We start from the raw sequence: 57,671 nt of genomic DNA, 5'->3' as shown, positions 1-57,671 counted from the left end.
GTGTTTTCGGCAGCCTCTCCTCGCTCTCCCCGCACGCACACCCGCGCGCACGTCGTTCCGATCGTGCTCGGCGGCGCGGCTGCGGCGTGCGCGGTGGCGCTGGTCGCCTATTTGCTGTGGCCGACCTGGGGCACGCGCGGTGCAAACGCCCCGGACAAGCTGCCGGTGAGCGTCGGCGGCACGCTGTTCAACCTGCCGACCTCGGCGATCCGCATGAAGATCCAGCGCCACACCGGGCCGCAGGAGCGCATCGATCTCGACTTCCTCTATCCCTCGCTGGAGCCGCCCGGCGCACCGAAGCACGTCACCGCCGACACGGTGGAGGCGACGGTGCAATCGATCGACCGCATCTTCCTGTCGATCGCGGCCCATCACGATGCGCTCGCGCCCGAGCAGCGCACAGCCACGATCTATCCGCGCTATCTCGACCAGGCCACGACGATGCCCGAAGAGGGCCTGACGATGCGGATGTTCCGCGCTGACACCCCTTACGGCAGCGAGGACCTCTATTCCGGCGCAAGCCCCGCGCTGACGGCGCGCTGCACCCGCGATGCGGCGACGCCCGGCATGTGCCTCTCCGAGCGCCGCGTCGGCGGCGCCGACCTCACCTTCCGCTTTCCGCGGAGCTGGCTGTCGCAGTGGCGTGACGTGGCGGAGGCGATGGAGAAGCTGACGGCGCAGCTGCGCGGGCCGAAAGGGTGAGCGCGGCTGGGGCCTCCAAAACAAAAACTACGAAAACAACCCCATGCACAGTAGCCAAGCCTCGGCACAACTTCGTATTTTTCGAATCGCACTTGACCCGTCGGGCAAAACAGGGGCATGATGGCATCATGGGTCACCGATTGAATGGTGGCGGCCACACATCTCCGGGTACCCAATTGCTTAGGCGCGAGTGGTTGGGGTTTGAGGAGACCGGCCGGACCACTCTGATCCGCTTCCAGGGCCGATCACGCGAGGAGCTCTTGATGTGCATGAGGTGACGGTCGCGGAGGCGACTGCGCGGCTCCGCATTTTCGACAAGGCATAGCTCTTGCGACGGCGAGATCTGCCTCCCCTGACGGAAGCCTCAGTCTCGGCCCTTCTGCGCCCGATACAGGCTCGGCGTCGTCCCGACCGCCTTGCGGAAGGCGCGGTTGAAATTGGCCTGCGATGAAAATCCCGCGGCATAGGCGATGTCGACCAGCGGGCGATCGCTGGTGGACAGGAGCCGCTTGGCCAGATCAAGGCGCTGCCGGCCGACATATTCATGCGGCGCGGCGCCGGTCGCGGCCTTGAAGCTGCGGGAGAAATGCGCCGGACTCATGCACGCCACCGATGCCAGATCCTTGACCGTGAACTCGCGTTCGACGGACGCCTCGATGAACTCCGTCACGCGCGACAGCCGTTTGGCGTCGAGTGGCCGCTGACCGGCGTTGATTTGCCGGAGCCTGACTGCAGTTGCCGAGTAGGTATGTACGAGATGGGCTGACAACGCGCGCCCGAGACTTTCGATCAGGAGCCGGCCGGTGGAAGTCTCCTGTTCGAGCTCCTTCAGGATCCGGTTAGCAACGTGCTCGATGAACATGTCCTGATCGATGGTCTCGTAGCGGATCGAGATAGCCGAGGGATCGATGTCCAGATCCCGGAGCATGGTGTCGTCGAACGGCTTGCCGGGTAGAAAGAGATGCAGGCATTCCTGCATCTGGTTCTCGACACGGATGAAGTCTTCGCGGATGCCGGCCGGGCAGAGCCAGACGGTGCCCTTTCGGCCGAAGGTGCGCTGCCGCATGCCTGCGCCTTCGCGATCGACGACCGAGCTGCCTCGCAGCAGGATTGCGATCTCGGTGTCGCGCGGCAATTGCGGCGGAAGATCGCCTGGCTCATGGCTCCATCGCTCGGCCAAAAGGTGTCCCCACCGCCGGTCGTTGGACGTCTGAAGCATTCTGCCGGTAACATATTTATCGACAGAATTGCCGAGCATACCCATCGGAAATCTCCGCCAGATCACGCGATGTGTGGGTAGAAAGGTATTGCCGGGTCCAGCAATTAGCATGCCAGACATCCGGCCGGCCGTCCACGGGCCGAGAGCAGTCCGGGACAACAAGACCGCACATTTTGAAAAGCCAGGCCGCGCCCGCCGGCCGCATCCTTGACCGACTTGAATCGGGAAGCGGAGAGACCCATGGCCCGGACCACGGTAATAGGCGCGTGCCCCCACGACTGCCCGGACACCTGCTCCATCCTGACCACCGTCGAGGATGGCAAGGCCATCGCTGTCCGGGGCAATCCTGATCATCCGTTCACGCGCGGACGGCTCTGCGTGAAGGTCAACAACTATGAGGAGCGCGTCTACAGCGACAAGCGCGTCCTGTATCCGCTCAAACGCGTCGGACCGAAGGGCACCAAGCAGTTCCAGCGGATCTCCTGGGATGAAGCGCTCGCGACCATCGCCTCGCGCTGGACATCCGTCATCGCCGAGCACGGTGCGCAGGCGATCCTGCCCTACAGCTATCTGGGCACGCAGGGCATCATCAATGGGCTGAACGTCGGCGATCCCCTCTTCAACAAGCTCGGCGCGACGGTTCTGGAGCGCACCTTCTGCGATTCCGCCTCTTGCACCGCGTACATGATGACGATCGGGCACACGCCGGGCGTCGACCCCGAAAGCTTCGTGCACTCGAAATACATCATCCTGTGGGCCTGCAACACACTGAGCACGAACTCGCATCACTGGCCGTTCATCGAGCAGGCGAAGAAGGCCGGTGCCAAGCTCGTGGTGATCGATCCCGTCCGCACCCGCACCGCACGCCTCGCCGACTGGCATATTCCGATCCGTCCCGGCACCGATGCCGCGCTGGCGCTCGCGATGATCCACGTCATCATCAAGGAGAATCTGATCGATCGCGACTATGTCGACAAATACACCGTGGGCTACCACGAGCTGGCCGCGCGGGCGTCCAGCTACACGCCCGAATTCGCCTCGCAGGAAACCGGCATTCCCGTCGACGACATCGTCAAGCTGGCGCGGGAATATGCGACGACACCTCCGGCCGTCGTGCGGATTGGCGTCGCGGTCGAGCGGCATGCCGGCGGCGGTCAGACCGTGCGCGCGATCGCCTGTCTTCCGGGTCTGATCGGCGCCTGGAAGCATGTCGGCGGCGGGCTGCTCCAGCTCCCGATCTGGGCGTTCCCGGTCAGATGGGACGTGCTGATGCGTCCCGATCTCCAGCCGGCGAAGATGCGCGTGCTCAATTCCTGGCGCCTTGGAGCTGCGCTAACCGGCGAACTCGGCTTCGATCCGCCGATCAAGGCGCTGTTCGTCTACAACGCCAATCCAATGGCGATGGTGACCGAACAGGGCAAGCTCGAAAAAGGGTTAGAACGCGAGGATCTCTTCACCGTCGTCAGCGAACACTTCCTGACCGACACCGCCAAATACGCCGACATCGTTCTGCCCGCGACCACGCAGCTCGAGCAGAAGGACATCATGTTCTCCTGGGGGCATCTCTATCTGTCCTACAACAACCAGGCGATCGCGCCGCTCGGCGAAGCCGTGTCCAACACCGAGCTGTTCCGCAGGCTCGCGCGCGCGATGGGCATCACCGACCCGGCCTTCTTCCGGAGCGACGACGAGATCATCGAAGCCTCCCTCGACTGGAGCAGCCCGGTGCTCGCCGGGATCACGCTCGACGGTGTCAAGGCCAAGGGCTATGCCCGCCTCAACATGCCCGCGCCGGCCGACTGGGCGCCGCACCGCGAGGGCAATTTTCCGACCGCATCGGGGAAGTGCGAGTTCAGCTCGACCATCGCCGGCGGCGGCAATTTCGTGGTGCCGCTGTTCCGCCAGGGCTACAATGGCGATCAGGACGCCGCGCCGGTCGATCCCCTGCCCCACTACATCCCGCCGAACGAGAATCCGCGCACCGCGCCCATGCTCGCAACGCGCTATCCGCTCAGCCTGATCTCGCCGAAGAGCCACGCCTTCCTGAATTCGAACTACGGCGACCTGCCGGCACAGACCGCGCAGGCGGGCGAGGAACAGGCGGTGCTCCTCAATCCGGACGATGCGGCACAGCGTGGCATCGTCGCGGGCGCGCCCATTCGCGTGTTCAACGACCGTGGCGCGTTCGAGGCCTTCGCGACCGTTTCGGCCGACGTCATGCCGGGTGTGGTAGTGGCGCCGTCCGGCTACTGGCAGCGGTCCAATCGCAAGGGCGCGACGGTTCACGTGCTGACGCCTCCCGCCTTTGCCGACCTCGGCCGCGCCCCGACATTCTCGGACATCCTCGTTCAGGTCAGCGGGGCCTGACGATGACATATGTGGTCACCGACAATTGCCGCGGCTGCCGATACACCGAATGCGTTACCGTCTGTCCCGTGGAGTGTTTCCACGTCGACGACACCATGACCTACATCGATCCGGAAAACTGCATCGATTGCGGTGGCTGCGCGCCGGCATGCCCGGTCGGCGCGATCGAGCCCGACTATCGCCTCGCCGCGGACAAGAAGTACTGGATCGACGTCAACCGCAAGCGCGCGATTGAAACTCCCGTGATCAGTGCGCGCCTGCCGGCTCTGCCGGGGGCCGATGAACGCAGGCAGGCGCTGGGCCGATGACGGGGTCTGCTGCAAACGAAGTTCGAATCGCTGTCGTCGGCAGCGGACCGAGTGGCTTCTACACCGCCGAGGCCCTGTTGCGCTCGGGCGTGCCCGTGACTGTCGACATGTTCGAACGGCTCCCGGTGCCGTACGGGCTGGTGCGGTTCGGCGTTGCCCCCGACCACCCGAAGCTCAAGCAGGTCACATTGGCCTTCGACCGGATCGCCGCCATGCCCGGGTTTCGCTTCATAGGCGGCGTCACGATCGGAGACGACCTCACGATCGACGAGCTGCGCGAGGCCTATGACGCCGTTGTACTCGCGACGGGCGCGGAACTGAGCCGGGCGCTCGACATCCCCGGCGAAGCACTGCCGGGCAGCCACACGGCGGGCGATTTCGTCGCGTGGTACAACGGGCATCCGCAGTTTGCAGATCTACGATTCGATCTTCATCATGAGACCGCGATCGTCATCGGCCATGGCAACGTCGCTCTCGACGTGGCGCGCATCCTCGCCAAGACCGCGGACGAGCTGCGCCGGACCGACATCGCACGCCACGCGCTCGACGTCCTGGCAGAGAGCCGGATCCGCGAAATCCACGTCATCGGCCGCGGCGGACCGACGCAGGCCAGGTTCACCGCAAAGGAATTGCGTGACTTTCTCGAACTCGGCGCATGCGACACATGCGTCGACATGCGCAACGTCGCCTCCGATGAATTCGAGCCGCGGCGTCCCGATGATCCGGAGCTGACCGAAAAATTGTCGTTGCTGCGCACGTTCTCGCGGGCGGCCGTGACGAAGCCACGGCGCTGCGTTTTTCGATTTGGTTTGTCTCCCGTCGCGCTCCGAGGACGGGGCCGCCTGGAGGCCATCGCGTTCAAGCAAGGATCGGACGCAATCGAGGAGATCGCATGCGGCCTCTCGTTCAGCAGCGTCGGCCGGAAGACCACGCCTGTGGCCGGGGTTCCCTATGACGCGCATCGCGGCGTGCATGCGAACGTCGACGGACGTGTCGCAGTCGACGGTTCGGTGATCGAGGGCCTCTATGTCTGCGGATGGAGCAAGCGCGGGCCGAACGGCACGATCGGCACCAATCGCGGCTGCGGGATTGCCACCGCAGAGGCCGTCCTGGCGGATATCGCCCATCGACGGCCGCGCTCGGATACGCCTGACGCACTGCTTGCGCGCCTGACCGGCCGCGTCGCACGCATCGTGAGCTATCCGGATTGGGGCACGATCGACGCGGCCGAGAAGCGCAGGGGAGCCGTGCTCGGCAAGCCCCGGGAGAAGTTTGTCACGATCCCCGACATGCTCGCCGCGATGGATGCGTGACTCCGAGGCGCTACGCCTATTCCTGGTCGACGAGATCGTCCTCGAGGATCGCCATCTGGAACTGGAACGAGCGGTCGTCGTCCTCGTCGTCGACGAAGAGCACGCCGATGAACTCTTCGCCGATATAGACCTCGGCGGAATCGTCCTTCTTCGGCCGCGGCACGACGCGAATCTTGGGATTGCCGAATACGCGCTTCAGATACGCGTCGAGCTTTCTCACTTCCTTGACGTCCACGGCAAGTCTCCAATCGAAATCTGGTTGGCGGGTCTTACGACGAGACGCGGCGAACCGCCAGCATGAATTGCCAAAGAATTTTGGGACGGAAAAGACCGGAAAATCCGGTCCCGTTCCGATCAAACGGAGATCAAAGTCCCATCGCGTTGATCATCTGATCCATGGTGCGCGACGGCTCGGCGCAGCCGGCTTCGCCGACGATCTTGGCGGGCACGCCCGCAACCGTGACGTTGTGCGGCACCGGCTTGACCACGACCGAGCCGGCGGCGATGCGCGCGCAATGGCCGATCTCGATGTTGCCGAGGATCTTTGCGCCGGCGCCGATCAGCACGCCGTGACGGATCTTCGGATGACGGTCCTCGTTCTCCTTGCCGGTGCCGCCGAGCGTGACGCCGTGCAGGATCGAGACGTCGTCCTCGATCACCGCCGTCTCACCGCAGACGAAGCCGGTGGCGTGGTCGAGGAAGATGCCGCGGCCGATGCGCGCGGCGGGGTTGATGTCGGTCTGGAACACCGCGGACGAACGGCTCTGGAGGTAGTATGCGAAATCCTTGCGGCCCTTCAGATAGAGCCAGTGTGCCAGGCGATGGGTCTGGATCGCATGAAAACCCTTGAAGTAGAGCAAGGGATCGATGAAGCGCGAGGTTGCGGGATCGCGGTCGTAGACGGCGACGAGATCGGCGCGGAAGGCATTGCCGAGATCGGGATCGTCGCGCAGCGCCTCGTCATAGGTCTGGCGCACGAGATCGCCCGACAGCGCGGCGTGATCGAGCCGGTCGGCGAGGCGGTGAATCACGGAATTTTCGAGGCGGCTGTGATGCAGCACCGTCGAATAGATGAAGGTCGCAAGCTCGGGCTCGCGATGGACGATGTCTTCCGCCTCGCTCCGGATCCGGTCCCAGATCGGATCGAGCGATGCGAGCTTTCCTCCCGGATTGACCTGATGCACTGCCATGGGAATTGCTCTTTCGAATGGGCTGGTTTTGTTGGCTCTATACCACAGTCTAGGCGACAAAGTCCTGACCGGCTTGCCTGAGAGTGAACAGTGCCTTGCCCCGCGAGAGCAAGCCAAAGCATTGATACACAAGACTTTCTGGCGCCCCCAAGCGGCTAGGTCGATTCAAAGTGGTCAGCGTTTTGCCAAATTCAAGCCGGGCCGCGTCAAACTATTGGTGAATTCTCCCCCAACCGTTATTGCGGGCATGGTCGACGCGAGGACGGAACAGTTTTGAGCATCACCACCGACCAATTGCGCGCGCGCGCCGCGGGCTCGTTATGGCTGCGGCTGGCCGCAATGGCCCTGCCCCTGCTGATGATCGCGCCGGCGTTCTGGAACGGCTATCCGTTGTTGCAATGGGATACCGGCGGCTATCTGGCGCGCTGGTACGAGGGCTATCTCGTCCCGAGCCGCTCCACCGTGTTCGGCCTCTATCTGCACTATGGCGAGAGCTTTGGTTTCTGGATCAATCTCACGGTCCAGTCGCTGGCGACGCTGTGGCTGTTGCAGCTCAGCTTGCGCGTGCTCGGCCTGATGCAGACCTTCCGCTTCGTCGCGATCAGCCTGCTCCTGATCCTGTCGACCGCCCTGCCCTGGCTGGCGAGCATGCTGCTCACCGACATCTTTGCAGGGCTGTCGGTGCTGTCACTGTTCCTGCTGGTGATCGGAGCACACCGCACCTCGCGGCTCGAAAAAATCGCGCTGTTCGTCTTCACCGCCTTTGCCGCAGCGACCCACAGCGCAACGCTCGGCGTGCTGCTCGGTCTGTGCGTCGCCGGCTGGATGGCGCGGCCGCTCCTCAGACCCCGCCTTCCGCTCGCGGGACTGGCGCTGGCGAGCCTCACCATCGTCGCGGGCGGCCTGATGCTGATGTCGGCGAATTATGCGCTGTCGGGCAAATGGACCTGGACGCCCGGCGGCTATGGCGTCGCCTTCGGCCGCATGATGCAGGACGGCATCGTTGCGCGCTATCTCAACGATCATTGCCCGCGCGAACGCTACAAGCTCTGCCCCTATCGCAACGAGCTGCCGGCGACCGCCGACGAGTTTCTGTGGGGCAAGAGCATGTTCAACACGCTCGGCCGGTTCGAAGGCCTGAATGAGGAGATGGGCTACATCGTCGTGCATTCGCTCGCGGACTATCCGGCCTGGCAGGCCGGCGCGGCGCTGCGGGCGATGGGGCAACAATTGCTGCATGTCGCAACCGGCGAAGGCACCAACGGCTGGATTCCGCACACCTACGGCATCATCGAGCGCTACATACCCGCGCAAGTCGCGCCGATGCGCGCGGCGCGGCAGCAGCACTGGGCCGTCAATTTCGACGACGTCAACTGGCTGCATATCCCCGTCGCACTGGCCTCGATGGCAGCGCTCGTCGGGCTGCTGGTGCATGCGCTCGCGAGACGCCGGCTCGACGATCTGACGCTGCTGGCAGCGACCGTGACGCTGGCGCTGCTCGGCAACGCCTTCATCTGCGGCGTGATCTCCGGTCCGCACGACCGCTATGGCGCGCGGATGGTGTGGATTGCGACCTTCGTGGTGCTGACGGCGCTGTTTCGCGCGTTCGGCGACGACGGACGAGACGAGACTCAGCTACGGCGTGAGAGGAAATCGAGCACGCCGGTCTTGTAGACCTTGTCGCCGACCGCCCGCATGTGATCGCGGCCCGGGATATCGAGCACTTGCGCGCCCGGGATGATCGCGCCGAGTGCGCCGGCAGAGCCCGCGACGTCGTCGGCGGTGCCGACCGCAATCAGCACGGACACCTCGATGCGCGCGGCTTGCGCTCTCGTCATGAGCTCCCGCGTGCCGCGCAGGCAGGCGGCGAGCGCACGGCGGTCCGAGCGGGTCTGATCGGCAAAGGCGCGGAAGGTGCGACCCACGGGATCGGTGACGTCGTCGAGCGAGGGTGCCTCCAGCGCCTTCGCGACGTTCTCGCCGGGGCCGGTGCCCTCGATCAGGCCGCCGATGCCGATGCCGCCGAGGATCGCCGAGCGCAGGCGCTGCGGCTCGTTGAGCGCGAGCCACGCCGCCATCCGTCCGCCCATCGAATAGCCCATGATGTCGGCCTGCGGGATGGCGAGATGATCCATCAACGCCAGCACGTCGCCGGCCATGACCGGGATCGAGTACTGCGCAGGCTCGTAGAGCTTCGCACTCTCGCCGTGGCCGCGATTGTCCAGCGCGACGACACGGCGGCCGTTCTTGCGCAGTTCCGAGACCCAGGTCGGATAGACCCAGTTCACGTTCTTGCTCGAGGCAAAGCCGTGCAGGAGAATGATCGGGTCGCCCTCGCCTTCGTCGAGATAGGCAATTTCAACGGCGCCGTTGTGGAAGCTCGGCATCATCAGTTCCGCAGGTCTGGAGGGGGAAAACTCAATCTTAGAGCACGATCCGGACAAGTGTGCAGCGGTTTTTCCGCTCCGCAAACGCGGAACGCGCTTGCGCGGAGATCATGCTCAAACAATAGCCTCAAGCGCGGCTACGAATTACCTCAATCTCATCGCGCTTTAGGCCCTGAGGGCTGCATCCGCCAGAGCGGCCTCGGCGGCCATCTGCGCCCGACGGAGCCGCCGCGCGCGCTTGCGATCACACCAGGCCTGGGTCAGGCGCTCGGTGGTCGCCTTGATCGAGGACAACAGCCCAAACAGCGTCAGTGCCGCGCCGAACAGCCAGAGCGTCAGATCGAACGCACCGCCGATGAGGAGCAGCGCACCGCGGCCAAGCAGTTTCATGATGGCGCGGGTCTTGCCGCCCTGCGCTTCCGCAAGCCGCGCCGCGCGCGCAACATCCTTCGGGCCGTCGGCGATCCGCAACGTGTCCATCGCCCCGCGCGTGCCGGTCTTTTCGGCGACGCGCGTCACGTCCTTGCCGAGCCGAACCAGCGCGCCGGCCTTTTCGGCTCGGAACGCGGCCTTGATCGCGCTCATGGTCGCCCCCGGCCGCAGCACCGAGCCCTTGGCGACCGCGTTCTGAAGCATCGGCGTGTCGACGATCTCGCGCGCCGACCGGCCGGCCCATGCGGCAAGCCCCTCACCGAGCCGCCCCACCTTGCGCGCGTCCTTCACCAGCGTCAGCCCGGCGCGCACCGGCGCGGCACCACCGACGGAGACGTAGGTTGCCGCCGTCACCGCAAGGCCAGCCGCCGCGAGCCCCAGCACGAGCCGGTCGGTGTCCTCGCCCATGGCGAGGTGCTTGCCTTCCCGGACGACGTCCCTGATGTCGCCGATCACGAAGAGATCGCCGGCCACCGTTCCCGACAGGCTCGCGACGTCGTCGGCATTGCCGGTGACGAGACCGGTGGCAAATCGTTTGGCAAAATGGGAGGTGGAATTCTCGGCTTTGACCGCATCGTTGACGCGGCTCAGGAGGTCGTCCGGCAGCGCAATGTTGCGGTCACGCGCGAGCGCGACGAAACTGTCGGCGAGATCGGCGTCGCCCGCGGCGAGCGCAGCCTCGATGTTGTCCTGAACCAGGCGCTCGTTCTGCCGCAGCAGCGCATCGAGCTTGAGCTCGGAGAGCACGGCGGGATCGTCCTGGGCGGCAAGGATCGCGCCGGCCTCGCGGGCCTGCGGTGCTACCTGCGCGAGCATGAAGCTGCATGCCGCGACACCGGTCAACGCTGTGCTGATTCGCAGCCATTTCATACGGAAAGCCTGGACGGTCCTAAAATCGCTGACGCCTGACGATTCGTCTTTCGTCGCAATTATGCTCGTCGACAGACATAGTATGCCAAAATTGCGACACAACGCCACCGACGAAAGAAGGGCTTCTCTCAGGCCTCAAGATTGTGTCGAATTTGCATGAGCAAATGAGCATGGGGCAATTGCGAACCTTTTGGTTCCGCTGGACTAGCAATCATCTGAACCCACCAGTATGGTCCGGCGCCTTAAAGATGCCGCGTCAGTTTTCGATTGTGTCTGTCGCCATTGCCACTCCAGGATGAACTACGATGTCCGACCATGTCGTCCCGCACTTCCATAACGATGCCGGAGTTCCCGTCATCGAGATCGGCTCGCAAGAGTTCATGTGCGTGGGCGCCAACCCTCCGTTCGATCATCCGCACGTCTTCCTCGACCTCGGCAACGACAACGAGATCATCTGCCCCTACTGCTCGACGCTGTACCGCTTCGCGGCCGACCTGAAGGCGGGCGAAGCCCGTCCGCCGGAATGCGTGCTGAAGGACAAGGTGGCCTGACCGGTCCCATCGGTCAGGGGTGGCGCTCTCCCGAACGATTGTCATTGCCGGTGCCGGCATCGGTGGACTGACGGCCGCGCTTGCGCTCGCGGCCCGTGGCTTCCGCATCGTCGTGCTGGAAAAGGCCGAGCGCCTCGAGGAAGTCGGCGCCGGCCTGCAACTCTCCCCCAATGCCAGCCGCGTGCTGGTCGAGCTCGGCCTCACCGAACGCCTCAAGCTGCGCGCCGTGACCCCGGAAGCAGTCTCGATCATGAGCGCCCGGGCCGGCGGCGAGCTGCTGCGCATGCCGCTCGGCGAGGCAGCTTCCGCGCGCGCCGGCGCCCCCTATTGGGTGGTGCACCGCGCCGATCTGCAATCGGCGCTGGCGGGCGCCGTTGCCGACCATCCCGACATCGACCTGAAGCTGGGCGCGACCTTCGAGGACGTCGCGCCTCACGCCAAGGGGCTGACGGTGGTCCATCGCAGCGGCACGATCCGCCGCAGCGATCTCGCCAGTGCCCTGATCGGCGCCGACGGTATCTGGTCGACGGTCCGCCAGCACCTGTTTCCCGAAGTGCAGCCGCGCTTTTCCGGCCTGATCGCCTGGCGCGGCACGCTTGATGCTACGCAACTGCCGAAGGACTACACCGCGCGCCGGGTGCAGCTCTGGATGGGCCCGAATGCGCATCTCGTGGCCTATCCGATCGCGGGCGGACGCCAGATCAACGTGGTCGCGGTGCTGCCGGGCACCTGGAACAGGCCGGGCTGGAGCACGCCCGGCGATCCCCACGAGGTGATGGAGGCTTTCGCCGCCCCGCGCTGGCCGCCGTCGGCGCGGATGATGCTCGCCCCGGTCGACGCCTGGCGCAAATGGGCGCTGTTCGGGGTGCCTGACGGCTGCCCCTGGAGCAAGGGCCCGGTCGGGCTGCTCGGCGATGCCGTGCATGCGATGCTGCCGTTCGCAGCCCAAGGCGCCGGCATGGCGATCGAGGATGCCGCCGTGCTCGCCCGGCATTTGAGCGTCGAGGCGGCCGAGAGCACCGCGGGCATCGCGGCTGCGCTGACGCAATATGGCCGCGCGCGCCAGGCACGCGTGCGCCGGGTGCAGCGGACGGCACGGCAGCAGGGCCGCATCTATCATTTCAGCGGACCGCTCGCGATCGCGCGCGATCTTGCGATCCGCGCGCTCGGCCCGGACCGCATGCTGGCGCGGCAGGACTGGATCTACAATTGGCGGCCTTGAGGCGAGGCGCCGCCGGCGCGGTGCCTCAGCGCATCGCTTTTCCGGATTTCGACGCCGGCTTGGCAGCGGCCGCGGATGACGGCGGCGCGGCGGGCGGTGTCGGCTCGGGCGGTGTCTCCCGGCACCTGTTGCGGCGCCAGGCCTCATCGGCAAGTTGCGCCTGGCCCCGCACCGCGATGTAGTCGTTGCGATAGGCAAGCTCGGACACCACCGCGCCACCAGCGCCGGTCTGGGCCTTGTCCATCAGCCTCTGCAAATCGGCAGTGCGGCTCGCGAGCGCCTTGCGCTCGGTCTCGAGCTGCTTGCAGTCATACAATTCGTATTTACCGGGATCGGCGAAGGCCGGCGCGACCGTCTCACTCATGCCGGCACAGCCGGACAGCGCAGCACCGGCCGCGAGCAGCACGAGAAGCCCGCTGCAGGAGCGCAGGGAAGAGGAAAACGAAGCAGCCATGCCGGATGAATAGTCCCCGTGGATTGAGAATGCCTAAAGCAACAACAGATGTCCGGATTGAGGCTTTGCCTCATGCACCCCGCTCGCTCAAGGAAGAACCGCCTATAGAGCCAACAAAGCAGCAATGCCAGAGGGCCGAGGACGTGACCGAATCCGAGCTGAAGCCCCTGAGGTAAGCGGCTCAAATCGTGCGCGGAATCGGCTGTATTCTCTTTGCCCGTCGGGCAATTGCGCCGTATAGATGGGCCGATGCGGGCGTGGCGGAATTGGTAGACGCATCGGACTTAAGCCATTGAGTGCCCTGGAGGAAACTTCAGGAGCAGAACTGCTCAAAGTCGGGGAAACCTTCACTGGCAATCCCGAGCCAAGCCCCCGCCAGGGGGAAGGTGTAGAGACTAGACGGGCAGCACCTACAGCGGACAAGCGCCAGGGTGAAGGGATAGTCCAGACCACGAACGCCGAAAGGGCGGCGGCGAAAGCCGAAGTGGTATGAAAATCCGTGGGGCCGCAAGGCCTGTGCCGGTTCGAGTCCGGCCGCCCGCACCAGCTTAAGGGGTGAAGTCGATTGGGAGTGAAGCAATCAACGATGAAGCGGTTGTTTGCCTTGTCGGGCAACCGTTGTGCATTTCCAGATTGCCCTACCCGATTATCCGCCGAAGGCGGTACAGAGTTCGTGGCAGAAATCTGCCATATCGAAGCTGAGAACTCGACGGGCGCCCGCTACAATCGAACCCAATCAGATGAAGAGCGGCATGGTTTCTCAAATCTCATTCTTATGTGTGGCACACACCACACTAAGATCGATGCCGATGAGAAAACTTACACCGTAGCCAAGCTCAGAGAATGGAAACATACGGCAGAAATTGCCGCCCTCGAAGGCTCTATAAGCGGCGCTACGGCGGACATTCCGGCGGCAATCGTAGCCGCAATTATTGCCGAGCTTGCCAAGCGAACTTCGATCGAGGCCGCACCGGATGTTGACGAACTCTCTACAATCGCCCTGGCAGAAGCCGCCGCAGACATCGCAACGTTTCGTCGCGGGGCGCGATGGCCAGTTCATCCTGTTGGGCTAGCGCTTCGCGTCGCCGGACAAGATTCAGCTCGTCCATCGTTCGCGATAAACTCCCTCGCGGACATAATCTCAAGATTCAGCGAAGTCACCGTAGTAGCGAACCCAGGGACGGGAAAGACTACGACCCTCATCCAATTGACCGAAGCGGCGATCACCGAGAAGCAGTCCGTCGCCGTCTACATTCCCCTAAATGAACTTACCCATGGCTTGGGCCCGCTGTTCAAGAGTGTGGCCGAACGCCCTTCATTTCAAAAAACGACAGCGACCCACCTGGAAACTCTCGCGAGAGCCGGAAAACTCATTCTCGTCCTAGACGGATGGAATGAGCTTTCCGAAACTGCGCGCCACGCGGTGAAGATTCAACTTACGCAGTTGCGGCGCAATTTTCCTGATTTGAATATTGTCGCTAGCACCCGCCAGCAAGCTGTGTTTCCGCCCTTGGATGGGCCGGTCATTGAAATTCAGCCACTTAGCCAGGATCAACAGCTAGAGATCGCGCGAGCCTTAAAAGGTACAGAGGGCGCTCAAATTGTTGATCACGCCCTACGAACACCCGGCTTGCGTGAACTAGTAGAGATACCGCTCTATCTGACAGCCCTGGTTTCCTTTAGCACCGACGGCAAATTACCGACGACCAAAGAAGAGGTTCTTCGTCTTTTCATTGCCCAGCACGAGAACGACCAAGAGACGGCAGAGGCCTTGCGCGCAATCTTTCATGACGAGGTGATGGGCCAACTGGCAAACGGTGCAACTGAGCAAGGCACCACGTCTTTAACTGAGGAGGAAGCCCGGGCTATTATTGTGAGCACGCACAAGCAGCTCGTCGCACAACAACAGCTTCACCAGCCGGCAGATCCCCATAAGGTACTTGGCCTACTCGTCGCGCATCATATTCTGATACGTCTCGGCACCGAGCCGCAACAATATGAGTTTCAGCACCAGCAATTTCAAGAATTCTACGCTTCTTCTTTTGTCGAGAAGACAATGCTTGCGTCAGCATCAGGTGACGCCGCGGCAACGACTACACTAAGACAGTCGATTCTAGATCAACGCCATTGGGAAGAGGCAATCCTTTTTGCTTGCGAGCGACTGTCTCGGTCAGAGCAGGCAGGCGCTGTTGTAAAGGCGATTTCGTTGGCTCTCGCGGTTGATCCAATGCTCGCTGCCGAAATGATTTATCGATCCAGTGACACAGTCTGGCGAGAGGCGTCCGGATTCTTTCAAGCTTTCGTTCAGAGCTGGCATCGTCCAGGACACGTTGATCGTGCCGTGAAATTCATGCTCAACACTGGAAAACCGGAGTTTGCTGACCTCATTTGGCCGCTGCTGCTAAGCTCCGATGATCAAGTTAGCCTCCATGCCCTCAGCACGGTACGCCGAATTCGCCCAGGTGTCTTGGGTGCTAATGTAGACCGACGGTTTGCCGAGGCGGACGAAAATGTTCGATTGAGGGTCATATCCGAATTTGCGTTTCGAGGGGACATTCAAACAATTGAACTCGCAGCAAGCTTGGCAAAACTTGATGCAAGCGATTCCGTTCGAGGGTCAGTCGCTGAGGGGCTCGCCTTTAGGAGAGCGGAGGCTCTGCTAACCGATTTGCTTCAAACGTCGAGCCCAGCCGTTTGGCGAAAGCTTGCAAAGGACGGTTACGATCGCGAAATTACGGACCCCGCCACTCGTGAGCGGCTCAAGGCTGAACGTAAGGAGATGGACGCCGAATCAACAGATGATATCGCGCACCTCTACTCTCTTATTCAAAACGACGCGCCATCTTCCGAAGTCCAAACGGCGTTAGAAGCGCTTGAATTTGCGCGCAAGGACGATCGCTCCCCACATCTACTTTACGAAATTCGCCAGAAATATCCCGCTGCGATCCCAGATGCTTGTCGCGCCTGGCTGAAAGCTGGAAAACAGCTTCCGCACCACATCGACGAACACCTCAATGGAGCATCACCGCGATCAGATCCAGCTGTTCTAGCCATTGCGATTGCTGATGGCACCGATAGATCGTCCTTAGTGGCCGCCGCCTTGTGCGATACGGGCGAAGTCGCAACCCTTCTGGATATAGCGAGCAAGAAGCACAAGGCACTCGTCGGTCAGTCATACACTACGCATCGTGCCCTCTATGATGAGCTTCGGGTATTCGAGCAACGTATAGCGAATACCCAAGACGCGGCCTTTGTCGGCGCTTTGCTTGCTTTGCCGCAAACGTCTGATCCGCGCGAGATCAACTTCTTCGCGGACTTGATCGGGAGCCATGGAAAGTACGGCTCGCAAAGTGGCTCGCTTGCCTTGCCCGAACCTCAACATGAGAGATTGGTGGCGCTACTCAGCTCCTGGGCTACGGCTCTTGTGAATGATCCACGATCAACACGAGCTCAGTTGGCCGAACTGGCTATCGCTATTTGTCGAGCGCCATCCCCAAGCTTATCTAAGAGCATAAAGCTCATGCTGGATGAAGACATCCGGCGTAAGACGTCTGGAGAAGATCGCGGGACGATCTGGAGCAACTGGTATGCAAAAGCACTCGTAACGATCGCTGACGACGGGGTGATAGAGATGCTTGTCGGCTATCTCGACAACGAAGAATTCGGCGTGGAGGCTGCCCGCAGCCTCAAGGCCATCTATGACCGACGCGAGGGACGGCAGACAACCGATCGACCAATAAGAGGTTGGCCGGATTATTCTGGTGTTGCAGAGGCACGATCACGTCGAGGCACTAAGACTGAAGAGAGCGCATGCGCAGCTCCAATCATGGCCGCAATAGAGCGAATTTGCCAGAACGGTCAAACTGACGCCGAAAGGCGCAGAGCGCTCGAAATGAGTGTGGTTGTTCTCAGTGTGCCTTATGCAGATCGAGAACAGACCATCGAAAAGGTCGTCAATCTTTCCTTGCCAGTAGCAGCAAAGCAGAATTTGTTTTGCGCGATCGCGATAGACGGTCAAATCCTGCCGGTAGGCCTGGTCCGCGCCGGCATCGACGCATGGATCGAAAGTACTAAGACGCAAGGCTGGAAACTACACGACAACAACCATTGGGAAATTGAACGTTGGCTGGCGCTTCTTGCGTTCACGGACAATCCGCCAAGCGTCGTTGCGGCCGTTCAAGAAATAGGAACCTTATTCCAACACCCCTATCAGATGGAAGGTGTTGTTGCGGCGTTTGGGAACGCCCCGGGCCAGAAGGGAGAAGAAGCGTTGATCCGACTGGCCCGGGAATGCCCTTGGATCGCCAGCGAACGTACGTTCGTAGGCGCCTTCCTTCGTCTCAACAATGGAAGCGCTTTGTTTTCGATGCTGGATTTGGTGAAGGACGGAACGTTTGGAAATGCCCGAGGCGGCATAGATAGGCGAGATATTGTGCTCAAGGTGGCGAGCCAGCTGCAGGGCTCCCCCACTGTCCTAGCCGAAGCGAAAGCGCGCTATCTTGGTGATCAGAGCGACAAGCTTCTGGAGTTAGCTCTCGCAGAGGTTGGTGGACCCGACGTCGTCGTTTCAATTGTCCGCGCCTATGCACAACGAAGGCAACCATTTGATGGCATGCTAGCCCATGCGATACGGGAAGCTGCGACGCAGCGGCAGCCGTCGAGCACTTGGTCTGGCGCCTACGAGCTTCATCCCCAGCCCCTGATAGAGCTTCGCAAAGAGCTCTATGGCCTCCTTGGCGGGCCAAGCGAGGAATTGGGACGGAAAGGACTTGTGGCAATTGATCGGCTTCGCGATGAGTACGGCGTGTCAGATTGCGAACCGCGCCATCCCGACATCCAGGCCGGCGGCAGCTGGCCGCGCGTCAGCGGCTGACTCTCGAATCAAGCCCCCCGGCCGATCTGGAGGACTATAGCGGACCGACTACAAATCCCTCGGCGCGCAAGCGCTGTGCCGGTTCGACCCCGGCTGCCCGCACCAATGGTGCTGACAACTCTCGCCTGCGTGCAGACCCGCAAAGCAGGCAATCGGTTACGAACTAGCCGGAGTCGCGGCGGCAGAGCGCCTTCGTTCTGGGGCACTTGCGGGCGCGGCGACATTGCTCATGGTTGCGCGCCTTCCGCCTCTAGGCGTTTCGGCTCGGCACGGAAGTCGAGCAGCAGGATCCAGAAGCACATCAGCGCGACCGTGAGGAGAATGAAGCTGCCCTCGAATGCTGCTCCCAGAAGCGAGATCAGTGCGGGAATGAGCAGACCGACCGAGAGACATCCGGCGAGCGCTATGGCCGGAAGATCGACGATGAGGATGGCGGCATAGAGCGCGAGCTCGAAGAAGGCATATTCCTTGAGGCGTGGCGAGCTGAGATAGAGCGCGAACATGGCAAGCACCGTGACGCGCTTGGCCGTGCGGGGATGATCCATCAGCCACCGATCCAATCGCATCAGAAGCGATCCCCCTCCCCGCGCCGGCTGGCTCGCGGCCACACGCAGGACGGACAGGGCGAACGGCACCAGCACCAGCGCGAGGGCTGCGAGCGCATAGGTCGCGAACATCGCTGGCTTGCTGTCACCGAGGCCGGCATCGACCATCAGGTCCCGCGCCAGCAGCAGCAGCGACGGATTGATCTCCACGAGGTCGACGGCATGCTGGTTCGGGATCTGACCCGCAATCGCAAGCAGCCAGTTCGCGAACAGATCGGGATACAGCAGCCTCGACATCAGGACCGGCAATGCGAAGCCGAACGCCGCCATCGCGATCAGCGCCAGCTTGCGACCGCGCGGCAGCGGCAGGAAATAGAGCGCAGCCAGCACGGGACAGAACACCAGCTTGAACGAGGTCACGAGGCCGAGCAGTGCAGCGCCGGCAAGGCGCAAGGAAAAGGTCGTGTCTTCTCCAGAGGGAGGCAGGCGAAGCAGGAGCGACAGCGCGATCGCGGTCAGCAGGCCGCTCAGAATCGCGAAATTCCCCGACGCCTGCACCCATTCGAAACCGACGAACGCACCCAGCGCGCACAGCACCCTGAGCGCAGCATCGCGCGCGCTCGTGCCCGTTCGGCCGAGCCCGGGCAAGAGCAGGCCGCAGAGCACGGCCAGGACGAGAAAGATTCCTCTGTAATGATCGACCAGAAAGCCGCCCGCGCACAGCGGGCGGAAGACGTCCAGCGTCACCGGCAGATAGGGATAAGAGAGCTTGGTGCCCTTCAGGTTCTTGACGAAGTAGGGATCGAGCCCGTCGGCATGCGCATCGACGGCCGCGCAATTGACCCGGACGTCCCAGCCATATTTCACATCGAGCCTGGCGTCGTTGGCGAGATTGCCGAGCACCAGCAGCGCAGTCAGCGCGATCAGGCAGGCAAGCCAGACATTCCGCCTCGCAGCCGTGTCGGCTGCGGGCTCCAACCATCGTGCTGCACCGGACATCTCGGACACAGGCGGATACCTTTGTTTGGCTTGTTTCTCTGGGCGCCGCTGCGGCGCCTCCTCATCTCGGCCGCACTGTGGGCAGAATGCGTTTCGGTTTCATCCTGCCGGACCGGCGGGCCGCGCCGGACGCCGATCTTTAGGAAGGGATGGTGAATCAGTGGTTTCCGGCCACCGGGGGTTGCACGATCTGGAGAATCCGGCAGGAAAGGAAAGGCGGCCATCTCACCAATTCTTGTCCGCTCCGGCCCTGCCTGACAGCCATCCCGAAACGGGGGTTGTGCAACGCAGCATCGGAATGGATAACGCCCTCAATTTCAGAGGTGAGCTTCCTTGTCCGACGTCAATGCCGACGATTGGGTGTCCTCCGGACACCGTCCCATGGGTTTTCCCGAATTCGTCATCGTGATCGCGTCCATCATGGCGCTGAATCCGCTTGCGATGGACATGATGCTGCCGGCCCTGCCCAACATCGGCACCGCCTTCAAGATTCCCGTCACCAACCATCTTCAACTGGTGCTGTCGACCTTCCTGGTCGGCTTCGGCGCCGGCCAGTTCGTCATGGGCCCGTTGTCGGACCGCTTCGGCCGCCGCCCGATGCTGCTCGGCGGCATGGCGGTCTATGCGGTGGCGAGCGTGCTGGCGGTCGCCGCGCCCTCGTTCGAGACGCTGCTGCTGGCGCGCGCGCTGCAAGGGCTCGGCACTTCGGCGACGCGCGTGATCGCGACCTCGATCGTGCGCGACTGCTATGTCGGCCGCCGCATGGCCAGCGTGATGTCGCTCGCGATGATGGTGTTCATCGCGGTGCCCGTGATTGCCCCCTCGTTCGGACAGGCGGTGCTGCTGGTGACGGCATGGCGCGGCATCTTCGTGGTGCTGATGCTGTACGGCCTGCTCGCGCTCGCATGGTGCGTGCTGCGGCTGCCTGAGACCCTTCCCGAATCCGAGCGCAGGTCGCTGGCACCCGCCGACGTGCTCTCGGCCTTCCGGCAGACCGTGACCCATCGCCAGACCATCGGCTACGCCACGGCCGCCGGCAGCGTCATTGGCGCGTTGTTTGCCTACGTCTTCTGCGCCCAGCAGGTCTTCACCGGCATCTATCACCTCGGCCATTACTTCCCGCTCGCCTTCGCGGCGATCGCGGCCGGCACCGCCATCGCCGGCTTTCTCAACGCGAGGCTGGTCGGCCGGCTCGGCATGCGCGTGATCTCGCACGGTGCACTGACGCTGTACACCGCGGTGGCCGGCGTGATGCTGCTGACCGAAAGCCTCGGCGTGCTGCCGCTATCCTTGTTCATGGTGCTCTCCGCCCTGATGATGTTCTCGTTCGGCATGATGGTCGCCAATTTCACCGCGCTCGCGATGGAGCCGCAGGGCCACATCGCCGGCACCGCCTCCTCGCTCTATGGCTCGATCACGACATTGATCGGAATCGTGGTCGGCATGGCGATCGGCCAAAGCTTCGACGGCACGCTGCTACCGTTCTCGATCGGCTTCTTCCTGTCGACGCTCGCAGCGCTCGCGATCGTGCTGGTGGTGGAAAAGGGACGGCTGTTCAAGCCGCATCATCGCCCCATCGCGTGAGGGAGCTCGTTCGGACGTTCGGGTCGGGCGCGCTCTGCTGAGCGCCTCTATCGATCACCGCTAGACACTTTAACGTAACGGTCGGCGCCACAAGAGCACCCTGACGCCTTCCTAGTAGAAGTCGTCGCTCGTGCAGACATTAACCGACGACCGCCGCGGAATCCGTCGAAAATGACCCAAAACATACCTGCCGACACGCCGCGAGTCTGTCAGTTGTCTAGCTTCGTCTGGAGGTCAGGCCTAATTTCGACGTTTCTGCAACGCCCGCTTTGCGAAGTCCGGCCAGCAGTCGATCGAGACAAGTTGCGTCAAAGACGACGTAATCCCGGAGCACCTGGGTGATCGAAAAATCTGGTCGATGTTTTCGCGTCTCGCGAATTTCGTGCTTTGCGCCTTCGTGATCGCCAAGATGGCCAAGGGCCGACGTGATGATCATGTGCTGCGCCCAGGTGTCGAACGAGTGGATGGACTCACGGGCGAATTCAACCGCTTTAGCATCATTGCCTAGATAGAGATAGCCGACGGCGAGGACGTTGAGGTACTGACGTGCGCTCGGCGCGAATGGACTCAAACGGAGCGCCCATTCGGCCTGTCGAATACCTTCGTCGCAGCGGCCAGATTGGATCAGGAGCCGGCCAAGGATCGCATAGGCGTGCGCGAAGCTTGGATTGAGTGCGATCGCTCGCTTCGCCGCATTGACTGCGGACTCTGGTTGGCGATCGAAAGTCAGGCCCCAAGCCAACGCGAGATGCGATAGAGCGTCCCGATCGTCGAGCACCACCGCACGGCGAGCACGGTCGAGAATATCTTTCGGGTCATGCGCGGCGTAGCAGAAGAAGAGATCCTCTGCCTGACTCCACGCGATCGCCGCATGAGCGGGCGCAAAACCGGAGTCGAGCGCAAGCGAACGCTCGAGCACCCGCCGCGCCTCGGCATTGCCGTCCCGCGTACGCTGCGCGATCAACGCCATACCGCGATGGAACAGCTCCCAAGCGCCCAAGTTTTCGGGGGGCGTGGCCTTGGTTCGCTCGTATTCGGCGCGGCCCAGTTCCGGCTCGATCTGCCCAGCGATTTCCCGAGCGATCTCGTCTTGGATGGCAAAAATATCGTCAAGCTTGCGATCGAACCGCTCCGCCCAGACGTGATTGCCAGTACCACCGTCCAGGAGTTGGGCTGAAACACGGACGCGTCCGGCATCCCTGCGGACGCTACCTTCGACTACATAGCGTACGCCGAGCATCGCCGTTATCTCGCGTATGTCGGGGAGCTCGCGCTTGTATCGGAGCGTCGCATTGCGTGCGATCACGAGAAACTGCCGGATGCGGCTGAGCGCCGTGATGAGGTCCTCCGTAATCCCGTCGACGAAGAAGTCGTGTTCGGTGTCGCCAGACATGTTGGTGAATGGCAGGACCGCGATCGACGGACGATCCACAAGCGCCATTGTTGCGGCTGAGGGTTCGGGCGCCCCCTCGATAGGCAAGGAAGAACTCGCGACCGCCTGGCGCTTCTCTACCTCGCCAACGAACCGAACGCCCTTTCGCGCGATAGTGCGGATGAGTCGTTGCTGGTCGCCGTCATCGCCGATCGCACGGCGCGCTGCATTGATGCGACTGATCAACGTCGATTCAGACACGATGCGGCCGTTCCAGACGGCCTCCAGTAGATCGTCCTTGGTGACCACTCGGTCACGGTTCTCGATCAGATGGACCAGGAGGTCGAACACCTGGGGCTGAACCGGCACAGGGCTTTCGCCGCGCCGAAGCTCACGCCGGTCGGTGTCCAACACACACTTCTCGAAATAGAGGCGCACCCTATCGTCTCCCGCGGGCGGCTCCGGCCGCAGTCGGCATGTCAATGGAAAGAGCATGAAAAATCAATACGGCTTCAAGGCCAACCTCGCGCTCCAAAACTAATCTGGTTGCGTTCCGTACCCCCATCGGGAGACCCCGCCATGAACCAGCAAATTCAGTCGAAAGACCTTAACGCGAGGGCATCGGTAACGCCGGACGCCATCATGCAGCTCGGCTTCGCCTTTTGGGGCTCAAAGACGCTGCTGAGCGCAGTCGAACTCGGGCTGTTCACTTTGCTGGCCGACGGGCCGCTCAGCGCAGACGTTTTGACGGCTCGGCTGAAGCTTCATCCGCGCAGCATCCGCGACTTCCTCGATGCGCTGGTGTCGCTCGGACAGCTCGAACGTAAGGATGGCTTCTACTCCAACACGCCGGCTGGCTCCCAGTTTCTAGATCGACGCAAACCAACCTATGTCGGCGGAATACTCGAAATGGCAAACGCGCGGCTTTATCCATTCTGGGGTGCGCTGACCGAAGCCTTGCGTACCGGCGAGCCGCAGAATGAGGCGAAGCAGGGCCGTGACCTGTTCGACGAGATATACCGCGACCCAGCGATCCTCTCAGAGTTCCTCAAAGCGATGACGGGATTGAGTCTCGGCGCCGCGCACGCCATTGCAGAGAAATTCCCTTGGGCTGACTACAAAAGCTTCGCCGACATCGGCACCGCCGAGGGCGGCCTTGCGGTCGAGCTTGCTCGGGCACATCCCCATCTCTCTGGTATCGGCTTCGATCTGCCGGTGGTGAGGCCGCATTTCGAAGCCTACGCAGCGCGGCACGGTCTCCCCGCGCGGCTTTCATTCCAGGCCGGTGACTTCTTCGCGCAGGCGATGCCGCCAGCGGATGTGCTAATCATGGGGCATATCCTGCACGACTGGAGCCTTGATAAAAAGCGGACGCTGATACGCAAAGCCTACGAAGCGTTACCGTTCGGCGGCGCGCTGATCATCTACGATCCGATCATCGACGATGACCGTCGACGCAATGCCTTTGGATTGCTGATGAGCCTGAACATGCTAATTGAGACCCGCGAAGGCTTCGACTTTACGGCGGCGGACTGCATGGGTTGGCTCAAGGAGGCAGGCTTTGCAGAGTTGCGCATCGAACCGCTGGCCGGTCCAGACTCGATGGTGATCGGACTCAAGTGAAGAGACTTGCGGAGGCTTGTATTGCCCCCCTGGCAGCTGTTGGCCCATCGCGACCTTTGCTGCGGTTGCACAGCGGCGGTCGGTATCGGATCGAAGCGGATATTGACGAAGATTTATGAGTACGCGCCCTGATCTTGAGGTCATGCGATGTCTTTATTTCAATTTTGCCGGAATGGATCCTGCTGTCGTAGAGATTTGATTAGGAATGAGGGTTGTTCCATTGCCTAACGACGCCGGCAGGTTGTTGATATATTAAAGGTTGTGTTGCCATATATTTCCCGGAAAATGCAGGAAATGGCGGCGCATGACCGTTCGTGCTTACGTGAGAAACAGTCCCGCCCAATCCGCCGGAGCGCAAACGAGTTCAGAAGCAGTGGAAGCCTGTGGTCTCTACCTGCTGAACTGGATCACTATTACAATTCTGGCGCTATTCGTCGGCGTATCCCTTGCCTTGCTGAAACTCTCGATGGCCCTCGAAGGCGAGTTGTTGGGAGGCATGGCGACGGTTGCAGGTCTCACGGCGGCGGGTCACGTCTTGTTGTCACGAGTACGCGCCGTGCGCATTGCGTACGTTCTTATTTCCATCGCCCAGTTAGGCCTCGTGTCCATGCTCGGGGCCGTCCTGACCTACGTCGCAGCATCTGCAAATTTGCCATTGCAGGATGCCATGCTCGACTCCTGGGACAAATTCTTCGGACTGGATTGGACTGTCTATTACCGGCTCATGACAGCCTGGCCTGCGCTGCTGCCGTACGCATGCTTGTCCTATGGTGCAATCGGTTTGCCGCCGATCGCGGTTCCCATCGTTCTCGGACTGACGAACAACCACGTTCGATTGCAACAGTTCACGATGGCGACGTTGCTCACCCTTTGTGCGGTGGCTTTGATTTCTGCGCTGATACCGGCCATCGGCACCTATCAGCAATACAATTTGCCAACCGAGTTCGCGACCTTCAAGGCTAGCGGCTATCTCATCCAGCTCGATCGCCTGCCCGTGGTGAGAAGCAGCAGCCTACAGGTTCTGAACATCTCGCAGATCGGCGGCATCGTGACCTTTCCCAGCTTCCATGCTGCTGCGGCTCTGCTCGCGCTGTGGGCGTGGTGGATGCGTCCATGGGCTTTAATGATGTGCGTTGCAATGCTGGCAGCAACGCCCTTGTGGGGTGGACACTACTTTGTGGACATCTTCGCTGGTGCAGCCGTTGCAGCTCTTGCGATTGCCTTCGCGAAAGCAATTGAAGGTCAATCGTTGGTCATTCCCCACGGCGCAAAAAGTACCTCGCTTGCATGCATGACTCCCTGATCGGGCGAAGCTTCGACGGCACGCTGTGCAGTTCTCGGTCGGCTTCTTCCTGTCGACGCTCGCAGCGCTCGCGATCGTGCTGGCGGTGAAAAAGGGACGGCTGTTCAAGCCGCATCATCGCCCCATCGCGTGAGGAACTTCCCGTCCCTCTCGATGTTGTCCTGCAGCAATTCGAGAGGCCACGTTAATGGAACTGAAACACCGCGAAGACCGCGAGGCGAAACGGCAGAAGCAGGAGCGTTCGGAGCCGGACGCTGAGCAGACCACGTTCACGACGCCTTTGGCGAGCGAGGGGCTCGAGCAGGTACGCGACAGCCATTGCTGATCACGAAATCTATTCGGCCGCCCGCCTGCTGGCGCTGAAATCCTCAGCAGCGCTCTCGGGTGCCGCCCCGCTTCCTCGCGGCGGCACCATCAGCACGACCACCTTCCGCGACAGGCCGGGCCGCCCCCACAGAGTTGCCTGCACCGTGAACTCGCGCTTGACCACGTGTCCGGCTTTCGAGGACACCCATTCCATCCACCTGCCACAATAGTCCTGGCCACGAAAACAGAGCGCGGCCCAGCCGCGGTCCAGCGTCGCCTTGCGCGGCAAGCCCCAGGAGTTTTGATGCTCGAACGGCCGTGCACAATGCGGATGGTCGGGGCTGTAGAACGCCGTCGCGAAGGCCAGCGAATCATCACCGCTCACGGCGCCGAGCGGCGTGCCGGCCAACTCGCGCCATTCGCGCGTCAATTCGCCGGCCACCTGCGCGTAGAAATTCCGGCCTTCTTCGTAACCGTGATCGTTGCGATAGACGGCATGGATCGGCGCTACGACCATGACCGCAACGAGCGCGACGCCAGCCACGGTCACGGTGAGGTTGACGGTGTAGAAGCGCTCGATCGGATAGCGCGCGCCGCAAACCACGAGGACGGCGAACAGGAACAGCCCCTGCAATGCCCACAGCGACGGCAGATCAGTGCCCATCACGAGCGATGTCAGCACCGGCAACGTGATCGTGCCCATGGCAACGTAGAACAGGAGCCGCAGACCCGGGCTCATTGCAGCGAAGTCGGCCGGAAATTGCTTCAGCCGCGTGCCCGCGATCAAGACCCATAGCACGGCCGACACGCTCATGGCCGCCGCCAGCCCGAGCAGGAAATTCCTGGCCTCGCCGAGCGAGCTTAAGGCATTGCCGTTGGCATGGGCCAGCGCATAGGTGAAAGTTGACGCCCCCGTGGCCGCGAGCCACACGACGTGCGGCGACAGCGCCGCGAGCCCGACCACCGCCGAGATCCAGGGCGAAGCGGAGGTGAAATAGGCGCGCCGCGCCGGGTGCGCCAGCGCGGCAAACGCGAAGCTCGCGACGAGAAAGATCGAATAATATTTGCCGAGCATTGCCAGCGCCGTCGTGCACCCCACCGCGACCGCCCACGACGCGGAGCGCGTCTCGAACGCGCGAAGGAAGCACCAGGTCGCCAGCGGCCAGACCGCGAGCAGCACGGCATTGGCATTGAAGCGCTGGGCATGGAATTGATAGGCCGGCGTCAGCATCAGGAGCAGCAGCACCAGGACGCGCTTGTGCCCGCTTACGAACTGCCGCGCGATGAGGTCCACGAAATACAGCGCAAGCCCGGCGTTGGCCATCGCCATCAATTGCAGCGACCAGTCGCTGAGCGGGAAGACGAAGGTCCAGCTAGCGGCAACCCAGCCGGTCAATGGCGGATGCTTGTGATAACCCCAGGCGAAATGCCGGCCCAGGGTCCACGCTTCGAGCGTATCGGGATGCAGGCCGCCGCCGGCGTACGCGATGACGAGATAAAGCGTCCAGATCGCGACAAAGCAGGCGATGAGAAGCGGCACGGCCCAGCCTGTCTCGACCGCGTCCAGCCAGTGCAGGAAAGGCCGGCGCCATCGCGCCGGCGCACGATCGGACCGTTCGGCCATCGCCTGGAATGCAAAATCGAGCGGCACGGGAATCAAATGAAAGAAGGAAAAGCGATGCGCGAGGACGACACATCTATTTCAGGACAGAAACAAATAGCAACAATTGAAAACTGGAACGGTTAAAAAGCTCCGGCCTCTCAGCCAACGCAAGGTCGACAAAAGGCAACGGCGCCGCTGATGACAGCGGCGCCGCGTGGTGAAGGAGACGAAAGACGCGTGGTCTGGCCTGCCCCTACTCCGACTTATCAATGTTCCAGAACAGCGGCGTCGCGGGACCGTCGAGCACGCCGCTCAGCGATTTGCGCCAGCCGCTCGGCAGCAGATACTGCCCCAGCGGAATGTAGATCACCTGCTCATACGCTTCCTTCTGGATGTCGGCTGCGATCTTCTTCTGCTCGTCGAGCGAGGGCGCGCGGACGAAGGCGTCCTTGAGCTGCTCGATCTTGGCGTCTTCCGCCCAGCCGAACCAGCCGCCCTTCTTGCCCTGGCCGCCGATCGAGAGATTGGCGATCGGGTTGGAGACGTCGGCCGCGACCCAGTTGGTGAAGAACATGTTCCAGCCGCCCTCCTTCGGCGGCTTCTGGCTGGCGCGGCGGCTCACCACGGTCTGCCAGTCGGTCGCTTGCAAATCGACCTTGAAGCCGGCCTCGCGCAGCAGCTGGGCCGCAACGATCGGCTGCGCCTTCAGCGTCGTGACATCGCCAGGGGCCATGATCACGACCGGGGTGCCGTCATAGCCGGACTCGGCGAGCGCCTTCTTGGCTTCCGCCATGCCATTGCCCTTCACCAGGGTTTCGCCGCCGACCTCGGTCGCGAGCGGCGTATCGCACACGAAGAAGGCGCCACAGATCTTCTGGTACTTCGCGTTGCCGACCAACGCGTCGAGCACGTCCTTCTGATTCATCGCCAGCAAGGCGGCACGGCGCACCTTCACGTTGTCGAACGGCGGATGAAGGAAGTTCATCCGGCCGAGCGTCTGAAAGCCGAACTTGTTCGAGACCTCGAGCGTGATCTCCTTGTTCGCCTCCAGTATCGGCAGCATGTCGTAGGGCAGATTTTCCATGAAATCGATGTCGCCCGACTGCAGCGCGTTCACCGCGGTCTGGGAGTCCGGCATGGTGATCCATTCGACGCGGTCGACCTTCACCACCTTGCCGCCGGAGGTCCAGCTCGCCGGCTCCTTGCGCGGCACGTAATCGGTGTTCTTGACGTAGACCGCCTTCACGCCCGGCTGGAATTCCGACTGCACGAACTTGAAAGGACCCGAGCCGATCTGCTCAGGAATCTGCTTGTCCGGCGGCGTTTCGGCGAGGCGCTTCGGCATCATGAAGGCGACGCGCGAGGACGGCTTGCCGATCGAATCGAGCACGAGGCCGTAGGGCTCCTTCAGCTTCAGCGTGATGGTCTTGGCGTCGGTCGCCTCGATGCTCGCGGTGAAGTCCATGAGCTTCTGGCCCATGCCGTCGACCGCGGCCCAACGCTTCAGCGAGGCGACGCAGTCCTCCGCCGTGACCGGCGCGCCGTCATGCCACTTCAGGCCGTCGCGCAGCGTGAAGGTGTAGGTGAGCTTGTCGTCGGAGATCTTCCAGTCCGCCATCTGCGGCTGGATCTTGAAGTTCGAATCGGTGGCCACCAGCGTGTCGTAAACCATGTAGCCATGGTCACGCGTGATGTAGGCCGTGGTGAAGATCGGATCGATGATGCGCAGATCCGAATGCATCACCGCCGTGATGGTCTTGCCGGCGGCAAACACCGGCGAGGCCATCGCCGTGGACAGCGCGACGACCGACAGCGCAAGTTTGGAGGCAAACGCGCGAGACCCCCGGCGCATGAAGTTGAACATGGAAAGTTTCTCCTGACGTGAAACTGTTCAAAGGCAGATTATTGGTTGAGCATCCGGTTCGTTCTTTGGGCGAACTAACCTCATGCAATGCCTTTATCTTTTCGAGACTTGCAGACCGTGCCGAGCGCGTCAATCCGGTTTCGCTGCAAGCCCTCGCGGCGTGTGCACGGGCTCCACAAGGATCGGTTTGGCTCTACAACACTCTCTGCCTGTCCTGCCCCGCGCCGATGCAATGCGCGTTCCATCTTTCAAAGCTTGAGAGACATTGAGATGAATCCAGCCAATCTTCCCTTCGATTCCGAGGCGATGCTCCAGGGCCTGCGCGGCTGGGTGGAATGCGAGAGTCCGACCTGGGACGCAGGCGCCGTGAATCGCATACTCGATTTCGCAGCGCGGGATATGGCCATCATGGGTGCGACCATCGAACGCATCGCCGGCCGCCAGGGCTTTGGCGACGTGATCCGCGCGCGCTTTCCCCATCCGAAGCAGGGCGAGCCCGGCATCCTGATCGCCGGGCACATGGATACCGTCCACCCGGTCGGCACCATCGAGAAGCTGAAATGGCGGCGTGAGGGCAACAAGTGCTACGGCCCCGGCATCTACGACATGAAGGGCGGCAATTATCTCTCGCTGGAGGCGATCCGGCAGCTGGCGCGCGCCGCCTTCACCACGCCGCTGCCGATCACGGTGCTGTTCACGCCGGACGAGGAAGTCGGCACCCCCTCGACCCGCGACATCATCGAGGCAGAGGCCGCGCGCAACAAATACGTGTTGGTGCCCGAGCCCGGCCGCGCCGACAACGGCGTCACCACCGGACGTTACGCCATCGCGCGTTTCAATCTCGAGGCGACGGGACGGCCGAGCCACGCCGGTGCGACGCTCTCGGCGGGACGCTCGGCGATCCGCGAGATGGCCCGGCAGATCCTCGCAATCGACGCGATGACCACGGAGGACTGCACCTTCTCGGTTGGCGTCGTGCATGGCGGACAATGGGTCAATTGCGTTGCCACGACCGCCACAGGCGAGGCGCTGTCGATGGCCAAGCGCCAGGCCGATCTCGATCGCGGCGTCGAGAGGATGCTGGCGCTGTCAGGCACAACCAATGATGTCACCTTCAAGGTCACCCGCGGCGTGACGCGCCCGGTGTGGGAACCGGATGCCGGGACCATGGCGTTGTATGAAAAAGCCCGCGGCATCGCCAAGTCGCTCGGCGCCGAACTGCCGCATGCGAGTGCCGGCGGCGGCTCCGACGGCAACTTCACCGGCGCAATGGGGATCCCGACGCTCGACGGCCTGGGCGTGCGTGGTGGCAACGGCCACACGCTCGAAGAGTATATCGAGGTCGAAAGCCTGGTCGAACGCGGCCGGCTGATGGCGGGGCTGCTGGCAACGCTGGAGTGATTTTTGAGCCCGTCATTCCGGGGCGGTCCAAAGGACTGAACCCGGAATGACGCCTGAGGTGAAAGGGGCGCTCGAAACGACTGGCCGCACTGCAAAAGCTGTGGCCCGGATGGCACGGGAATTGCTGAAATGTTAGGCTGATGGCAGGCTTGCCAAAGCCCCTGCCACGATTTGACTCTAATCTGACGGATCCAACTTGCTCGGATATCTCGTTCGCCGAATCTTCGCCGCCGTGCCCGTGATGGGCGTCGTCGCGCTGTTCGTCTTCCTGCTGCTTCGCCTCACCCCCGGCGATCCCGCCGCCATTCTCGCCGGCGACAACGCGACGCCGGAGCGGCTGGAGCGCATCCGCACATCGCTCGGCCTCAACGAGCCCCTGATCGTGCAGTTCGTCACCTGGGTGAACAAGCTGCTGCACGGCGACCTCGGGACCTCGCTGATCTCCAACCTGCCGGTGATGAAGATGATCGGCCAGCGCGTCGAGCCGTCGATCTCGATTGCGCTGTCGACCATCATCCTCGCCGTCATCGTCGCCGTGCCCTTGGGTGTGATCGCGGCGTGGAAGCACGGCACCTGGATCGACCGCTTCGTGATGGGCCTGTCCGTGCTCGGCTTCTCCGTGCCGGTGTTCGTGGTCGGCTATGTCCTGATCGAAATCTTCGCGATCGATTTGCGCTGGGTGCCGGTGCAGGGCTTCAAGAGCATCTCGAATGGTTTTGGCCCGTTCTTCGAACGCATCATCCTGCCGACTTGCGCGCTCTCCTTCATCTACATCGCACTGATCGCGCGCATGACGCGCGCGGCGATGCTCGACGTGCTCGGCGAAGATTACGTCCGCACCGCACGCGCCAAGGGCATCAACGAAGTCGCCGTGATGATGCGGCATGCGCTGCGCAACGCCGCGGTGCCCGTGATCACCGTCATCGGCACCGGATTCGCGCTGCTGATCTCCGGCGTCGTCGTCACCGAGAGCGTATTCAACATTCCCGGCATCGGCCGCCTCACCGTGGACGCGGTGCTGGCGCGCGACTATCCGGTGATCCAGGCGATGATCCTGCTGACGTCGCTGATCTATGTCGTCGTCAATCTCCTGATCGACGTCGCCTATACGCTGCTCGATCCCCGGATCCGGTACTGAGGCAAGGGTAAGAACAAGAATGTCGGTTGATAGCCTCCCCCAGTCGTCCATTCCGATCACGTCGCCGCTGCGGCCGCGGTTCGGATTCCTCACCTCGACGCCGATCATCGCGACGGCCACGGTCTGCCTCGCGCTGGTCGTGGTGATCTCGATCGTGGCGCCGCTGATCGCGCCGCATGATCCGATCCAGCTCGCGCCGTCGCAGCGGCTCAAACCGTCGTCGGCGCAGTTCCTGCTCGGCACCGACGCCTACGGACGCGATCTCTTGTCGCGTGTCATCTATGGCGGTCGCATCTCGCTTCTGATCGGCATCGGCTCGGCGATTCTCTCGGTCGCCATTGGCCTTGCGATCGGTCTCGTCTCCGGCTTCTTCAAGCTGGTCGATGCCGTGATGATGCGGATCATGGACGGCCTGATGGCGATGCCGAGCATCCTGCTCGCGATCGCCGTGGTGTCCCTCTCCGGTGCCAGCCTCTGGACCGTGCTGATCGCGATCACCATTCCGGAGATCCCGCGCGTGGCGCGCCTAGTGCGCTCGGTGGTGCTGTCGGCGCGCGAGGAGCCTTACGTCGAGGCGGCGATCTCGGTCGGCTCCAGCCTGCCGAAGATCATGTGGCGGCATCTGATGCCGAACACGATCGCACCGCTGATCGTCCAGGGCACCTATGTCTGCGCCTCCGCGATCCTGACCGAGGCCATTCTCTCCTTCCTCGGCGCCGGCATCTCGCCGGAGACGCCGACCTGGGGCAATATCATGGCCGAGGGCCGCCAGTACTTCCAGCTCAAGCCGTCGCTGATCTTCTGGCCGGGCCTGCTGCTCTCGATCGCCATCCTCAGCATCAACTTGATCGGCGATGCCGCCCGCGACGCCCTCGATCCGCGCATGAAGCAGCGGGAGGGGAAGTGATTTGTTTCGCCGGCCCATCCCCTTGTTTCGTCATTGCGAGCGAAGCGAAGCAATCCAGTCTGCCTTCGCGGAAAGATTCTGGATTGCTTCGTCGCCAGCGCAAAATTGCTTTGCAATTTTGTCGCGGGCTCCTCGCAATGACGATGGAGTGACCTGATGACCAACACCATCCTCGACATCAACAATCTCGTCGTCTCCGTCGGCAAGAAGCCGGGCGGGCCGAAGATCATCGACGGCATCTCGATCCAGGTGCGCGAGCGCGAGACGCTGTGCCTCGTCGGCGAAAGCGGCTCGGGCAAGTCGGTGACCTCCCTGACCACGATGGGCCTCTTGCCCAAGGGCACGCTGGTGCCGACCGGCGGCAGCGTCAAGCTGGTCGGCGAGGAGCTGCTCACCGCGACCGACCGCCGCCTGCGCCAGCTCCGCGCCACGCAGATGGCGATGATTTTTCAGGAGCCGATGACCGCACTCAATCCGGTCGTGCCGGTCGGCCGCCAGATCGACGAAGTCCTGCGCGCCCATACCAATCTCGACGCCAAAACACGGAAGAAGCGCATCCTCGACATGATGGAGCAGGTGCGCCTGCCGCAGGTCGAGCGCATCTTCGCCTCCTACCCGCACCGCCTCTCCGGCGGCCAGCGCCAGCGCATCATGATCGCGATGGCCCTGGTGCTCGAACCAAAGCTCCTGATCGCGGACGAGCCGACCACTGCGCTCGACGTCACCACGCAGAAGCAGATTCTGACCCTGATCCGCGACCTCCAGCGCGATCACGGCACGGCGGTGCTGTTCATCACCCACGACATGGGCGTGGTTGCGGAGATCGCCGACCGCGTCGCGGTGATGCGGCAGGGCCGTCTGGTCGAGACCGGTCCGCTCGAGACCGTGCTGCGCAATCCAACCATGGAATACACCCGCAATTTGCTCGCCTCGGTGCCGAGCCTGGTGCCGCGGTCGCCGCGCGAGGAGACCCGTGAGCCGGTGGTGCTGGAGGCCAACGACCTCAGCAAGGTCTACAAGGAGCGCGCCTTCTTCGGCAAAGGCCGCGAGGTCGTCGCCGCCGACAAGGTGACGCTGACGCTGCGCAAGGGCCGCACCCTCGGCATCGTCGGCGAGAGCGGCTCGGGCAAGTCGACGGTCGCGCGCTGCATCGTCCGCCTGATAGATCCGACCTCCGGCGGCGTGCGCCTCGCCGGCCGCGAGATCGCCGACATCTCGCGCCGCCTGCTCCAGCCGCACCGGCAGAAGATCCAGATCGTGTTCCAGGATCCCTACCGCTCGCTCAATCCGCGCGTCACCGTCGGCGAGAGCATCGCCGAAGGCCCGATCAATTACGGCGTCGCACACGCCGATGCCATGAAACGGGCGCGCGAGCTGCTCGAGCTGGTCGGCCTGCCCGCAGATGCGGTGTCGCGCTATCCGCATCAGTTCTCCGGCGGCCAGCGCCAGCGCATCGCCATTGCCCGCGCGCTCGCGCTCGATCCGGACGTGCTGGTCGCGGACGAGGCGGTCTCCGCCCTCGACGTCTCCGTGCAGGCGCAGGTGCTGGAACTGCTGGACGAGATCCAGAAGAGGCTCGGCATTGCCATCCTGTTCATCACCCATGATTTGCGCGTCGCCGCGCAAATCTGCGACGAGGTCGTGGTGATGCAGCACGGCCGCGTCGTCGAACAGGGCCCCGCCGCCGAAGTGCTGACGCATCCGAAGGAGGCCTACACCAAGGCGCTGCTGGATGCAGCTCCGGGGCGCGACTGGGACTTTGCGAACTTCCGGCCGGTGGCAGAGGGCGTGGGGGCGAGCGCGTAAAAATCTCTCCGCTGTCGTCCTGGCGAAAGCCAGGACCCATTACCCCGCGAGAAGTTTGGCGAAGACTCATCGCTCGGGACTAACAGCGCACACCACAGATAGACCTCGCGGTATGGGTCCTGGCCTTCGCCAGGACGACACCGGAGGTATGGCAGATGGCTCCTCTCACAACACCCACCGCATCCGCAGCATTCCCAAAACGATCTGACCCTATGCATGGCGCGATTGCTTCGCACCTTGCTCTCGCCGCGGGGCCAAGGCTAACGTCGAAGGCTAACGTCGCGCACTTTCATTTGTTTGGACTGAGTAATGACACGCATCGCCGTCGGCGGCTTCCTGCACGAGACCAACACCTTCGCTCCGACGAAGGCGACGTTCGCGGACTTTCAGCATGGCGGCGGCTGGCCGGCGATGACGCAAGGCGCCGACGTGCTGAAGGTGATGCGGCGCATCAATGTCGGTCTCGCGGGCTTCGTCGACGGCGCGGAAGCGAATGATTGGGAACTCATTCCAACGATCGCCTGCGGTGCGAGCCCGTCGGCGCATGTCACCAAGGATGCTTTCGAGCGCATCGTGAAGGTGATGGTCGACGGCATCGCAGCCGCCGGTCCGCTCGATGCCGTCTATCTCGACCTGCACGGGGCGATGGTGACCGAGCATCTCGACGACGGCGAAGGCGAGATCTTGGCGCGCGTGCGCCGCATCATCGGCAAGGATGTTCCGCTGGTCGCGAGCCTCGACCTCCACGCCAATGTCACGCCCGAGATGATCGAGCATGCCGACGCGCTGATCGCCTACCGCACCTATCCGCATGTCGACATGGCCGCAACCGGCCGCGCCTGCGCAAGGCATCTCGCGCTGTTGCTGAAGTCGAAGCAGCGCTTCGCAAAGGCGTTCCGGCAATTGCCGTTCCTGATCCCGATCAGTTGGCAGTGCACCAACGACCAGCCCACCCAAGGCATCTACGAGAGGCTCGCTGCGCTGGAGAACGATGCGGTTCCGACACTCTCCTTCGCACCGGGCTTCCCCGCCGCCGATTTCCGCGATTGCGGACCGAGCGTGTTTGCCTATGGCAAGACGCAAGCCGACGCCGATCGCGCGGCTGATGCGATCGTCAAGCTGATCGAGAGCCACGAGGACGATTTCGACGGCAAGATCTGGTCCCCCGACGACGGCGTGCGCCACGCGATGGAGCTTTCCAGGAGCGCGAGCAAGCCGATCATCATCGCCGACACCCAGGACAATCCAGGCGCGGGCGGGGATTCCGACACGACAGGCATGCTGCGCGCGCTGGTGCGCAACAGAGCGAGCGCCGCGACGGGGGCGATCTACGATCCGGTCTCGGCCAGGGCCGCGCATGCAGCCGGCGTCGGCGCCACCGTGACGCTGTCGCTCGGCGGCAAATCCGGCATCCCCGGCGACGAGCCCTATCGCGAGACCTTCGTGGTCGAACAGCTTTCCGACGGCCGCTTCGTCGCGCCCGGTCCTTATTATGGCGGCCGCGAGATGGAGATGGGTCCCTCCGCTTGCCTGCGCATCGGCGACGTCCGCGTCGTCGTCTCCTCGCACAAGGCGCAGCTCGCCGACCAAGCGATGTACCGCTATGTCGGCATCGAGCCGACCGCGCAGAAGATTTTGGTCAACAAGAGCTCGGTGCACTTCCGCGCCGATTTCGAGCCGATCGCGGAGAAGCTGCTGATCTGCGCCGCCCCCGGCGCGATGCCGGCCGACACCGCCACCCTGCCCTGGACGCGCCTGCGGCCGGGCATCCGCATCAAGCCGAACGGCCCCGCCTTCCATCCCCCATCACGCTAACCGGACAGGACACATGCCCACGATCGACCACATCGACGGCTATGCCGACGAACTCACTGCTATCAGGCGCGACCTCCACGCCCATCCCGAGATCGGCTTCGAGGAAGTGCGCACCTCCGGCATCGTCGCCGACAAGCTGAAGAGCTGGGGCATCGAGGTGCATCGCGGCCTCGGCGGCACCGGCGTGATCGGCGTCATCAAAGGCAAGGGGACAAGCGGCAAGCGCATCGGCCTGCGCGCCGACATGGACGCGCTGCCGATGGAGGAGAACACCAATCTGAAATGGAGCTCGAAGATCCCTGGCCGCTTCCACGGCTGCGGTCATGACGGCCACACCACCATGCTGCTCGGCACCGCGCGCTATCTCGCCGAGACCCGGAATTTCGACGGCACCGTGCATTTGATCTTCCAGCCGGCCGAAGAAGGCCTTGGCGGCGCCCGCGCGATGATCAAGGACGGCCTGTTCGAGAAATTCCCCTGCGACGAGCTCTACGGCCTGCACAACGCGCCTGACCTCAACCACGGCGAGATCGCAATCCTGCCAGGCCCGGCGATGGCCAGCGCCGACTTCTTCGACCTCCGCATCACCGGCTATGGCGCGCATGGCGCGATGCCCGAGCGCTCCAAGGACGCGGTGATCATCGCGACCACGCTGGCGCAGGCGATCCAGACCATCGTCAGCCGCAACGTCGAGCCGCTGCAGTCCGCCGTCATTTCGATCACCCAGATCCATGCCGGCTCCGCCTACAACGTCATCCCCGGCGAAGCGCATCTCTGCGGCACCATCCGCACCTTCTCGGACGAAGTTCGCGCCCTGATCAGCGAGCGCATCCGCACGATCTGTGCCGGCATAGCAGCTGCGTTCCAGTGCACGATCGAAGCCGACATCCGCGACACTTTTGGCGTCCTGATCAACCAGGTCGAGCAGTCCAAGGTGGTCGAGGAGGTCGCGCGCACGATCGTGGATCCCGCCAACGTGATCACCCGCGCCCAGCCGAAGATGGGCAGCGAGGATTTTGCCGACATGCTGCAAACCATTCCCGGCGCCTATTTCTGGGTCGGCCACGACGGCTCGGTGCCCGTGCACAATCCCGGCTTCGTGCTCGACGACAAGATCCTGCCGATCGGCGCCAGCATGTTCGCCCGCATCATCGAGACCCGCATGCCGGTGGGTAGCCATGCATAAAAAGAGCGCCGAAGAGACGGTCACCTCGCTGCATGATCTGTCCGCGGTCGATCTGATCGCGGGCTATCGCGCCAAGCAGTTCTCGCCGAGCGAGGTGCTGGAGGACGTGCTTGCGCACGTCGCGGCGTGGGAACCGCATCTGAAAGCGCTCTATGCATTCGACCCCGACGGCGCGCGCGAGGCCGCGAAGGCCTCGACCGCGCGCTGGACCGGCGGCGAGCCGTCTGGCGCGCTCGACGGCGTGCCTGTCACGGTGAAGGACAATATCGCGACCAAGGGCGTGCCGGTGCCGCTGGGGGCTGCCAGCGTCAAGCTGGTGCCAGCCGAGAAGGACGCACCGCCCGCCGCGCGGCTGCGCGAGGCCGGCGCGATCATCTTCGCCAAGACCACCATGCCCGATTACGGCATGCTGTCCTCCGGTCTCTCCAGCTTTCACGCGCTCGCGCGCAATCCCTGGGACCTCTCCAAGAACCCCGGCGGCTCCAGCGCTGGCGCCGGTGCTGCCGCGGCAGCCGGCTATGGTCCGTTGCATCTCGGGACCGATATCGGCGGCTCGGTGCGCCTGCCCGCGGGCTGGTGTGGCCTTGTCGGGCTGAAGCCGAGCTTCGGCCGCGTGCCGATCGACCCCACCTATGTCGGCCGCGTTGCCGGACCGATGACCCGCACGGTCGATGATTGCGCGCTGATGATGAGCGCGATTGCAAAGCCCGACCGGCGCGACGGCATGAGCCTGCCGGCCGAGCCCCTCAACTGGAAGGGGCTGGAGAAGTCTCCGCGCAAACTGCGCATCGGCTTGATGCTCGATCCCGGCGTCGGCATGCCGCTGGACAAGCCGGTGCGCGAGGTCGCCGTGAAGGCGGCCAAGGCGTTCGAATCCGCCGGCGCCGTCGTCACCGAGGTCGACGGCATCCTCACGCGCGAGATGCTCGACGGCCTCGACAATTTCTGGCGTGCACGGATGTGGGACGATCTGTCCAAGCTGACGCCGGCCGAGCAGGCCAAGGTGCTGCCCTACATCTTCAAGTGGGGCGAGTCCGGCGCCAAGCTGTCCGGCGTCGACGTCATCCGCGGCTTCAACCAGACCATGGCGATTCGCGCGGCCGCAGGAAAACTATTTTGCGAGATCGACTACGTGATCTCGCCGACCGCCCCGAACGTGAACTACCCGGCGGAATGGGCCTCGCCCACCAACGATCCCATGAAGCCGTTCGAGCACATCGCCTATACCGTGCCGTGGAATATGTCGGAGAACCCTGCGATCTCCGTCAACGGCGGCTTCGATGCCAAGGGTTTTCCCATCGGCGTGCAGATCGTCGGCCGCCGCTTCGACGATATCGGCGTGCTCGGCATGGCCAAGGCCTTTGAAGGTCTGCGCGGCCCGCAGCAGCCCTGGCCCAAGCCGCCGGGGCGGTAAGACGCTCTCCTCATCCCGCGCCCTTTAGGCGCAAGCCCGAATGACTTGGGACGGGCAGCATGCGGAGCCTCTCTTGCTTACCCTCCCCTGGAGGGGGAGGGTCGGCTCACATTGAGCGAAGCGACATGTGAGACGGGGTGGGGTGACGGTCTCTCCGCGTCCGGCAGTGCCCGAGAGGAGAGATCACCCCACCCCGCTCGCGCTACGCGCGATCGACCCTCCCCCTCCAGGGGAGGGTAAAAAAACTCAAGCCCTCTGCCATCTGCGCAGCGAAAAGAACAACGGAAGGAAACCACCATGGCGTATGAGACGATCAAATACGAGGTCGCCGAGCAGATCCTCACCATCACGCTGAACCGGCCCGACAAGCTCAACGCCTTCAACGCGCAGATGCAAGCAGAGCTGATCGACGCGTTCGACGCCGCCGACAAGGACGACAATGTCCGCGCCATCATCGTCACCGGGGCCGGCCGCGGTTTTTGCGCGGGCGCCGATCTCTCCTCCGGCGCCGACACGTTCGACCGCGACGCGCGCCGCGGGCCGGTGAAGCGCTTCGCCGACGGCAAGGTCGATTACAGCGATCCGCAGGTGCGCGACGGCGGCGGTCAGGTGACCTTGCGCATCTTCAAGTGCCTGAAGCCGGTGATTGCCGCGGTGAACGGCCCCGCGGTCGGCATCGGCGTCACCATGCAGCTCGCCATGGACATCCGCATCGCCTCGGACGCCGCGCGCTTCGGCTTCGTGTTCTCCCAGCGCGGCATCGTGCCGGAGGCCGCCTCGAGCTGGTTCCTGCCGCGCATCGTCGGCATCTCGCAGGCCTTGGAATGGTGCTATTCGGGCCGCGTCTTCCCGGCGCAAGAAGCGCTCTCCGGCCGTCTCGTCAGCAAGGTCGTCGCCCCGGATGATCTCCTGCCAACCGCACGCGCACTTGCCAAGGAATTTGCCGCCAAGACTGCGCCGGTCTCGATCGCCCTGATCCGCCAGATGATGTGGCGCATGATGGGCGCAGACGATCCGATGGAGGCCCACAAGGTCGACAGCCGCGGCATCTATGCCCGCGGCCGCTCGGAGGACGTTAAGGAAGGCGTGGTGTCGTTCCTGGAGAAGCGTCCGGCGCAGTTCAAGAACAAGGTGTCCAGCGATATGCCGGATTATTTCCCGTGGTGGACCGAGCGGGAGTACAAGTGAGGCTCTCGTAGGGTGGGCAAAGGCGCTCTTGCGCCGTGCCCACCATCTACCCGCAACCGAAACCAGAATGGTGGGCACGCTTCCGCCTTCGCTCTCCGAGCTACGGCGGACAAGTCGCTTTGCCCACCCTACGGCACCTACAACACCGTCAATCCATCACCAGCGCCACGCGTCCGATCGCCTTGCGCTCGATCAGAAGCCGCATCGCCTTCGCATAGTCTTCCAGCGGCAGGCGATGCGAGACGTTCGGGCGCAGCTTGCCTTCCTCCGCCCATTGCAGCAGCGCCTTCAGGCGCACTTCGCCGAGCGCGGGATTTCTTCGCACGGCCTCGCCGGCACGCACCCCCAACACGCTGGCGCCCTTGATCAGCAGCAGATTGGTCTTGGCCGAACCGATGCCGCCGGTGAAGCCGATCACCAGAAGCCGCGCGCCCCAGGCGATGCAGCGCATCGAATCCTCGAAAACCTGGCCGCCGACGGGATCGAACACGACATCGGCGCCGCGGCCGTCGGTGATGCGCTTGACGGCATCGCGAAACGGCTCGCGATCGTAGCGGACGAGATGATCGGCGCCGCGCGCCTTTGCGATGGCCAGCTTCTCGTCGCTGGAGGCGGTCGCAATCACGGTCGCGCCCAGCATCTTGCCGATCTCGACGGCGGCAAGGCCGACGCCGCCGCCGGCGCCATGCACCAGCAGCACCTCACCCGGCGCGACCCGGCCGCGATCGATCAGTGCATGATAGGCCGTGCCGTGACCGGCGAGATAGGTCGCAGCCTCCGCATAGTCGAAAGTGGACGGCTTAGGTGTGAGCTGCGATGGCGTCACCACCGCCTCATCGGTGAAGGCGCCGTGGCGCATCTTCACGATGACCTTGTCGCCGACGGCAACGCCCCTCGCCTCCGCCCCCACTTCGATCACGTCCCCGGCGGCTTCCATGCCGGGCGTGAACGGCAGCTCCGGCTTGAGCTGATATTCGCCTGCCGCCATCAGCACATCGGGAAAGTTCAGGCCGGCAGCGCGGATCGCAACGCGCACCTCGCCATGCCCAAGCGGCGGCGGCGGAAACTCTTCCAGCCGCAACGTCTCGGGCGCCCCGAGTTCGCGGCAGACGATAGCCCGCACCATCAGGCCGCACTCGCCTTTTGACGCTGCAGCGCCTCGCGGATCAGCGGCAGGCGATCGTTGCCGAAATACATGTCGGTCTTGCCGACGAAGATGGTCGGCGAGCCGAAACCGCCACGCGCGACGACCTCCTCCGTATTCGCCTTGAGCTGGTCCTTGATGCCCTGCTCTGCGATGCCGGCGAAGAATTTCTGTTCGTCGATTCCCACCTTCCTGCAGATGTCGGCGAGCACCGCGTCCTGCGAGATGTCCTTGTCCTCGCCCCAGTAGGTCTCGAACACGGCGGTCGCGAACGGCACCATGTCCTTGCCCAGCCAGAGGCAGCCACGCATCGCCTTGACGCTGTTCACCGGAAACACCGTCGGCGGCATCTTGATCGACAGGCCAGCCGAGCGAGCCCAGTCGGCGAGGTCCTTTTTCATGTAGCGCGCCTTCAGCGGCACCGGCTTCTCCCGCTGCGCATAGACACTCGGGTTGACGGTGTTGAAGATGCCGCCCACCAGGATCGGCCGCCAGATGATCTCCGCGCCGAGCTCCTTCGCGAGCGGCTGGATGTTGTGGAAGGCGAGATAGGTCCAGGGGCTGGAACAGTCGAAGAAGAATTCGATCATGGCGTTTCCGGTCCGGCGGCGCGGGTTTGACGACTTTTGTCGTTCTGTACCTCGACGTTAAGACATGGCAGGAAGGGGCGCAACACAACCCGCCGGGAGGCCGCCATGCTGTTTCCAACCACGATCGCCGGCTCCTTGCCGAAGCCGGAATGGCTCGCCGAGCCCAACATGCTCTGGGCGCCCTGGAAGTCGCAGGGCGAAGAGCTCTTGCGCGCCAAGCGCGACGCGACACTGATCTGGCTGAAGATCCAGGAGGACGCCGGCATCGACATCGTCACCGAGGGCGAGCAGGCCCGCCAGCATTTCGTGCACGGCTTCCTGGAGAAGATCGAAGGCATCGACTTCGCCCACAAGGTCGAGATGGGCATCCGCAAGGACCGCTACAAGGCGATGGTGCCGCAGGTGGTCGCTCCGCTCCGTCTCAAGGGCCGCGTTCACGCCGACGAGGCGCGCGTGGCGCGCTCGCACACGAAGAAGAAGCTGAAATTCACCCTGCCCGGGCCGATGACCATCATCGACACGATTGCGGACCGCTATTACGGCGACCGCGTCAAGATGGCGTTCGCCTTCGCCGAGCTGCTAAACGAGGAGGCCAAGGCGCTACAGGCCGACGGCGTCGATCTCGTGCAGTTCGACGAGCCCGCCTTCAACGTCTATATGGACGAGGTCAACGACTGGGGCATCAAGGCGCTGGAGCGCGCGGCGCAGGGCCTCTCCTGCGCCACCGCCGTGCACATCTGCTACGGCTACGGCATCAAGGCCAACACCGACTGGAAGGAGACGCTCGGCAGCCAGTGGCGGCAGTATGAGCAGATCTTCCCGGCGATCGACGCCAGCCCGATCCAGCAGGTCGCGATCGAGTGCCGCAATTCGAAGGTGCCGCTCGACCTGCTGGCGCTGCTCAAGACCAAGATCGTGCAGGCCGGCGTGATCGACGTCGCCAGCGACACGGTGGAGAGCGCCGATGACGTCGTGAAGGTGATCGAGGCGGTGTCGAAATTCGTCCCCAAGAGCAACATCATCGCCACCACCAATTGCGGCATGGCGCCGATGCGGCGGGAGATCGCGGAAGCCAAGCTGGTGGCGCTCGGCGCCGGCGCTGCGCTGGCGCGCGAGAAACTCGGGTAGTGGCAAGGCCGGGCGCTGCGCTAAGGCAGCGCCGTCGGATGCAACACTGGCGCGTAGCCGGAGTTCAATGTGCGCAGCGTCGAGGGCGGCGTCAGCAACGCTGCCTCGCCAAGCTGACGCTCGACCGCGCTATAGCCCGCCGGCGACCACAGCAGGGCCCTGCCCTGCGTCACCAGAAAACTCTCTTCGCCTTGCTGAACCATCGCACCTTCGGGAAGCTGGTCCAGCGGCACGAACAGTGCGTGCAGCCGCTTCCTGCCGTGATCGAGCCGCTCGTGATGCAGCACCGTGTCGATGTCGTGCATACGGACGCCGTGCACGCGATTGCCCTTTTCCCATGCGGCTCGGAAGCGATTGGCATCGTCGCGGCGGCAATAGAAGCAGGGGCGATGGCCGGCGGCGAGCGCAGTGGCCTCGTCCAGGAAGAACAGCTCGGTCCAGCTGCGCTGTGCCATCACCTCGCGGCGCCGGCCGCGGAATTCGCAAGTGCAGGTGAGCCAGGCCGGCGACGACCAGCGCTTCTTCAGCAGCGTCTTAGTCGCGGGATCATGGATGATGCCGCGGTTGCCGGTGAACAGGCCGCGATGCGGGGTGGCGATGATGTCGCCTGTCGGCGTGACGCGGTTTTGCAGGGGCATAGCTCCCTCCGCCCGTCATTGCGAGGAGCGTAGCGACGAAGCAATCCAGACTATTTCCGCGGATACATTTCTGGATTGCTTCGCGGAGCCTGTCATCGGGCCGCGCTTCGCGCGGACCCGTTGGCTCGCAATGACGGCGACAGTCACGCCGCCCCATCTCGCAGCGGCGGGTGGTAGGACAGCGCGGTGTCCCAGGGGAAGAAGATCCAGGTGTCCTGCGACACCTCCGTGATGAAGGTATCGACCAGCGGACGGCCCATCGGCTTGGCGTAAACCGTGGCGAAATGCGCATCGGGCAGCATCTCGCGCACCAGCTTGCCGGTCTTGCCAGTGTCGACGAGATCGTCGACGATCAACAGCCCTTTGCCGGTGCCGCCGCCGAGCTTCATCGCCGCCTCGGAAATACCCTTGAGGACCTGGAGCTCGCCCTGCCTGTTATGCTCGTAACTGGCGATGCAGACCGTATCGATCACGCGCACGCCAAGCTCGCGCGCCACGATCGCGGCCGGCACCAGGCCGCCGCGGGTGATCGCGATCACCGCATGGAACGGGCCGACCTCGTTCAGCCGCCAGGTCAGCGCCCGGCAATCGCGGTGGAACTGGTCCCACGAGACCGGGAAGGCCTTGCCCGCCCGCTCCTGCGCGCTCAGTTCCGGTGCTTCACCAACCATTGTCGTCTCCTGCTTCGCAAAACGTCCAGCAAGCCGGGCGCTTTAGCGGGTGATGTTCAATCCCGCCAGCATTTCCTTCACCGCCGCCATCGCCGCCGCGAGCTTGTCCGCATCGCGCGAGCGCACCACGAGATTGGTGTTGGGCCTCTGCTCTTCGTCCATGAAGGGATAGCTGCCGATGATGGTGTCGGGATGGGCGGCCGCGATCGCGCGCAAGGGGCTACCGATGTCACCCTCGCGCGCATTGGCGCGGACCGATTCGGAAAGCATGCGCACGCCGGATTTCAGCTTGGGCGAGACGATGTCCATCATCGCCTGCATGATCGAGGGCACGCCGGCCATCACGATGACATTGCCGATCTTGAAGCCGGGGGCGAGGATGGTCGCGCTCTGGATCAGCTCGGCACCATCGGGGATGCGGGCCATGCGCAAGCGGGCCTCATTGAGGTCCTGCTCGCTCCAGCGCTCGCGGAAGCGGGCGACCACCTCCGGATGATGATCGATGCCGACGCCAAAGGCCTTGGCGACGCTGTCGGCAGTGATGTCGTCATGGGTCGGGCCAATGCCGCCAGTGGTGAAGACATAGGTGTAGCGTTGCCGCAGTGCATTCAAAGCGGCGATGATGTCGTCCTCCTCGTCGGAGACGATCCGCACTTCCTTCAGGTCGATGCCGATATTGGTCAGATATTCGGCGATGAAGCCGATGTTCTTGTCCTTGGTCCGGCCGGACAGGATTTCGTCCCCAATGACCAGAATGCCCGCCGTGACGATCTCGCTCATAAAACTGTCCCTCACCTGTGGCGCCGACTTTGCCGAGGTAACGCGTTCAAGTCACGCGGTTTTGCTGCCGAAATAAGCAGTCCTCAGCCATTTTTTCAGGCAAGCCGCCGGGCATCCCCGGCAAATGCCCATCCTCCATGCTTATCGCGCTGGCCCGCCCCTTGCTACCACATGAAAGTCATGCACTCTTGCCGCATGGCCACGGAAACAAATCGGGATCTATGGCAATCGCGTTTGATGAAATGAATATTCCCGGCGGGGACCTTCGCCCCGCCTATCAGGAGCTGGCGCGCTGGCTCAAGGAGACGCCTCGCGAGGCGCTCGAATATCGCCGCCAGGAGGCGGAGCTCCTGTTCCGCCGCATCGGCATCACCTTTGCGGTCTATGGCGAGGCCGAGGCGACAGAGCGCCTGATCCCATTCGACGTGATCCCGCGGATCATGTCCGGCAAGGAATGGGCACTGCTGGAGAAGGGCCTGAAGCAGCGCGTGCGCGCGCTCAACATGTTCTTGCGCGACATCTATCATGGCCGCGACATCCTTCGCGCCGAGATCGTGCCTGACGATCTGATCTTCCAGAACCCGGTGTTCCGTCCCGAGATGAACGGCCAGCAGGTGCCGCACGACGTCTACGTGCACATCGCCGGCATCGACATCGTCCGTGTCGACGCCGAGAATTTCATCGTGCTGGAGGACAATGCGCGGACGCCCTCGGGCGTGTCCTACATGCTGGAAAACCGCGAGATCATGATGCGGCTGTTTCCGGATCTGTTCGCCCGCCACAAGGTGGCGCCGGTCGAACGCTATCCGGACGAGCTGCTCGCCGCGCTGCGCTCGGTCGCGCCGCAGAGCGCCTCGGGCGAGCCGACAGTCGCGCTGCTCACCCCCGGCGTCTACAACTCGGCCTATTACGAGCACTCCTTTCTCGCCGACAAGCTCGGCATCGAGCTGGTCGAAGGCCGCGACCTCATCGTCAAGAACAACGAAGTGTTCATGCGGACGACGGAAGGCTTGAAGCGGGTGGACGTGATCTATCGCCGCGTCGACGACGATTTCCTCGATCCCCTCACCTTCCGCCCCGATTCCGTGCTCGGCGTGCCCGGCCTGATGTCGGCCTATGCGGCCGGCAACATCACGCTCGCCAACGCGGTCGGCACCGGTATCGCCGACGACAAGGCGATCTACTCCTACATGCCCGATATCGTAAAATTCTATCTCGGCGAGGAGCCGATCCTGAAGAACGTGCCGACCTGGCGCTGCCGCGAGCCGAAGGATCTCGCCTATGTGCTGGACAATCTCGGCGAGCTCGTCGTCAAGGAAGTCCATGGCTCCGGCGGCTACGGCATGCTGATCGGCCCCGCCGCGACCAAGGCCACGATCGAAGCCTTCCGCGAGAAGCTCAAGCGCGAGCCGGAAGGCTTTATCGCGCAGCCGACGCTGGCGCTCTCGACCTGCCCGACCTGCACGGCGTCAGGCCTCGCCCCACGCCATGTCGATCTGCGGCCGTTCGTGCTCACCGGCAGCAAGCGCACCACGATCGTGCCGGGCGGGCTGACACGCGTCGCACTGAAGGAAGGCTCCCTGGTGGTCAATTCGAGCCAGGGCGGCGGCACCAAAGACACCTGGATTTTGGACGAGTAGACAGATGCTGTCGCGTACCGCCGAAAACCTCTACTGGCTCGCCCGCTACGTCGAACGGGCCGAGTATCTCGCGCGCACCATCGATGCGACCTTGCGCGTCACCGCGCTTCCCGCCGCCTATATCGGCAAGACCAATGAATGGGATTCTGCGCTGCTCACCGCAGGCGTCGCCGCCAGCTTCTATCAGCAATATGAGGAAGCCAACGAGTACAACGTCGTCGACTACCTCTCGTTCTCGGCGGACAACCCGTCCTCGATCCGGAACTGCATCGAGGCGGCGCGGCTGAACTCGCGCTCGGTGCGCACCGCACTGACCAGCGAGATGTGGGACACCATCAACTCGGCCTGGATCGAGCTTCAGGCGGTCTGGAGCAAGGGCACCTCGACGCGCGAGGACCTCGCCAAATTCCTGCGCTTCGTGCAGGAGACCTCGCTGCGCTTCGATGGCTCGGCCTATCGGACCATGCTCCGCAACGATGCCTACTGGTTCTCGCGGATGGGCGTGCATCTCGAACGCGCCGACAACACCGCGCGCATCCTCGATGTGAAGTATCACGTGCTATTGCCCGAGGAGGAGCATGTCGGAGGTCCGCTCGACTTCTACCAGTGGAGCTCGATCCTGCGCTCGGTCTCGGCGCTGACGGCCTATCACTGGGTCTATCGCGAGACGCTGAAACCGTGGCTGATCGCGGATTTGCTCATCCTCAACGATACGCTGCCGCGCTCGCTCGCCAGCTGCTACGGCAATCTCGTGCGCAACCTCGACCAGATCGGCGTCGCCTATGGCCGCCAGGGCCCGGCCCAGCGCCACGCCCGCGGTATCCGCAACCGGCTGGAACACAGCAACATGAACGACATTTTCCAGCACGGCGTGCATGAATTCATTCAAGAATTCATCGCGGACAATTCCAGGCTGGGCGAAATCATCACGAAGCAGTATTTGATCTGATGTCCGCCGACTGACGAAATGGGATACCGTCATGGCCGGGCAACAGCGCGAAGCGCGTCTTCGCGCTAGACGTCCCGGACATCCACGTTCTTGCTTTCGCGCGACGAAGAAGGACGTGGATGCCCGGGACAAGCCCGGGCATGACGAGCTTCTTTGCGGCGACAGTCGGGCCCAAACCACTAACGACACGGTCTACCATGCGCCTGCGAATCCAGCACACCACGACCTATCGCTACGAGCCGCCGGCCAGCAGCGTGATCCAGATCCTGCGCATGACGCCCGGCAGCCATGATGGGCAATATGTGGCGGAATGGCAGATCGACGTCTCGACCGACACCAAGCTCGACACCCACGAGGACGCGTTCGGCAACGTCACCCATGTGCTGTCCTGCGGGCCCCTCAGTGACATCAAGATCACCGCCGAGGGCCTGATCGAGACCCACGACACCGGCGGCGTGCTGCGCGGCACGGACGAGCGCTTTCCGGCCGGCATGTTTCTGCGCGCAACCGACCTCACCACCGTCAATCCGGCGATGATGGCGGTTGCGCGCCAGTTGCGCAGCGAGGCCGAGAGCGACACGCTCGGCTTCCTGCACACGTTGATGACGCAAATCAGTGATCACATGACCTTCGACGAGGATCCGACCAACAGCGGCACCTCGGCGGCCGAAGCCTTCGCGCTCAAGCGCGGCGTATGCCAGGACTACGCGCACATCTTCATCGCCTGCGCGCGCAGCGGCGGCGTGCCGGCGCGCTTCGTCTCCGGGCATTTCCTGCGCTCCGATGGCACGGTGCATCAGGAGGCCGGCCATGCCTGGGCGGAAGCCTATGTGCCCGATCTCGGCTGGGTCGGCTTCGATCCCGCCAACAGCATCTGCGCCACCGACGCCCATGTCCGCGTCGCGATCGGGCTCGACTATCTCGGCGCAGCCCCCGTGCGTGGCACCCGTTATGGCGGCGGCACGGAGACGCTGACGGTGGCGGTCAAGGTCGAGCAGGCCGGCCGCGGCGGGCAATCGCAATCGCAGTGGCAGAGTTAGATCGTCATTCCGGGGAACGACAACGTCGCGAGCCCGGAATCCATTCATCCACTAACTCTGCGGCCCAATGGATTCTCAGGTGCGCAATTGCGCCCCGTAACTCGCGCTGGCGCGCCCCGGAATGACGTCTCCCGGGGAATCGGGGGTTTCATGCTCCCCCGAAATTGGCTAGTAATTCCGCGCAAACGCGTTCGGGGACTGGAAATGACCTATTGTTGCGGAATCCTGGTTCGGGACGGTCTGGTGATGATCGCCGATACCCGCACCAATGCCGGCCTCGACAACGTCTCGACCTTCCGCAAGCTGCACATCTTCTCCAAGCCCGGCGAACGCATCATGGCGATCGCCAGCGCCGGCAACCTCGCCATCAGCCAGTCGGTGCTGTCGACGCTCACCGAAGGCCTGGAGGACCCCGACACGGGCGAGATCGAGACGCTGATGAACGCGCCGACCATGTTCCAGGCGGCTCAGCGCATCGGCCGGGCGATCCGGTCCGTGCACGCGACCGAAGGGCCGGCGCTGAAATCCGAGGATGTCTCCTTCGACGTCTCCTTCCTGTTCGGCGGCCAGATCAAGGGCTCCCGGATGCGCCTGTTCATGATCTACACCGCCGGCAATTTCATCGAGTGCACCACCGACACGCCGTACTTGCAGATCGGCGAGCACAAATACGGCAAGCCGGTGCTCGACCGCGCCATGCATTACGACGTCGAGCTCTACGAGGCGCTGAAGACCGGCCTGATCTCGATGGACTCGACCATGCGCTCCAATCTCGGCGTCGGCCTGCCGATCGACGTGCTGGTGGTGCGCAACGATGCTTGCGAAGCCGATCTCAATCACCGCATCGAGGCGGGCGAGCCCTATTTCCATGATCTGCGCTCGCGCTGGTCGGCGGCGCTGCGCGCCGCGCATCAGAACATTCCGCGCCCGCCCTACAAGAACGAAAAAGAACCCAAAACCTGACAGCGAAAGAAAAGGCAGGAAACAATGAGTGAAACAAAGAAGATCGCAGTGGTGACGGGCGCCGGCACCGGTGTCGGACGTGCGGCGTCGCTGGCGCTGATGAACGCCGGCTTCACCGTGGTGCTCACAGGGCGCCGGCTCGACATGCTCGAGGAGACCGCGAAGCTCGGCCCCGCGGGAAAGAGCCTGTGCGTCACCGCCGACATGACCAAGCCGGATTCGATCGCCGCGCTGTTCGACAAGGTGAAGGCCACCTATGGCCGCCTCGACGTGCTCTTCAACAATGCCGGCATGGGCGCGCCCGCTGTGAACTTCGAGGATCTCAGCCTCGAGCAGTGGCAGGCGGTGGTGAACACCAACCTCACCGGCCCGTTCCTGTGCACGCAGCACGCCTTCCGCATCATGAAGGACCAGACCCCGCGCGGCGGCCGCATCATCAATAACGGCTCGATCTCGGCGCATGCGCCGCGACCGTTCTCGGCCGCCTACACCTCGACCAAGCACGCCATCACGGGCCTCACCAAGGCGTCCAATCTCGACGGCCGCATGTACGACATCGCGGTCGGCCAGGTCGATATCGGCAATGCGGCGACACCGATGACCGACCGCATGGTCAACGGCCCCGGCGTGCTCCAGCCCGACGGCACCACCAAGCACGAGCCGCGCATGGATGCCAAGGCGGTCGGCGATGCCGTCGCCTATATGGCGAGCCTGCCGCTCGACGCCAACGTGCTGACCATGACGGTGATGGCGACCAAGATGCCATTCGTCGGGCGGGGGTAATTAAAGAACGCGGCGCCTCCACAATCGTCATTGCGAGCGCAGCGAAGCAATCCAGACTGCCCCCGCGGTGAGATTCTGGATTGCTTCGTCGCAAGGGCTCCTCGCAATGACGTGGAGAGAGCGGAGCCCCCCTACTCCAAACTCTCCACCCGACGCAGGCTGGGGAACAGCTTCATCCACAAGAGCGCCACTGCGACCGTGCAGACGCCGCCGAGCACGGCGGCGGGCATGGCGCCGAACAGGGCGGCGGTGAGCCCGCTCTCGAACTGGCCGAGCTGGTTCGAGGCGTTGATGAAGAGAAAGTTCACCGCGCCGACCCGGCCGCGCATCTCGTCGGGCGTCGACAGCTGCACCAGCGAGAAGCGGATCACGACGTTGATTGTGTCGGCCGCGCCCAAGGCGGCCAGCGCGAGCACCGACAGCCACATCCAGGACGACAGCGCGAACACGATCGTGGCGACGCCGAACACGATCACGGCCTGGAACATGCGCAGGCCCACATGCCGCGAAATGGCGTGACGCGCCAGCACCATGGTCATCAAGAGCGCGCCAACCGCAGGTGCCGCACGCAGCACGCCGAGCCCGACCGGGCCGGTCTGAAGGATGTCGCGGGCATAGATCGGCAACAGCGCGGTGACGCCGCCGAACAGCACCGCGAACAGATCGAGCGAGATGGTGCCGAGGATCGCCGGATTGCCGCGGATGAAGCGGACGCCCGCAAAGACATTGTCCGAGCTTGTCCCCTCCTTGGCGACCGCCTGCGGGCGCGGGCGGATGAAGCCGGTCAGGATCATCCCAAGGATCCAGAACAGCACCATTACGGCATAGGCCAGATGTGGCGCCACCGCATAGGCAAAGCCGCCGAGCGCCGGACCCGTGATGGTCGCGACCTGCGCCGCGCCGCTGGAGACCGCGGTGGCGCGCTGGAGCGAACCTTGCGGTGCGATCAGCGGCAGCAGCGCCGCCGTGGTCGGGCTCTCGAAGGCGCCGGCGATGCCGAGCACAAAGGTCGCGATAAAGATCTGCACCTCGCCGACGGCACCAAGATAGGTGATGAGGGCCAGATAGAGCGCGGTCGCCGCTTCCACGAGCTGGCAGAGCTGGACGACGCGCTTGCGCTCGTAGCGATCGGCGGCGTGTCCAGCGACGAACACGAGCAGCGCGGTCGGCAGGAACTGGACGAGGCCGACCATGCCGAGGTCGAAGGCCGAGCCGGTGAGATCGTAGATCTGCCAGCCGATCGCGACCGCCGCGATCTGGCTGGAAAAGCGCGACAGGCTGCGCGAAAGCAGGAAGAACAGGAAGGCGCGGTGGGCGAGGAGCGCGCGGGCACTGACCGGCGGACTGGCTGGTATCGGCCGCTCTGGCATCGCCTCTTGGATCGTCTTTTGGGTCACCCTCGGACCGTCCGCCCCCTGATCTCGACGTGCCCCGCGTGACTGAGGCGGACCGGCTTGTCAACAGCGCGACGCCTCCCGCATGTGCCGGCATTGCCTTTGCAACGCAGACGCGGCCATAATCATTGGGGCTTTTGGGGACATCATGCTGCGCTTGCAATCGGCACTCGGCATTTTCGCATTGCTGCTGATAGCCTTCGCGTTGGCAGAGAATCGCCGCTCGGTCTCGCTGCGACAGGCGGCGATTGGCCTCGTCACCACGTTCGTCACCGCCATCGTCCTCCTGAAATTACCCGTGGTCGCGCGCGCCTTCGGCGCCATCAACGACGCGGTCGGTGCGATCTCCGCGGCCTCGCGCGCCGGCTCCTCGTTCGTGTTCGGCTATATCGGTGGCGGCCCCCTGCCCTTTGACGTGAAGGTGCCGGGTGCCGATTTCATCCTGGCGTTCCAGGCGCTCCCGATCGTGCTGGTGATGAGCGTGCTGACGACGCTGCTGTTCTACTGGCGGGTGCTGCCGCCGATCGTGCGGGGCATGGCCTGGCTGCTGGAGCGCACCTTAGGCGTCGGCGGCGCGGTCGGGCTGTCCACCGCCGCCAACATCTTTCTCGGCATGGTCGAGGCGCCGCTGTTCGTGCGGCCGTATCTGAAGCAGATGACGCGCAGCGAATTGTTCCTGGTGATGACCGGCGGCATGGCCGGCATCGCGGGCACGGTGCTGGTGCTCTATGCGACGCTGCTTGCTCCCCTCATCCCCGATGCGGCCGCGCATTTCGTCATCGCCTCCGTGCTGGGCGCGCCGGCCGCGATCCTCGTCAGCCTGATCATGGTGCCGGAGACCTCAGACAGGCGCACCGGCGGCGCGCTGGAAAATCCCGAGATGGAGGTCTCCGGGACGATGGACGCGATCGTGAAAGGGACGAGTGCGGGGATCGAGCTGCTGATCAACATCGTTGCGATGCTGCTGGTGCTGGTGGCGCTGGTCTATCTCGTCAACGCAATCCTCGGCCTGCTGCCTGATATCGGCGGCGCCGCGATCTCGCTGCAACGGCTGCTGGGTCTGGTGATGGCGCCGGTATGCTGGCTGATGGGGCTGCCATGGGACCAGGCGGTCACCGCCGGCAGCCTGATGGGCACGAAAACCGTGCTCAACGAGCTGATCGCCTATGTCGACTTCTCGAAGCTGCCACCCGATACGCTCGATCCGCGCTCGCGCCTGATCATGCTCTACGCGATGTGCGGTTTCGCCAATTTTGCCAGCCTCGGCATCATGATCGGCGGCCTCGGCGTCATGGCGCCGGAGCGGCGTGAGGAGATCAACGCGCTCGGATTGAAGTCGATCGTGTCGGGGACGCTGACGACGTGCCTGATGGGCGCGGTGGTGGGGGTGTTGGCGTAGCGACGGTCCCGTAGCCCGGATGGAGCGCAAGCGCAATCCGGGACCAGCATCGCCGCGGAGAGACTTCCCCGGATTTCGCTTCGCTCCATCCGGGCTACGAACCAGCTCTCTCGCCGTCATTGCGAGCGAAGCGAAGCAATCCAGAAATGTGTCCGCGGACATAGTCTGGATTGCTTCGTCGCAAGAGCTCCTCGCAATGACGAGTGGAGAGAGTTGTGCGCTGTTCCTGATAGCGCCTACGCCTTCAACTCCACCGTCTTGAATTCCGCCGGCAGGATCACCTCCAGCAATTCCACGTCGTCCGAATAATCCAGAATCATGTGCTTGATCTTCGGCGGCTGGGTCCAGGCACTGCCTTCCTTCATCAAGGTCTCGCCCTGGCCGTCCATGTAGGTCTTCACCCAGCCCTTGAGCACGTAGACCATCTGGAAGTCGACGTCGTGGAAGTGCAGCTTCGACACCTCGGCCGGATCGCACGGGCCTTGCAGGCGGATCACATGCGCTTGCGCGAGGCCGTGGGTCGCCTCGGCGATGCCGAGGTCGCGGTATTTGGCGTAGGCGCGCAGGCCGTCGGCTTTGAAGTCTTCCTCCCGGTGATGGCTGATCGCGATGCGCTGCTTAGGACGTGCGAGCTTCTTGGGTGCGGCAGTGCGGGCCTTCGCCTTCACCGCCTTGCGTGCCGAGGATCGCGCCGCCGCCTTGGCGCCGCTCCGCTTCTTCACCGCGGTCTTCGTTGCGGGTTTTGATGCCTTTTGCTTGGCCATTGTCTGCCTCCCTGATCTGAGCCGCGCCCCGCCGGACGGGTACAACCCGAAGGCAGATTATCCAGTCTTGGACCAAGCAGCAATTGCCGGGCTTAAGGCCAGTCACTCGACGACCCAATCGGTCGTAGCTTGTCCCAAGCTGTCGTGGCGAGCGGCCATCGTCTCGTATTCGTTCTCACGCTGAATTAATCTCGCCGGGAGATTCTGGGGGAATTGATTCATGGGCAACAGCGTAGGTCAGCGTGCATTTCAAAATGCCCGGCTTCAGAAACGGCAAAAGGCCGAAGTGTTGCCATTGCTCGGCCACGCGCTCCAGCTTCACAAGATGGGGCTTCTCCCCGAGGCCCAGACTGCCTATCGCCAACTCCTGCAGCTCGCACCCAACCAATTCATCGCGCTGCATATGCTCGGCACTTTGGAGTCCGATGCCAAAAACTACCAGCAAGCCGAAATTCTGCTAAGCCGAGCGGTTACCGTGGATCCGCGATCTGCCGAGGCTCATATGAGCCTAGGCGTTGCGCGAAACGGGCTACGACGTCACGATGAGGCACGCGAGAGCTATCGAAAGGCCCTCGTCTTGCGACCCAACTACGCCCTGGCCCTGTCCAATCTCGGCAACGCGAGCGTGGCCCTTGATCTCGTCCAGGAAGCGCTCGAGAGCTACGACAAGGCGCTCGCGATTAACGCCAACCTTGCCGAAGCCCACAACGGTCGGGGTTGGGCGCTCTGCCGTCAGCGCAACTATGACGAGGCCGTCGCAAGCCTGAACCGTGCGCTGTCGATCAAGCCTGACTATGCCTCAGCGCTCGCGAACCGCGCCATCGCGTTGCGAGAACTTCAGCGCTTTGATGAAGCCCTGGCAGACGGCGATCGGGCAATCGCGCTGGCACCCGACGACGCGAATGGGTGGCTCGCACGGGCCGGTGTCCTGCTCCAGATCCAGCAAATTGCCCAGGCATCGCACGATTGCGAGAAGGCCCTCGCGATCGCTCCCGATTCCATTCAAGCTCACTCGGTGCTCGGCCTTTGTCTCGCCGGGCTAGGCCGGGTCGAGGAAGCCCTCGCCAGTTTCGACAGAGCCCTTGACATCCAGCCTGACCTCCAGAGCGCGATCTCCAACAAGATATTCACGCTCGATTTTGTGCCGAACGCCAGCGTTGAGCAGCATCAGCAAGCGCGGCGAGTATGGTGGGAGCAGATCGGCGCGAAAATCGCTTCAGAAGCGGCGGGACCGCATGACAATGACCGCGATCTGGATCGCCGTCTGGTGCTTGGCTATGTCTCGTCGGATTTTAACGCGCATTCGGCCGCGTTCGTTTTCAAGCCTGTCCTGCAACACCATGACCGGGCGCAGTTCGAGATCGTGTGCTACTCTTGTTCGTCAAAAGTGGATGCGACGACCGGCGAATTTCAAGGGTTCGCCGATCGCTGGCGCGACGCCTCGCAATGGACCGACGATCGCCTCGCCGCCCAGATCCGCGCCGATGGCGTCGATATCCTGATCGATCTGTCCGGCCATACCAGAGGAAACCGGCTCGCCGTGTTCGCGCGCAAGCCGGCACCGATCCAGGTGCATGGTTGGGGCCACGGCACTGGCACGGGGCTGCCAACGATCGATTATCTGTTCTCGGACCCCGTCGCGATTCCTTTCGCGGTTCGGCATCTGTTTGCGGAGACCGTTGTCGACCTGCCGTGCTTCGTGACGCTGGCGCCACTGCCGGCTGGGATTGCTCGGGCGGAGGCGCCGGCGCTCTCGAACGGCTTCGTCACATTCGGTGTCTTCAACCGCATCAGCAAGATTTCGGACGAGGCGGTGGAAGTCTGGTCCAGGATTCTCGAGCGGGTGCCGGGTTCGCGACTTCTGATCAAGGATGTTGCGCTGGACGATCAACTGGTCCGCGACAATCTGCTGGCGCGGTTTGCGGCTTGCCGATTGCCGGCCGAACGCGTCGATCTGCTCGGAGCCACCTTGCGAAGCGAACATCTGGCATCGTTCAATCGCGTCGACATTGCGCTCGACACCTTCCCACAGAATGGCGGCGTCAGCACACTGGAAGCCTTGCAGATGGGGGTGCCAGTGGTGGCGAAGCTCGGGACCAGTCTGCCCAGCCGTGCCGGCGGCGCCATCCTCACCGCGCTTGGCCTGCCGAACTGGGTCGCGGATGGCAATGAGGCCTATATCGAAATCGCAGCTAGCGGTGCGGCGCAGATCGGCGACCTCGACAAGCTGCGCCGCGAACTGCCCGGACAGATCGACGCTGCGGCCGCCGGCAATCCTGCCTCATACGCGCGAGCGGTGGACGAGGCCTATCGCGCGATGTGGAAAAGCTATTGCAACGGCGGCGTCTGATCTCTCCTCAATGCAGCCGGAACACGCCATCTACGGCGCGCAGCTCGGCCGGCTTGATCAGCTTGGAATGCGCCACCGTCACCGAGAACAAGGGCCCGTCGAGCTTTTCCTGCCAGAAGGCGAGGAAATCCTTCAGCGCCGGAAATTTCGGAAACATGTCGTAGTTCTGCCAGACGTAAGTCTGGAGCAGCGAGGGATGATCCGGCATCCGATAGAGAATTTGCGCCGTCGTCAGCCCGTAACCCAGCATCTGTTTCCGGAAATCCTCGGAAACGCCCCCACTCCGCAGTCCCATGCCAACCTCCTTTGCAGGAGCGCATTGAAGGGGGCGGCCTGGTCGGTGTGTGCTTGACGAGCCACCCGGTACTGATGCGCTCACATGAGAGAAATGTGACGCAAACTGACAATTCATCTCAAGCCCAAAAGTTTAACAAGCTGTTGAAATTCAATGCGTTAGCAGCAGACGCGGCTCCGTGCTAATACGGGCCCGGCGCGCCGTTAACGATGGAAAAGAGATTCTGGCAGTCCGCGCTTCCGGGTGCTAATTTTTCTGCTAGAAGCCCTTGCCCCCGCAAAATTCCCGTCCTATTTCTGCCTCGCTCGTGCTAGCACTCGCGGGCAACGACTGCTAACCATCTAAAAATCCTCAACTCGTGCAATTGCTTAGGAGGACTGCATGAAATTCCGTCCGCTTCACGACCGCGTCGTGGTCAAGCGCATCGACGCAGAAGAGAAGACCGCTGGCGGCATCATCATTCCCGACACTGCCAAGGAAAAGCCCTCCCAGGGCGAAGTCATCGCCGTCGGCCCCGGTGGCCGCGACGAAGCCGGCAAGCTGATCCCGATCGACCTCAAGATCGGCGACCGCGTGCTGTTCGGCAAGTGGTCCGGCACCGAAGTCAAGATCGACGGCGAAGACCTGCTGATCATGAAGGAAAGCGACATCATGGGCGTCCTCGACGTCCCCGCTTCCAAGAAGAAGGCGGCCTAAGAGCCTCTCTTTCCCTCCAGTCAAACACCTCAAGGAAAATTCCAGATGGCAGCCAAAGAAGTCAAATTCTCGGTTGAAGCGCGCGACAAGATGTTGCGCGGCGTCGACGTCCTCGCCAATGCGGTGAAGGTCACGCTCGGTCCGAAGGGCCGCAACGTCGTGCTCGACAAGTCGTTCGGCGCTCCCCGCATCACCAAGGACGGCGTCACCGTCGCCAAGGAGATCGAGCTCGACGACAAGTTCGAGAACATGGGCGCCCAGATGGTGCGCGAAGTCGCCTCCAAGTCCGCTGACGCGGCCGGCGACGGCACCACCACCGCCACCGTGCTGGCTCAGGCGATCGTGAAGGAAGGCGCGAAGTCCGTTGCCGCCGGCATGAACCCGATGGACCTCAAGCGTGGTATCGACCTCGCGGTCGAAGCCGTGGTTGCGGACCTCCAGAAGAACTCCAAGAAGGTCACCTCGAACGACGAGATCGCCCAGGTCGGCACCATCTCGGCCAACG

General features: G+C 63.3%; 48 protein-coding genes and 1 pseudogene (1 of these 49 running past the window's edge). 31 read left to right on the top strand and 18 right to left on the bottom strand.

Annotated elements, in window-relative coordinates; all coding sequences use genetic code 11:
• Window positions 1-702, top strand: the 3' portion of a protein-coding gene (locus AAE027_RS03530) for a hypothetical protein (RefSeq protein WP_370985525.1). The gene continues 6 nt to the left of window position 1, outside the view; the window shows 702 of its 708 coding nt (coding positions 7-708); the start codon falls outside the window, past its left edge; it ends in the stop codon at window positions 700-702.
• A 364-nt stretch (window positions 703-1,066) separates the two neighbouring features.
• Here the strand turns inward: AAE027_RS03530 and AAE027_RS03525 are convergent, their stop codons facing one another.
• Complete coding sequence (locus AAE027_RS03525) at window positions 1,067-1,921, bottom strand: helix-turn-helix domain-containing protein (protein ID WP_370985524.1); 855 nt, start codon at window positions 1,919-1,921, stop codon at window positions 1,067-1,069.
• A gap of 240 nt (window positions 1,922-2,161) precedes the next feature.
• On the opposite strand from AAE027_RS03525, the gene AAE027_RS03520 reads away from it, so the two are divergent.
• Genes AAE027_RS03520 through AAE027_RS03510 form a run of 3 tightly spaced genes read left to right on the top strand, consistent with a single transcriptional unit; the run spans window position 2,162 to window position 5,909 of the window.
• Entirely contained in the window at window positions 2,162-4,288 is a 2,127-nt protein-coding gene (locus AAE027_RS03520) for a molybdopterin-containing oxidoreductase family protein (RefSeq protein ID WP_370985523.1), read from the top strand.
• Between the two features lie 2 nt (window positions 4,289-4,290).
• Window positions 4,291-4,596, top strand: a complete 306-nt coding sequence (locus AAE027_RS03515) for a ferredoxin family protein (RefSeq protein ID WP_370985521.1) — start codon at window positions 4,291-4,293, stop codon at window positions 4,594-4,596.
• On the top strand, window positions 4,593-5,909 hold the full coding sequence (locus AAE027_RS03510; RefSeq protein WP_370985520.1) for an FAD-dependent oxidoreductase: 1,317 nt from the start codon (window positions 4,593-4,595) through the stop codon (window positions 5,907-5,909). Before AAE027_RS03515 ends, AAE027_RS03510 begins: the two co-directional genes overlap by 4 nt.
• 16 nt (window positions 5,910-5,925) lie before the next feature.
• Here AAE027_RS03510 and AAE027_RS03505 read toward each other — a convergent pair whose 3' ends face one another.
• Window positions 5,926-6,144 carry a DUF3126 family protein gene (locus AAE027_RS03505; protein WP_007602550.1) on the bottom strand — a complete coding sequence of 73 codons (219 nt, stop codon included), beginning with the start codon at window positions 6,142-6,144 and terminating at the stop codon, window positions 5,926-5,928.
• A gap of 130 nt (window positions 6,145-6,274) precedes the next feature.
• A complete protein-coding gene (gene cysE, locus AAE027_RS03500; protein ID WP_130219786.1) occupies window positions 6,275-7,099 on the bottom strand; it encodes a serine O-acetyltransferase in 825 nt (274 codons plus the stop codon).
• Window positions 7,100-7,372: 273 nt separating this feature from the next.
• On the opposite strand from cysE, the gene AAE027_RS03495 reads away from it, so the two are divergent.
• Entirely contained in the window at window positions 7,373-8,773 is a 1,401-nt protein-coding gene (locus tag AAE027_RS03495) for a hypothetical protein (protein WP_370985518.1), read from the top strand.
• On the opposite strand, the gene AAE027_RS03490 is transcribed toward AAE027_RS03495, so the two are convergent.
• Window positions 8,731-9,486, bottom strand: coding sequence for an alpha/beta fold hydrolase (locus AAE027_RS03490; RefSeq protein ID WP_091889523.1), 756 nt, complete (start codon window positions 9,484-9,486; stop codon window positions 8,731-8,733). The genes AAE027_RS03495 and AAE027_RS03490 overlap by 43 nt on opposite strands.
• Window positions 9,487-9,651: 165 nt before the next feature.
• Window positions 9,652-10,788 (bottom strand): hypothetical protein, encoded by a 1,137-nt coding sequence (locus tag AAE027_RS03485; RefSeq protein ID WP_370985517.1) that lies wholly within the window; start codon window positions 10,786-10,788, stop codon window positions 9,652-9,654.
• 305 nt (window positions 10,789-11,093) lie between these two features.
• Here AAE027_RS03485 and AAE027_RS03480 point away from each other — a divergent pair, with 305 nt between their 5' ends.
• Together AAE027_RS03480 and AAE027_RS03475 are read left to right on the top strand one after the other, a co-directional pair.
• On the top strand, window positions 11,094-11,339 hold the full coding sequence (locus AAE027_RS03480) for a zinc-finger domain-containing protein (RefSeq protein ID WP_007602543.1): 246 nt from the start codon (window positions 11,094-11,096) through the stop codon (window positions 11,337-11,339).
• 19 nt (window positions 11,340-11,358) lie between these two features.
• Entirely contained in the window at window positions 11,359-12,561 is a 1,203-nt protein-coding gene (locus AAE027_RS03475; RefSeq protein WP_091889469.1) for an FAD-dependent monooxygenase, read from the top strand.
• A 25-nt stretch (window positions 12,562-12,586) separates the two neighbouring features.
• Here AAE027_RS03475 and AAE027_RS03470 read toward each other — a convergent pair whose 3' ends face one another.
• Complete coding sequence (locus AAE027_RS03470; protein ID WP_370985516.1) at window positions 12,587-13,015, bottom strand: twin-arginine translocation pathway signal; 429 nt, start codon at window positions 13,013-13,015, stop codon at window positions 12,587-12,589.
• 586 nt (window positions 13,016-13,601) lie between these two features.
• Between AAE027_RS03470 and AAE027_RS03465 the strand changes: the two genes are divergently transcribed.
• Window positions 13,602-17,888 carry an NACHT domain-containing protein gene (locus AAE027_RS03465; RefSeq protein ID WP_370985515.1) on the top strand — a complete coding sequence of 1,429 codons (4,287 nt, stop codon included), beginning with the start codon at window positions 13,602-13,604 and terminating at the stop codon, window positions 17,886-17,888.
• A gap of 227 nt (window positions 17,889-18,115) precedes the next feature.
• Here AAE027_RS03465 and AAE027_RS03460 read toward each other — a convergent pair whose 3' ends face one another.
• Window positions 18,116-19,411, bottom strand: coding sequence for a hypothetical protein (locus AAE027_RS03460; RefSeq protein WP_479714201.1), 1,296 nt, complete (start codon window positions 19,409-19,411; stop codon window positions 18,116-18,118).
• 354 nt (window positions 19,412-19,765) lie between these two features.
• On the opposite strand from AAE027_RS03460, the gene AAE027_RS03455 reads away from it, so the two are divergent.
• Window positions 19,766-21,016, top strand: a complete 1,251-nt coding sequence (locus AAE027_RS03455; protein ID WP_370985514.1) for a multidrug effflux MFS transporter — start codon at window positions 19,766-19,768, stop codon at window positions 21,014-21,016.
• Between the two features lie 217 nt (window positions 21,017-21,233).
• Here AAE027_RS03455 and AAE027_RS03450 read toward each other — a convergent pair whose 3' ends face one another.
• A complete protein-coding gene (locus tag AAE027_RS03450; RefSeq protein ID WP_370985513.1) occupies window positions 21,234-22,826 on the bottom strand; it encodes a winged helix-turn-helix domain-containing protein in 1,593 nt (530 codons plus the stop codon).
• A 141-nt stretch (window positions 22,827-22,967) separates the two neighbouring features.
• Between AAE027_RS03450 and AAE027_RS03445 the strand changes: the two genes are divergently transcribed.
• The 4 genes and pseudogenes from AAE027_RS03445 (at window position 22,968) to AAE027_RS03430 (ending at window position 25,639) form a co-directional block, all read left to right on the top strand.
• Window positions 22,968-24,011, top strand: coding sequence for a methyltransferase (locus AAE027_RS03445; protein ID WP_370985512.1), 1,044 nt, complete (start codon window positions 22,968-22,970; stop codon window positions 24,009-24,011).
• A gap of 304 nt (window positions 24,012-24,315) precedes the next feature.
• Window positions 24,316-25,314, top strand: a complete 999-nt coding sequence (locus AAE027_RS03440; RefSeq protein ID WP_370985511.1) for a phosphatase PAP2 family protein — start codon at window positions 24,316-24,318, stop codon at window positions 25,312-25,314.
• Window positions 25,314-25,447: pseudogene (locus AAE027_RS03435) on the top strand (MFS transporter); the annotation flags it as partial. The gene AAE027_RS03440 and the pseudogene AAE027_RS03435, both read left to right, overlap by 1 nt.
• Before the next feature lie 54 nt (window positions 25,448-25,501).
• The gene (locus tag AAE027_RS03430) at window positions 25,502-25,639 is read left to right on the top strand and encodes a hypothetical protein (protein WP_370985510.1); all 138 of its coding nucleotides are present in this window, start codon (window positions 25,502-25,504) and stop codon (window positions 25,637-25,639) included.
• 9 nt (window positions 25,640-25,648) lie between these two features.
• Here the strand turns inward: AAE027_RS03430 and AAE027_RS03425 are convergent, their stop codons facing one another.
• Window positions 25,649-27,244 carry a glycosyltransferase family 39 protein gene (locus AAE027_RS03425; protein ID WP_370985508.1) on the bottom strand — a complete coding sequence of 532 codons (1,596 nt, stop codon included), beginning with the start codon at window positions 27,242-27,244 and terminating at the stop codon, window positions 25,649-25,651.
• A 232-nt stretch (window positions 27,245-27,476) separates the two neighbouring features.
• On the bottom strand, window positions 27,477-29,087 hold the full coding sequence (locus AAE027_RS03420) for an ABC transporter substrate-binding protein (protein WP_370985507.1): 1,611 nt from the start codon (window positions 29,085-29,087) through the stop codon (window positions 27,477-27,479).
• Between the two features lie 270 nt (window positions 29,088-29,357).
• Between AAE027_RS03420 and AAE027_RS03415 the strand changes: the two genes are divergently transcribed.
• The 8 genes from AAE027_RS03415 to AAE027_RS03380 all read left to right on the top strand — a co-directional run bounded on the left by AAE027_RS03415 (window position 29,358) and on the right by AAE027_RS03380 (window position 39,942).
• Window positions 29,358-30,488 (top strand): M20/M25/M40 family metallo-hydrolase, encoded by a 1,131-nt coding sequence (locus tag AAE027_RS03415; protein WP_370985506.1) that lies wholly within the window; start codon window positions 29,358-29,360, stop codon window positions 30,486-30,488.
• A 196-nt stretch (window positions 30,489-30,684) separates the two neighbouring features.
• Window positions 30,685-31,626 carry an ABC transporter permease gene (locus tag AAE027_RS03410; RefSeq protein WP_164934790.1) on the top strand — a complete coding sequence of 314 codons (942 nt, stop codon included), beginning with the start codon at window positions 30,685-30,687 and terminating at the stop codon, window positions 31,624-31,626.
• Window positions 31,627-31,645: 19 nt separating this feature from the next.
• Window positions 31,646-32,533 carry an ABC transporter permease gene (locus AAE027_RS03405; protein ID WP_091888843.1) on the top strand — a complete coding sequence of 296 codons (888 nt, stop codon included), beginning with the start codon at window positions 31,646-31,648 and terminating at the stop codon, window positions 32,531-32,533.
• Window positions 32,534-32,689: 156 nt separating this feature from the next.
• On the top strand, window positions 32,690-34,339 hold the full coding sequence (locus AAE027_RS03400; RefSeq protein ID WP_370985505.1) for an ABC transporter ATP-binding protein: 1,650 nt from the start codon (window positions 32,690-32,692) through the stop codon (window positions 34,337-34,339).
• A 309-nt stretch (window positions 34,340-34,648) separates the two neighbouring features.
• The gene (locus AAE027_RS03395) at window positions 34,649-36,154 is read left to right on the top strand and encodes a M81 family metallopeptidase (RefSeq protein WP_370985504.1); all 1,506 of its coding nucleotides are present in this window, start codon (window positions 34,649-34,651) and stop codon (window positions 36,152-36,154) included.
• A 13-nt stretch (window positions 36,155-36,167) separates the two neighbouring features.
• Complete coding sequence (locus AAE027_RS03390) at window positions 36,168-37,340, top strand: M20 aminoacylase family protein (protein ID WP_370985503.1); 1,173 nt, start codon at window positions 36,168-36,170, stop codon at window positions 37,338-37,340.
• Window positions 37,333-38,754, top strand: coding sequence for an amidase (locus tag AAE027_RS03385; protein WP_370985502.1), 1,422 nt, complete (start codon window positions 37,333-37,335; stop codon window positions 38,752-38,754). Before AAE027_RS03390 ends, AAE027_RS03385 begins: the two co-directional genes overlap by 8 nt.
• A gap of 297 nt (window positions 38,755-39,051) precedes the next feature.
• A complete protein-coding gene (locus tag AAE027_RS03380; protein WP_370985501.1) occupies window positions 39,052-39,942 on the top strand; it encodes a crotonase/enoyl-CoA hydratase family protein in 891 nt (296 codons plus the stop codon).
• A gap of 148 nt (window positions 39,943-40,090) precedes the next feature.
• Here the strand turns inward: AAE027_RS03380 and AAE027_RS03375 are convergent, their stop codons facing one another.
• Both AAE027_RS03375 and AAE027_RS03370 read right to left on the bottom strand, forming a co-directional pair.
• Window positions 40,091-41,068, bottom strand: coding sequence for an NADPH:quinone oxidoreductase family protein (locus AAE027_RS03375; RefSeq protein WP_370985500.1), 978 nt, complete (start codon window positions 41,066-41,068; stop codon window positions 40,091-40,093).
• The gene (locus AAE027_RS03370; protein ID WP_370985499.1) at window positions 41,068-41,676 is read right to left on the bottom strand and encodes a 2-hydroxychromene-2-carboxylate isomerase; all 609 of its coding nucleotides are present in this window, start codon (window positions 41,674-41,676) and stop codon (window positions 41,068-41,070) included. Before AAE027_RS03370 ends, AAE027_RS03375 begins: the two co-directional genes overlap by 1 nt.
• A gap of 105 nt (window positions 41,677-41,781) precedes the next feature.
• Here AAE027_RS03370 and AAE027_RS03365 point away from each other — a divergent pair, with 105 nt between their 5' ends.
• A complete protein-coding gene (locus tag AAE027_RS03365; RefSeq protein ID WP_370985498.1) occupies window positions 41,782-42,804 on the top strand; it encodes a methionine synthase in 1,023 nt (340 codons plus the stop codon).
• Window positions 42,805-42,824: 20 nt separating this feature from the next.
• On the opposite strand, the gene AAE027_RS03360 is transcribed toward AAE027_RS03365, so the two are convergent.
• From AAE027_RS03360 to AAE027_RS03350, 3 genes are all read right to left on the bottom strand, one after another.
• Window positions 42,825-43,442, bottom strand: a complete 618-nt coding sequence (locus tag AAE027_RS03360) for a hypothetical protein (protein WP_370985497.1) — start codon at window positions 43,440-43,442, stop codon at window positions 42,825-42,827.
• Between the two features lie 143 nt (window positions 43,443-43,585).
• Complete coding sequence (gene gpt, locus AAE027_RS03355) at window positions 43,586-44,113, bottom strand: xanthine phosphoribosyltransferase (RefSeq protein ID WP_370985496.1); 528 nt, start codon at window positions 44,111-44,113, stop codon at window positions 43,586-43,588.
• Window positions 44,114-44,155: 42 nt separating this feature from the next.
• Window positions 44,156-44,893: a competence/damage-inducible protein A gene (locus tag AAE027_RS03350; RefSeq protein WP_091888865.1), complete on the bottom strand. Its 738-nt coding sequence runs from the start codon at window positions 44,891-44,893 to the stop codon at window positions 44,156-44,158.
• A gap of 221 nt (window positions 44,894-45,114) precedes the next feature.
• Between AAE027_RS03350 and AAE027_RS03345 the strand changes: the two genes are divergently transcribed.
• The 5 genes from AAE027_RS03345 (at window position 45,115) to AAE027_RS03325 (ending at window position 50,268) form a co-directional block, all read left to right on the top strand.
• Window positions 45,115-46,533: a circularly permuted type 2 ATP-grasp protein gene (locus AAE027_RS03345; RefSeq protein WP_370985495.1), complete on the top strand. Its 1,419-nt coding sequence runs from the start codon at window positions 45,115-45,117 to the stop codon at window positions 46,531-46,533.
• Between the two features lie 4 nt (window positions 46,534-46,537).
• On the top strand, window positions 46,538-47,482 hold the full coding sequence (locus AAE027_RS03340) for an alpha-E domain-containing protein (RefSeq protein ID WP_370985494.1): 945 nt from the start codon (window positions 46,538-46,540) through the stop codon (window positions 47,480-47,482).
• Between the two features lie 197 nt (window positions 47,483-47,679).
• Window positions 47,680-48,522, top strand: a complete 843-nt coding sequence (locus tag AAE027_RS03335) for a transglutaminase family protein (RefSeq protein WP_370985493.1) — start codon at window positions 47,680-47,682, stop codon at window positions 48,520-48,522.
• 204 nt (window positions 48,523-48,726) lie between these two features.
• A complete protein-coding gene (locus tag AAE027_RS03330) occupies window positions 48,727-49,485 on the top strand; it encodes a proteasome-type protease (RefSeq protein ID WP_091888873.1) in 759 nt (252 codons plus the stop codon).
• A gap of 24 nt (window positions 49,486-49,509) precedes the next feature.
• Complete coding sequence (locus AAE027_RS03325; RefSeq protein ID WP_091888875.1) at window positions 49,510-50,268, top strand: SDR family oxidoreductase; 759 nt, start codon at window positions 49,510-49,512, stop codon at window positions 50,266-50,268.
• Window positions 50,269-50,399: 131 nt separating this feature from the next.
• Here the strand turns inward: AAE027_RS03325 and AAE027_RS03320 are convergent, their stop codons facing one another.
• Window positions 50,400-51,638: an MFS transporter gene (locus tag AAE027_RS03320; protein WP_370986036.1), complete on the bottom strand. Its 1,239-nt coding sequence runs from the start codon at window positions 51,636-51,638 to the stop codon at window positions 50,400-50,402.
• 172 nt (window positions 51,639-51,810) lie between these two features.
• Between AAE027_RS03320 and AAE027_RS03315 the strand changes: the two genes are divergently transcribed.
• Window positions 51,811-53,061 carry a NupC/NupG family nucleoside CNT transporter gene (locus tag AAE027_RS03315; RefSeq protein ID WP_370985491.1) on the top strand — a complete coding sequence of 417 codons (1,251 nt, stop codon included), beginning with the start codon at window positions 51,811-51,813 and terminating at the stop codon, window positions 53,059-53,061.
• A 236-nt stretch (window positions 53,062-53,297) separates the two neighbouring features.
• Here AAE027_RS03315 and AAE027_RS03310 read toward each other — a convergent pair whose 3' ends face one another.
• Window positions 53,298-53,825, bottom strand: coding sequence for a cupin domain-containing protein (locus AAE027_RS03310; protein ID WP_370985490.1), 528 nt, complete (start codon window positions 53,823-53,825; stop codon window positions 53,298-53,300).
• A gap of 220 nt (window positions 53,826-54,045) precedes the next feature.
• On the opposite strand from AAE027_RS03310, the gene AAE027_RS03305 reads away from it, so the two are divergent.
• Window positions 54,046-56,175, top strand: a complete 2,130-nt coding sequence (locus tag AAE027_RS03305) for an O-linked N-acetylglucosamine transferase, SPINDLY family protein (RefSeq protein WP_370985489.1) — start codon at window positions 54,046-54,048, stop codon at window positions 56,173-56,175.
• Window positions 56,176-56,182: 7 nt separating this feature from the next.
• Here the strand turns inward: AAE027_RS03305 and AAE027_RS03300 are convergent, their stop codons facing one another.
• Entirely contained in the window at window positions 56,183-56,470 is a 288-nt protein-coding gene (locus tag AAE027_RS03300) for an usg protein (RefSeq protein ID WP_091888885.1), read from the bottom strand.
• A 381-nt stretch (window positions 56,471-56,851) separates the two neighbouring features.
• On the opposite strand from AAE027_RS03300, the gene AAE027_RS03295 reads away from it, so the two are divergent.
• Window positions 56,852-57,166, top strand: a complete 315-nt coding sequence (locus AAE027_RS03295; RefSeq protein ID WP_091888887.1) for a co-chaperone GroES — start codon at window positions 56,852-56,854, stop codon at window positions 57,164-57,166.
• Between the two features lie 45 nt (window positions 57,167-57,211).
• Window positions 57,212-57,671 (top strand): TCP-1/cpn60 chaperonin family protein (locus AAE027_RS03290; RefSeq protein ID WP_370985488.1); only part of this gene is annotated, 460 nt, incomplete at its 3' end.

The sequence above is a fragment of the Bradyrhizobium sp. DN3 genome (assembly GCF_041357655.1).
In the GTDB taxonomy this organism is placed as follows: Bacteria; Pseudomonadota; Alphaproteobacteria; order Rhizobiales; family Xanthobacteraceae; genus Bradyrhizobium.
The sequence above is the reverse complement of the archived record's forward strand: the minus strand, read 5'-3'. Positions and strand labels throughout refer to the sequence as shown.

Bases quoted from the DNA above. Each gene is read 5' to 3' on its own strand.
- AAE027_RS03390 (WP_370985503.1), top strand. From the start codon at position 36,168: ATGCCCACGATCGACCACATCGACGGCTATGCCGACGAACTCACTGCT.
- cysE (WP_130219786.1), bottom strand. From the start codon at position 7,099: ATGGCAGTGCATCAGGTCAATCCGGGAGGAAAGCTCGCATCGCTCGAT.
- AAE027_RS03380 (WP_370985501.1), top strand. From the start codon at position 39,052: ATGGCGTATGAGACGATCAAATACGAGGTCGCCGAGCAGATCCTCACC.
- AAE027_RS03515 (WP_370985521.1), top strand. From the start codon at position 4,291: ATGACATATGTGGTCACCGACAATTGCCGCGGCTGCCGATACACCGAA.
- AAE027_RS03345 (WP_370985495.1), top strand. From the start codon at position 45,115: ATGGCAATCGCGTTTGATGAAATGAATATTCCCGGCGGGGACCTTCGC.
- AAE027_RS03470 (WP_370985516.1), bottom strand. From the start codon at position 13,015: ATGGCTGCTTCGTTTTCCTCTTCCCTGCGCTCCTGCAGCGGGCTTCTC.
- AAE027_RS03320 (WP_370986036.1), bottom strand. From the start codon at position 51,638: ATGCCAGAGCGGCCGATACCAGCCAGTCCGCCGGTCAGTGCCCGCGCG.
- AAE027_RS03385 (WP_370985502.1), top strand. From the start codon at position 37,333: ATGCATAAAAAGAGCGCCGAAGAGACGGTCACCTCGCTGCATGATCTG.
- AAE027_RS03300 (WP_091888885.1), bottom strand. From the start codon at position 56,470: ATGGGACTGCGGAGTGGGGGCGTTTCCGAGGATTTCCGGAAACAGATG.
- AAE027_RS03360 (WP_370985497.1), bottom strand. From the start codon at position 43,442: ATGCCCCTGCAAAACCGCGTCACGCCGACAGGCGACATCATCGCCACC.
- AAE027_RS03485 (WP_370985517.1), bottom strand. From the start codon at position 10,788: ATGAAATGGCTGCGAATCAGCACAGCGTTGACCGGTGTCGCGGCATGC.
- AAE027_RS03365 (WP_370985498.1), top strand. From the start codon at position 41,782: ATGCTGTTTCCAACCACGATCGCCGGCTCCTTGCCGAAGCCGGAATGG.
- AAE027_RS03330 (WP_091888873.1), top strand. From the start codon at position 48,727: ATGACCTATTGTTGCGGAATCCTGGTTCGGGACGGTCTGGTGATGATC.
- AAE027_RS03375 (WP_370985500.1), bottom strand. From the start codon at position 41,068: ATGGTGCGGGCTATCGTCTGCCGCGAACTCGGGGCGCCCGAGACGTTG.
- AAE027_RS03395 (WP_370985504.1), top strand. From the start codon at position 34,649: ATGACACGCATCGCCGTCGGCGGCTTCCTGCACGAGACCAACACCTTC.
- AAE027_RS03325 (WP_091888875.1), top strand. From the start codon at position 49,510: ATGAGTGAAACAAAGAAGATCGCAGTGGTGACGGGCGCCGGCACCGGT.
- AAE027_RS03465 (WP_370985515.1), top strand. From the start codon at position 13,602: ATGAAGCGGTTGTTTGCCTTGTCGGGCAACCGTTGTGCATTTCCAGAT.
- AAE027_RS03335 (WP_370985493.1), top strand. From the start codon at position 47,680: ATGCGCCTGCGAATCCAGCACACCACGACCTATCGCTACGAGCCGCCG.
- gpt (WP_370985496.1), bottom strand. From the start codon at position 44,113: ATGGTTGGTGAAGCACCGGAACTGAGCGCGCAGGAGCGGGCGGGCAAG.
- AAE027_RS03445 (WP_370985512.1), top strand. From the start codon at position 22,968: ATGAACCAGCAAATTCAGTCGAAAGACCTTAACGCGAGGGCATCGGTA.
- AAE027_RS03370 (WP_370985499.1), bottom strand. From the start codon at position 41,676: ATGATCGAATTCTTCTTCGACTGTTCCAGCCCCTGGACCTATCTCGCC.
- AAE027_RS03310 (WP_370985490.1), bottom strand. From the start codon at position 53,825: ATGGCCAAGCAAAAGGCATCAAAACCCGCAACGAAGACCGCGGTGAAG.
- AAE027_RS03490 (WP_091889523.1), bottom strand. From the start codon at position 9,486: ATGCCGAGCTTCCACAACGGCGCCGTTGAAATTGCCTATCTCGACGAA.
- AAE027_RS03520 (WP_370985523.1), top strand. From the start codon at position 2,162: ATGGCCCGGACCACGGTAATAGGCGCGTGCCCCCACGACTGCCCGGAC.
- AAE027_RS03305 (WP_370985489.1), top strand. From the start codon at position 54,046: ATGGGCAACAGCGTAGGTCAGCGTGCATTTCAAAATGCCCGGCTTCAG.
- AAE027_RS03525 (WP_370985524.1), bottom strand. From the start codon at position 1,921: ATGCTTCAGACGTCCAACGACCGGCGGTGGGGACACCTTTTGGCCGAG.
- AAE027_RS03315 (WP_370985491.1), top strand. From the start codon at position 51,811: ATGCTGCGCTTGCAATCGGCACTCGGCATTTTCGCATTGCTGCTGATA.
- AAE027_RS03295 (WP_091888887.1), top strand. From the start codon at position 56,852: ATGAAATTCCGTCCGCTTCACGACCGCGTCGTGGTCAAGCGCATCGAC.
- AAE027_RS03420 (WP_370985507.1), bottom strand. From the start codon at position 29,087: ATGTTCAACTTCATGCGCCGGGGGTCTCGCGCGTTTGCCTCCAAACTT.
- AAE027_RS03350 (WP_091888865.1), bottom strand. From the start codon at position 44,893: ATGAGCGAGATCGTCACGGCGGGCATTCTGGTCATTGGGGACGAAATC.
- AAE027_RS03415 (WP_370985506.1), top strand. From the start codon at position 29,358: ATGAATCCAGCCAATCTTCCCTTCGATTCCGAGGCGATGCTCCAGGGC.
- AAE027_RS03440 (WP_370985511.1), top strand. From the start codon at position 24,316: ATGACCGTTCGTGCTTACGTGAGAAACAGTCCCGCCCAATCCGCCGGA.
- AAE027_RS03425 (WP_370985508.1), bottom strand. From the start codon at position 27,244: ATGGCCGAACGGTCCGATCGTGCGCCGGCGCGATGGCGCCGGCCTTTC.
- AAE027_RS03405 (WP_091888843.1), top strand. From the start codon at position 31,646: ATGTCGGTTGATAGCCTCCCCCAGTCGTCCATTCCGATCACGTCGCCG.
- AAE027_RS03340 (WP_370985494.1), top strand. From the start codon at position 46,538: ATGCTGTCGCGTACCGCCGAAAACCTCTACTGGCTCGCCCGCTACGTC.
- AAE027_RS03400 (WP_370985505.1), top strand. From the start codon at position 32,690: ATGACCAACACCATCCTCGACATCAACAATCTCGTCGTCTCCGTCGGC.
- AAE027_RS03430 (WP_370985510.1), top strand. From the start codon at position 25,502: ATGGAACTGAAACACCGCGAAGACCGCGAGGCGAAACGGCAGAAGCAG.
- AAE027_RS03480 (WP_007602543.1), top strand. From the start codon at position 11,094: ATGTCCGACCATGTCGTCCCGCACTTCCATAACGATGCCGGAGTTCCC.
- AAE027_RS03510 (WP_370985520.1), top strand. From the start codon at position 4,593: ATGACGGGGTCTGCTGCAAACGAAGTTCGAATCGCTGTCGTCGGCAGC.